Source organism: Brachyspira pilosicoli, assembly GCF_036997485.1.
Lineage (GTDB): Bacteria > Spirochaetota > Brachyspiria > Brachyspirales > Brachyspiraceae > Brachyspira > Brachyspira pilosicoli_C.
Window position 1 is genome coordinate 576,716 of record NZ_JAWLPU010000001.1, and the last position, 57,671, is coordinate 634,386.

55 protein-coding genes and 1 tRNA gene (1 of these 56 cut by a window edge) are annotated in these 57,671 nt (G+C 29.1%); 19 read left to right on the forward strand and 37 right to left on the reverse strand.

What is annotated here, in order from left to right:
* Positions 1 to 160: 160 nt before the first annotated feature.
* Positions 161 to 1,318: a hypothetical protein gene (locus R4I97_RS02465; protein WP_335783554.1), complete on the reverse strand. Its 1,158-nt coding sequence runs from the start codon at positions 1,316 to 1,318 to the stop codon at positions 161 to 163.
* A gap of 109 nt (positions 1,319 to 1,427) precedes the next feature.
* On the opposite strand from R4I97_RS02465, the gene R4I97_RS02470 reads away from it, so the two are divergent.
* From R4I97_RS02470 to R4I97_RS02480, 3 genes are all read left to right on the forward strand, one after another.
* A complete protein-coding gene (locus R4I97_RS02470) occupies positions 1,428 to 2,390 on the forward strand; it encodes a viral A-type inclusion protein (RefSeq protein ID WP_335783555.1) in 963 nt (320 codons plus the stop codon).
* Positions 2,391 to 2,405: 15 nt separating this feature from the next.
* Positions 2,406 to 2,720, forward strand: coding sequence for a cell division protein ZapA (locus tag R4I97_RS02475; protein WP_335783556.1), 315 nt, complete (start codon positions 2,406 to 2,408; stop codon positions 2,718 to 2,720).
* A gap of 112 nt (positions 2,721 to 2,832) precedes the next feature.
* On the forward strand, positions 2,833 to 3,456 hold the full coding sequence (locus R4I97_RS02480) for a queuosine precursor transporter (protein ID WP_335783557.1): 624 nt from the start codon (positions 2,833 to 2,835) through the stop codon (positions 3,454 to 3,456).
* 83 nt (positions 3,457 to 3,539) lie between these two features.
* Here the strand turns inward: R4I97_RS02480 and R4I97_RS02485 are convergent, their stop codons facing one another.
* The 4 genes from R4I97_RS02485 to R4I97_RS02500 all read right to left on the reverse strand — a co-directional run bounded on the left by R4I97_RS02485 (position 3,540) and on the right by R4I97_RS02500 (position 10,827).
* A complete protein-coding gene (locus R4I97_RS02485) occupies positions 3,540 to 4,400 on the reverse strand; it encodes a flagellin (RefSeq protein WP_295295126.1) in 861 nt (286 codons plus the stop codon).
* Between the two features lie 556 nt (positions 4,401 to 4,956).
* Positions 4,957 to 5,760: a DUF2262 domain-containing protein gene (locus R4I97_RS02490; RefSeq protein ID WP_335783558.1), complete on the reverse strand. Its 804-nt coding sequence runs from the start codon at positions 5,758 to 5,760 to the stop codon at positions 4,957 to 4,959.
* A 355-nt stretch (positions 5,761 to 6,115) separates the two neighbouring features.
* Entirely contained in the window at positions 6,116 to 9,283 is a 3,168-nt protein-coding gene (locus tag R4I97_RS02495) for an efflux RND transporter permease subunit (RefSeq protein WP_335783559.1), read from the reverse strand.
* A gap of 41 nt (positions 9,284 to 9,324) precedes the next feature.
* Positions 9,325 to 10,827 carry a TolC family protein gene (locus R4I97_RS02500; protein WP_335783560.1) on the reverse strand — a complete coding sequence of 501 codons (1,503 nt, stop codon included), beginning with the start codon at positions 10,825 to 10,827 and terminating at the stop codon, positions 9,325 to 9,327.
* 684 nt (positions 10,828 to 11,511) lie between these two features.
* On the opposite strand from R4I97_RS02500, the gene R4I97_RS02505 reads away from it, so the two are divergent.
* From R4I97_RS02505 to R4I97_RS02525, 5 genes are all read left to right on the forward strand, one after another.
* Positions 11,512 to 12,066 (forward strand): TetR/AcrR family transcriptional regulator, encoded by a 555-nt coding sequence (locus tag R4I97_RS02505; protein ID WP_335783561.1) that lies wholly within the window; start codon positions 11,512 to 11,514, stop codon positions 12,064 to 12,066.
* 104 nt (positions 12,067 to 12,170) lie between these two features.
* Complete coding sequence (gene purC / locus R4I97_RS02510; protein WP_335783562.1) at positions 12,171 to 12,887, forward strand: phosphoribosylaminoimidazolesuccinocarboxamide synthase; 717 nt, start codon at positions 12,171 to 12,173, stop codon at positions 12,885 to 12,887.
* Positions 12,888 to 13,022: 135 nt separating this feature from the next.
* The gene (locus tag R4I97_RS02515) at positions 13,023 to 13,685 is read left to right on the forward strand and encodes a late competence development ComFB family protein (protein WP_335783563.1); all 663 of its coding nucleotides are present in this window, start codon (positions 13,023 to 13,025) and stop codon (positions 13,683 to 13,685) included.
* A gap of 59 nt (positions 13,686 to 13,744) precedes the next feature.
* On the forward strand, positions 13,745 to 14,284 hold the full coding sequence (locus R4I97_RS02520; RefSeq protein WP_335783564.1) for a hypothetical protein: 540 nt from the start codon (positions 13,745 to 13,747) through the stop codon (positions 14,282 to 14,284).
* Between the two features lie 62 nt (positions 14,285 to 14,346).
* Positions 14,347 to 15,816: a leucyl aminopeptidase gene (locus R4I97_RS02525; RefSeq protein WP_335783565.1), complete on the forward strand. Its 1,470-nt coding sequence runs from the start codon at positions 14,347 to 14,349 to the stop codon at positions 15,814 to 15,816.
* 91 nt (positions 15,817 to 15,907) lie between these two features.
* Here R4I97_RS02525 and R4I97_RS02530 read toward each other — a convergent pair whose 3' ends face one another.
* The 7 genes from R4I97_RS02530 to R4I97_RS02560 form a co-directional block, all read right to left on the reverse strand.
* The gene (locus R4I97_RS02530) at positions 15,908 to 17,560 is read right to left on the reverse strand and encodes an ABC transporter ATP-binding protein (RefSeq protein ID WP_335784053.1); all 1,653 of its coding nucleotides are present in this window, start codon (positions 17,558 to 17,560) and stop codon (positions 15,908 to 15,910) included.
* Between the two features lie 469 nt (positions 17,561 to 18,029).
* On the reverse strand, positions 18,030 to 19,778 hold the full coding sequence (locus R4I97_RS02535; RefSeq protein ID WP_335783566.1) for an ABC transporter ATP-binding protein/permease: 1,749 nt from the start codon (positions 19,776 to 19,778) through the stop codon (positions 18,030 to 18,032).
* Between the two features lie 47 nt (positions 19,779 to 19,825).
* On the reverse strand, positions 19,826 to 20,383 hold the full coding sequence (locus R4I97_RS02540) for a TetR/AcrR family transcriptional regulator (protein ID WP_335783567.1): 558 nt from the start codon (positions 20,381 to 20,383) through the stop codon (positions 19,826 to 19,828).
* Positions 20,384 to 20,397: 14 nt separating this feature from the next.
* Positions 20,398 to 20,994: a hypothetical protein gene (locus R4I97_RS02545; protein WP_335783568.1), complete on the reverse strand. Its 597-nt coding sequence runs from the start codon at positions 20,992 to 20,994 to the stop codon at positions 20,398 to 20,400.
* Between the two features lie 26 nt (positions 20,995 to 21,020).
* On the reverse strand, positions 21,021 to 21,419 hold the full coding sequence (locus R4I97_RS02550) for a YbaN family protein (protein WP_335783569.1): 399 nt from the start codon (positions 21,417 to 21,419) through the stop codon (positions 21,021 to 21,023).
* A 129-nt stretch (positions 21,420 to 21,548) separates the two neighbouring features.
* The gene (locus R4I97_RS02555; protein ID WP_335783570.1) at positions 21,549 to 22,217 is read right to left on the reverse strand and encodes a hypothetical protein; all 669 of its coding nucleotides are present in this window, start codon (positions 22,215 to 22,217) and stop codon (positions 21,549 to 21,551) included.
* A 189-nt stretch (positions 22,218 to 22,406) separates the two neighbouring features.
* Complete coding sequence (locus R4I97_RS02560; RefSeq protein WP_335783571.1) at positions 22,407 to 24,137, reverse strand: RNB domain-containing ribonuclease; 1,731 nt, start codon at positions 24,135 to 24,137, stop codon at positions 22,407 to 22,409.
* A 659-nt stretch (positions 24,138 to 24,796) separates the two neighbouring features.
* Here R4I97_RS02560 and R4I97_RS02565 point away from each other — a divergent pair.
* Both R4I97_RS02565 and R4I97_RS02570 read left to right on the forward strand, forming a co-directional pair.
* Entirely contained in the window at positions 24,797 to 25,366 is a 570-nt protein-coding gene (locus R4I97_RS02565) for an ankyrin repeat domain-containing protein (RefSeq protein WP_335783572.1), read from the forward strand.
* 193 nt (positions 25,367 to 25,559) lie between these two features.
* Positions 25,560 to 26,588: an ankyrin repeat domain-containing protein gene (locus R4I97_RS02570; RefSeq protein WP_335783573.1), complete on the forward strand. Its 1,029-nt coding sequence runs from the start codon at positions 25,560 to 25,562 to the stop codon at positions 26,586 to 26,588.
* 805 nt (positions 26,589 to 27,393) lie between these two features.
* On the opposite strand, the gene R4I97_RS02575 is transcribed toward R4I97_RS02570, so the two are convergent.
* The 4 genes from R4I97_RS02575 to R4I97_RS02590 all read right to left on the reverse strand — a co-directional run bounded on the left by R4I97_RS02575 (position 27,394) and on the right by R4I97_RS02590 (position 31,345).
* Positions 27,394 to 30,252, reverse strand: coding sequence for a chromosome segregation SMC family protein (locus R4I97_RS02575; RefSeq protein WP_335783574.1), 2,859 nt, complete (start codon positions 30,250 to 30,252; stop codon positions 27,394 to 27,396).
* Positions 30,253 to 30,396: 144 nt separating this feature from the next.
* Positions 30,397 to 30,837: a PepSY-like domain-containing protein gene (locus R4I97_RS02580; RefSeq protein ID WP_335783575.1), complete on the reverse strand. Its 441-nt coding sequence runs from the start codon at positions 30,835 to 30,837 to the stop codon at positions 30,397 to 30,399.
* A 133-nt stretch (positions 30,838 to 30,970) separates the two neighbouring features.
* On the reverse strand, positions 30,971 to 31,234 hold the full coding sequence (gene rpsT, locus R4I97_RS02585) for a 30S ribosomal protein S20 (RefSeq protein WP_335783576.1): 264 nt from the start codon (positions 31,232 to 31,234) through the stop codon (positions 30,971 to 30,973).
* Positions 31,235 to 31,270: 36 nt separating this feature from the next.
* A tRNA-Asp gene (locus R4I97_RS02590) sits at positions 31,271 to 31,345 on the reverse strand.
* A 189-nt stretch (positions 31,346 to 31,534) separates the two neighbouring features.
* Here R4I97_RS02590 and gpmA point away from each other — a divergent pair.
* The gene (gene gpmA / locus R4I97_RS02595; protein WP_335783577.1) at positions 31,535 to 32,281 is read left to right on the forward strand and encodes a 2,3-diphosphoglycerate-dependent phosphoglycerate mutase; all 747 of its coding nucleotides are present in this window, start codon (positions 31,535 to 31,537) and stop codon (positions 32,279 to 32,281) included.
* A 111-nt stretch (positions 32,282 to 32,392) separates the two neighbouring features.
* Here gpmA and R4I97_RS02600 read toward each other — a convergent pair whose 3' ends face one another.
* Genes R4I97_RS02600 through R4I97_RS02615 form a run of 4 tightly spaced genes read right to left on the reverse strand, consistent with a single transcriptional unit; the run spans position 32,393 to position 36,701 of the window.
* Positions 32,393 to 33,676 (reverse strand): alpha-L-fucosidase, encoded by a 1,284-nt coding sequence (locus R4I97_RS02600; RefSeq protein ID WP_335784054.1) that lies wholly within the window; start codon positions 33,674 to 33,676, stop codon positions 32,393 to 32,395.
* A gap of 3 nt (positions 33,677 to 33,679) precedes the next feature.
* The gene (locus R4I97_RS02605) at positions 33,680 to 34,504 is read right to left on the reverse strand and encodes a carbohydrate ABC transporter permease (protein WP_335783578.1); all 825 of its coding nucleotides are present in this window, start codon (positions 34,502 to 34,504) and stop codon (positions 33,680 to 33,682) included.
* Positions 34,505 to 34,518: 14 nt separating this feature from the next.
* The gene (locus R4I97_RS02610; protein WP_335783579.1) at positions 34,519 to 35,400 is read right to left on the reverse strand and encodes a sugar ABC transporter permease; all 882 of its coding nucleotides are present in this window, start codon (positions 35,398 to 35,400) and stop codon (positions 34,519 to 34,521) included.
* Between the two features lie 11 nt (positions 35,401 to 35,411).
* Positions 35,412 to 36,701, reverse strand: coding sequence for an ABC transporter substrate-binding protein (locus R4I97_RS02615; RefSeq protein WP_335783580.1), 1,290 nt, complete (start codon positions 36,699 to 36,701; stop codon positions 35,412 to 35,414).
* A gap of 293 nt (positions 36,702 to 36,994) precedes the next feature.
* Here R4I97_RS02615 and lgt point away from each other — a divergent pair, with 293 nt between their 5' ends.
* The 6 genes from lgt (at position 36,995) to R4I97_RS02645 (ending at position 42,952) form a co-directional block, all read left to right on the forward strand.
* Positions 36,995 to 37,909 (forward strand): prolipoprotein diacylglyceryl transferase, encoded by a 915-nt coding sequence (gene lgt, locus R4I97_RS02620; protein WP_335783581.1) that lies wholly within the window; start codon positions 36,995 to 36,997, stop codon positions 37,907 to 37,909.
* Positions 37,910 to 37,918: 9 nt separating this feature from the next.
* The gene (tgt, locus tag R4I97_RS02625) at positions 37,919 to 39,046 is read left to right on the forward strand and encodes a tRNA guanosine(34) transglycosylase Tgt (protein WP_335783582.1); all 1,128 of its coding nucleotides are present in this window, start codon (positions 37,919 to 37,921) and stop codon (positions 39,044 to 39,046) included.
* Between the two features lie 37 nt (positions 39,047 to 39,083).
* Positions 39,084 to 39,905: a tetratricopeptide repeat protein gene (locus R4I97_RS02630; RefSeq protein WP_335783583.1), complete on the forward strand. Its 822-nt coding sequence runs from the start codon at positions 39,084 to 39,086 to the stop codon at positions 39,903 to 39,905.
* A 294-nt stretch (positions 39,906 to 40,199) separates the two neighbouring features.
* Entirely contained in the window at positions 40,200 to 41,000 is an 801-nt protein-coding gene (locus R4I97_RS02635) for an amino acid ABC transporter substrate-binding protein (RefSeq protein WP_335783584.1), read from the forward strand.
* Positions 41,001 to 41,259: 259 nt separating this feature from the next.
* A complete protein-coding gene (locus R4I97_RS02640; RefSeq protein ID WP_335783585.1) occupies positions 41,260 to 42,075 on the forward strand; it encodes an amino acid ABC transporter substrate-binding protein in 816 nt (271 codons plus the stop codon).
* A 67-nt stretch (positions 42,076 to 42,142) separates the two neighbouring features.
* Positions 42,143 to 42,952: an amino acid ABC transporter substrate-binding protein gene (locus R4I97_RS02645; protein WP_335783586.1), complete on the forward strand. Its 810-nt coding sequence runs from the start codon at positions 42,143 to 42,145 to the stop codon at positions 42,950 to 42,952.
* Between the two features lie 85 nt (positions 42,953 to 43,037).
* Here R4I97_RS02645 and R4I97_RS02650 read toward each other — a convergent pair whose 3' ends face one another.
* The 4 genes from R4I97_RS02650 to R4I97_RS02665 are packed head-to-tail and all read right to left on the reverse strand — an operon-like array spanning position 43,038 to position 46,523.
* Complete coding sequence (locus tag R4I97_RS02650; RefSeq protein ID WP_335783587.1) at positions 43,038 to 44,162, reverse strand: sodium ion-translocating decarboxylase subunit beta; 1,125 nt, start codon at positions 44,160 to 44,162, stop codon at positions 43,038 to 43,040.
* 22 nt (positions 44,163 to 44,184) lie between these two features.
* Positions 44,185 to 44,598: a biotin/lipoyl-containing protein gene (locus tag R4I97_RS02655; protein WP_335783588.1), complete on the reverse strand. Its 414-nt coding sequence runs from the start codon at positions 44,596 to 44,598 to the stop codon at positions 44,185 to 44,187.
* Positions 44,599 to 44,634: 36 nt separating this feature from the next.
* Positions 44,635 to 44,940, reverse strand: a complete 306-nt coding sequence (locus tag R4I97_RS02660; RefSeq protein WP_335783589.1) for an OadG family protein — start codon at positions 44,938 to 44,940, stop codon at positions 44,635 to 44,637.
* Between the two features lie 38 nt (positions 44,941 to 44,978).
* Positions 44,979 to 46,523, reverse strand: a complete 1,545-nt coding sequence (locus R4I97_RS02665) for an acyl-CoA carboxylase subunit beta (protein WP_335783590.1) — start codon at positions 46,521 to 46,523, stop codon at positions 44,979 to 44,981.
* 312 nt (positions 46,524 to 46,835) lie between these two features.
* Here R4I97_RS02665 and R4I97_RS02670 point away from each other — a divergent pair, with 312 nt between their 5' ends.
* The gene (locus R4I97_RS02670; RefSeq protein WP_335783591.1) at positions 46,836 to 47,480 is read left to right on the forward strand and encodes a hypothetical protein; all 645 of its coding nucleotides are present in this window, start codon (positions 46,836 to 46,838) and stop codon (positions 47,478 to 47,480) included.
* A gap of 128 nt (positions 47,481 to 47,608) precedes the next feature.
* A complete protein-coding gene (locus tag R4I97_RS02675; protein ID WP_335783592.1) occupies positions 47,609 to 48,250 on the forward strand; it encodes a hypothetical protein in 642 nt (213 codons plus the stop codon).
* Positions 48,251 to 48,328: 78 nt separating this feature from the next.
* Here the strand turns inward: R4I97_RS02675 and dnaX are convergent, their stop codons facing one another.
* The 13 genes from dnaX to rplO form a co-directional block, all read right to left on the reverse strand.
* Positions 48,329 to 49,897, reverse strand: a complete 1,569-nt coding sequence (gene dnaX / locus R4I97_RS02680) for a DNA polymerase III subunit gamma/tau (RefSeq protein WP_335783593.1) — start codon at positions 49,895 to 49,897, stop codon at positions 48,329 to 48,331.
* Positions 49,898 to 49,971: 74 nt separating this feature from the next.
* Complete coding sequence (locus R4I97_RS02685) at positions 49,972 to 50,562, reverse strand: DUF1349 domain-containing protein (protein ID WP_335783594.1); 591 nt, start codon at positions 50,560 to 50,562, stop codon at positions 49,972 to 49,974.
* Between the two features lie 19 nt (positions 50,563 to 50,581).
* Positions 50,582 to 51,178, reverse strand: coding sequence for a Smr/MutS family protein (locus R4I97_RS02690; protein WP_335783595.1), 597 nt, complete (start codon positions 51,176 to 51,178; stop codon positions 50,582 to 50,584).
* A gap of 13 nt (positions 51,179 to 51,191) precedes the next feature.
* Positions 51,192 to 52,661, reverse strand: coding sequence for a transcription termination factor Rho (rho, locus tag R4I97_RS02695; RefSeq protein WP_335783596.1), 1,470 nt, complete (start codon positions 52,659 to 52,661; stop codon positions 51,192 to 51,194).
* 130 nt (positions 52,662 to 52,791) lie between these two features.
* Positions 52,792 to 53,181, reverse strand: coding sequence for a 50S ribosomal protein L17 (gene rplQ / locus R4I97_RS02700; protein WP_157152060.1), 390 nt, complete (start codon positions 53,179 to 53,181; stop codon positions 52,792 to 52,794).
* 18 nt (positions 53,182 to 53,199) lie between these two features.
* Positions 53,200 to 54,177: a DNA-directed RNA polymerase subunit alpha gene (locus R4I97_RS02705; RefSeq protein WP_335783597.1), complete on the reverse strand. Its 978-nt coding sequence runs from the start codon at positions 54,175 to 54,177 to the stop codon at positions 53,200 to 53,202.
* Positions 54,178 to 54,208: 31 nt separating this feature from the next.
* On the reverse strand, positions 54,209 to 54,835 hold the full coding sequence (gene rpsD / locus R4I97_RS02710; RefSeq protein WP_335783598.1) for a 30S ribosomal protein S4: 627 nt from the start codon (positions 54,833 to 54,835) through the stop codon (positions 54,209 to 54,211).
* 21 nt (positions 54,836 to 54,856) lie between these two features.
* The gene (gene rpsK, locus R4I97_RS02715) at positions 54,857 to 55,267 is read right to left on the reverse strand and encodes a 30S ribosomal protein S11 (protein WP_013243948.1); all 411 of its coding nucleotides are present in this window, start codon (positions 55,265 to 55,267) and stop codon (positions 54,857 to 54,859) included.
* Between the two features lie 22 nt (positions 55,268 to 55,289).
* Complete coding sequence (gene rpsM, locus R4I97_RS02720; RefSeq protein ID WP_013243949.1) at positions 55,290 to 55,679, reverse strand: 30S ribosomal protein S13; 390 nt, start codon at positions 55,677 to 55,679, stop codon at positions 55,290 to 55,292.
* A gap of 22 nt (positions 55,680 to 55,701) precedes the next feature.
* On the reverse strand, positions 55,702 to 55,818 hold the full coding sequence (gene rpmJ / locus R4I97_RS02725) for a 50S ribosomal protein L36 (RefSeq protein WP_014933892.1): 117 nt from the start codon (positions 55,816 to 55,818) through the stop codon (positions 55,702 to 55,704).
* 20 nt (positions 55,819 to 55,838) lie between these two features.
* The gene (gene infA / locus R4I97_RS02730) at positions 55,839 to 56,057 is read right to left on the reverse strand and encodes a translation initiation factor IF-1 (protein ID WP_013243950.1); all 219 of its coding nucleotides are present in this window, start codon (positions 56,055 to 56,057) and stop codon (positions 55,839 to 55,841) included.
* Between the two features lie 5 nt (positions 56,058 to 56,062).
* Positions 56,063 to 57,403 carry a preprotein translocase subunit SecY gene (gene secY, locus R4I97_RS02735; protein ID WP_013243951.1) on the reverse strand — a complete coding sequence of 447 codons (1,341 nt, stop codon included), beginning with the start codon at positions 57,401 to 57,403 and terminating at the stop codon, positions 56,063 to 56,065.
* A gap of 12 nt (positions 57,404 to 57,415) precedes the next feature.
* Positions 57,416 to 57,671, reverse strand: the 3' portion of a protein-coding gene (gene rplO, locus R4I97_RS02740; protein WP_013243952.1) for a 50S ribosomal protein L15. The gene runs 224 nt beyond the window's last position; 256 of the gene's 480 nt are visible here — the last part of the coding sequence; the start codon falls outside the window, past its right edge; it ends in the stop codon at positions 57,416 to 57,418.

Below are 57,671 nucleotides of genomic sequence, written 5' to 3' on the forward strand. Positions count from 1 at the left end.
ATTAGAAATGTTAACGCCCACCCAAGCTTTTATTAAGTAAAAAATCTATTTAACGCACGGTAAGCGAATTTTGTTTTTTATTAAATTTGAATTTTTAATTAATTTATTGATGAAATTTTATTCACCGTGCGGTGTAAATTTTTTTATAAAAATTTAGAAATTAAAATAAAGCCTTCATAGCAATATAGTATCTTCCATCTGTAGAGCCTTGAAAACCAAAGTAAACAGGGTCAAATTTTACATAAGCACTGTATTCCAAACAAAATAAATCTTTATCTTTATCAAATCTATGTATGTTATCATCTTTATGCTCAATAGGTATATAAAATAAAGGACGTATAGCAATGTTAAGCATTTTCCATTCAAGCCCTAATTCAAATCTCAAATAATGAGCATCATTGTCTCTCCAAGTATACTCTCCAAGCATATTAAGCCAAAGCTGATTATCCAAGAAAGGAACTTTACCCATAGCATAAAGCTGTATTATATGATGAGTATAATCATTAGAATAATTAATATTGTCAAAAGCTTCCGGAGAGAGAGAGGACTTTTTATTGTACTGATACAAAAATTGTACTTTGAAATAGTCTCCATTAATTTTAAAAACAGCTGCCAAAGGAGAAGAGTTTTCAGTAAACCCTTGTGAATAAGAAAGCTCATAATAATGCCCAATAAAGCCAGTTCTAAACCCCATAGCATTGTTTATCCTCGGTAAATACCAATGCGGAACATCTTCAAAACTTTCAGCAGAGCTATCAACTACAGAAGGTAAAAGCATAAAAGTAGATTCATTAATATCATTAACAGCCTTCATTCTAAAAGATAATAAAAGCCTTGTTAATGTTACAGTTTCTATACCTGCATCATAAACCTCTATGTTTCCATTAGCTTTCACTTTTCCATTTTCACTAAATACATTTAATTTGCTTGAAAGCGTTACAAAAGGAGTTGCAGAAAATATCCAATCATAATGAAAACTTTTACCCACAGAAAAATACATGTTAGGCATAGAAAAGTTTCCGTTTTTTAAATCTACTCCTATAACAGTATTCATATGAAGCTCTATGGTTGATAATTCATATAATAATCTTGAAGAGAAAATTCGAGGGTCAGGATTATCCCTCTTATAACTTTCATGTATATAATCATAAGGTATATATGATGTAGTAGGTCTAATAGGCTCTAAACCTATGTACGGCCAAATATCTATTACCCCTTTCAATAATTTCTGCTCTTTTTCAGAATATGGGGATTGCGCATTGAGTGCTAAACAATTAAGAATAAAGAAAATAAATATTATTTTTTTTAGCTGTTTCATCTATCTGTTTTAATTAAATTTTATTTTATTTACTCAATTCTATCATATAAATAAAAAATTGACAATTGCATTATATGTGATATAATTTTTTATACTATTGTTTTGGGAGATGAAAGTGAAAGAATTTAGTGTATTGGAAAATAAAGTAAAAGAATTGTTAGAAGAATGGAAGATTCTTTCCTCAGAAAAAAATGCTTTACATAGAAATATTAATGACCTCATATTAGAAAAAGAAACTCTGCAAAATAATATAAATGAGTTACAAAGCCAATTGCAATCTCTCAAAGAAGATAAAACTATATTAGAAACGGATAAAAGAAATATTAATGATAACTATATCTCTCTCAAAGAGGAGAGAGATAATATATTAAGAGAAAAAGATAATTTATTAAAAGAGTTAGAAGCTACAAAAATAGAAAGAGACAGCCTTAAAACAAATATAGAAAGGTTTGAAAAAGATTGTTTAACTCTAATGGAAGAAAATGATAATCTTAAAAAAGAACTTCAAACTATAAGCAGCAGTATAGATAATATTAAAAAAGAAAATGAAGAAGTTCAAAGCAGTGTATTTAGCTTAATCAGCAAAATAGACAAGGCTATGATAGATGATAATATTTCTGATAAATTGGATATAAATAACAATATTACAGATTTAGATATTAAAAAAATTGCAGAAAGCATAGAAAATAACTCTGCTCCAGAAAATACTATAGAAGACAAAGAAGCACAATTGGAAGAATTAAAATCAAATATTGTAGAAGAAAGTTTTACTTCAGCATTAGAAGATGATACAAAAAAAGAAGAATATAATAATAATAAAAACTCTAATTATAATAATGTTGCTAATGTAAAAGTTAATGAAGATGAGGACCCTTTTTCTAGTGCTTATGATACAAGTTGGGACTCAGACATAGAAGATAATAATATAGAGACTATTGAAGAAGAATATAAAGAAGTAAGCCATCAAGATAATAATGATTCTTCTTATGATTTTGATGTTAATGAAGAAGATCAGTATATGTTTGGAGATGATGATGAGGAAGATTTCTTCTTTGATGATGACTCTAAATAATAATTAGGAAATATTATGGGAAGTAATTTAGAGGTTAATATATTTGGAAGAAATTTGAGTATTAAATATGATGAAGAAAATATTGAATACTTAAAAGAGTTAGCATCATTTGTTGATGAAAGCATGAAAGAAATATCAGAAATTTATGGAGATAAACAGCCGAGAGATGTTATAGCCATACTTGCTTGCCTTAATATCGCCGATGCTTTTAAAAGAGAATTAAAAAATACTAAAGCCGGAGAAGATACACTATCTGCTTTTAAAGAAAGCATAGTATCAAGGTCTAATGAACTTATTAGACTTATAGATGAAGTAACATTAAAAGATTAAATAAAAAAATTATCAAAAATATTTTCTTTCTAAAAACTTACTAAAAAACTTATAAAAAATATAGAATAAATATCTATTTTATTATTTTATAATAAAAAAAGGAAAAACATTGATGGAAAAAAATTACGAATACCAAATTTCATTTATTAGTATAATTATTATAGGCTCTTATATAGCTTGCCAGATGATATCAAATATAGCGAGTGTAAAGATAGCAAATGTATTAAATTTAGCTGTAGACGGCGGTACTTTTCTCTATCCTTTAGCCTTTACAATAAGAGATATGTCCCATAAAACAATAGGTAAAAAAAATACACAAAAATTAATAATAGTATCAGCTATAATAAATATATTTAGTCCTCTTTATTTTTATATAGTATCAAATATACCAGCAGACAGCAGTTGGCAGTTTAATGAAGCTTTTCAATTAACATTAAGTCCAGTACTTAGAATAGCAATAGCATCTATAGTAGGCTCTACAGTAGCAGAATTGGTTGATACAGAGATATATCATTTTTTTGTAACAAAAATCACTAAAAGATATCAATGGCTTAGAGTGTTAATTAGTAATGCTTTTAGTATACCAGTTGATAATTTATTGTTTGTAGTGATAGCTTTTTATGGAGCATTGCCTTTTGAAGCTTTGGTAGGAATCTTTATTTTTAATTTCTTTGTAAAATATGCTGTAACTATTGTAAGTGTACCTATGATATATTTAGTTAAAGAAAACAATTAATAATAAATATTAAACAATATATAAAAAAGCTGCTCTCATTTAGAAAGCAGCTTTTTTAATTTTCAATCAATCAATAAAAATCATCATTGAACTAAACGTAATACGCCTTGGTTCATAGTGTTAGCCTGAGCAAGCATAGCTAAGTTAGTTTGACTAAGTATTTGATCTTTAGCAAATTTAACAGAAGCTTCAGCCATATCAGTATCTCTTATTCTGCTTTCAGAAGCCATAGTGTTTTCATAACCTATCATTAAACCTTGAGCAGTAAGCTCTAATCTGTTTTGATAAGCACCAAGATTAGATCTTTGTTTAGAAACTTTCATTAAAGCTTCATCTAATAAACCTATAGCAGTATTAGCACTATCAATAGAAGAAATAGAAAGGCTAGTACCATCAGCAGTATTTTGTAAACCTAAAGCAGCAGCAGTCATAGTACCTATATAAACTCTTCTTCTTTCGTCCATATTAGCTCCCATGTGAAACCACATACTTGCAGCAGGGTTACCGCCGGCATTAGGATCAGCAAATCTACCAGTAAGCATATTAAGAGTGTTGAATTGAGCCTGACTAGCAATACGATTAACTTCATCTACTAATTGAGAAACTTCAACTTGAATAAGCATTCTGTCATCATCAGTATAGATACCGTTAGCAGATTGTACAGCTAATTCACGAATTCTTTGTAAGATGTCTTGGCTTTCTTGAAGGTAACCTTCAGTAGTTTGAATAAAAGAGATACCATCTTGAGTATTTCTTTCAGCCTGACGTAAACCGCGAATTTGTGTACGCATTTTTTCAGATACTGCTAAACCAGAAGCATCATCTCCAGCTCTGTTAATTCTTAAACCAGAAGATAGAGATGCCATATCTTTAGCAAGGTCTACATTCCTAAATTTTAAAGTACGTTGTGCATTTACTGCACTGATATTGTTATTGATGATCATCGTCATCCTCCCTGATAATTTATTCAAAAAGGCATCCGTGCCTAATTGGCAAAAAAATATTAAAGAGAATTTATGACTTTCCGAGATTTTAAACAAATTAAGGTTTTTGGTAAGTCATAAACTCTCTGGGTATTCTTATCTGCAAATAAAAATACCAAAATATGGTTTATCAATTAATAATATAAAAACGTAAGGTTCGAGACCGCCAAATCTTTGGACCTTCGTTTTTCTATGTATTAATTCTCGGCTCTATCGGCATAAACTTAAATTTGGTTTAGCATTTTTTTTATTTTTTTGTAATTTTTTAGGATTTTTTTATAATTTATAATTAAACCGCTATTTCCATATATAAAAAACTAAACAACGCACGCAGAATATAATATTTAAATATATAAAAATTAAAATTATAAACTAAATTTTTAAACGGAATTTCGTTCACCGTGCGGTTGATTACTTATTATACACAAAAAAGATAATTTATCTGAAATGATTTCATTTTACCGATCAATAATTTTTTATCACTTTTTTGTTGTCTGGTAAGTGAATTAAAAATTAATTATCCTTCTATATAAGGTTTTGTAAAATTAAAATCATAGTCGCTGTCTACTACTATACTGTGCCCCCAGAAAATATCGCCGTCATCAAACCAAAATGTTAAAATATCTTCGCATATAGTTATAGATGTTAAGGTTATTAATTTTGCGAAATCTTCTTTGTTTATATGAGGCTTGTCAGCATCATCGTTCCATCTGTTGGCATCTTCAAGCATGTTTTCTGCTATATACTCTTTTAGTTTTTTGTCAATATCTTTTTTATTAGCAAATATTTTTTTAATTATATCAATACTGTTTTTATTAGATTCTTCATCAATATTTTCAAATGAGATTGAAATATTATTATCATTCCAAGCAATATTTTTGCTAAACATGTCTATAGATTTATCAAGCTCAAAGTCTCCTAATTCTTCATCTTTGTAATAAACAGCCTCTGAATATTTTTCTAATATAATATTTAAATCATTATCTTTATAGTCAGTATCAATAATATCTTCAAGCAAAAATCTCATATACAAATCATTAGTATTCTTTTCTTTTCTCACTTTTAATCTTGCTATGCTTTTACTTTTAAGCGTTTGAAAATAGTCTTTTGTTTCTTTAACTTTTTTCTGAATAAGAATATTATCATTTTCTATAATTTCATTAGAGGCAATATTTTGCAAAGCCATAGCATAAATATGTAAAGTATAATATTTATCTTTATTAACCTTACCAGCTCCTAAACATGATTCTTTAAGCACGAACGCCATGTCTAAAATTTCATCATCAAAATTGCTATTGAAGTTTTCAATTTCCTTACTCATTTTTATATCCTATTATTAATAATGTATACTATAGTTTATATATCAAAAATCTGCAATATATTTTCAAATAATAATAAGTTTTTTTATTTAACTTTTTCCCACCGCTACGCTCTGTGGACTTCGTCAAAGTTTTTACCATTCGGGTAAGATTCTCGAAGAACTGCATTTTTAGCCAAAATATAATGTTTATGCTATATTTTATACACACTCCTAAAGAATTAGATATAGTATGTGCGTTTTTTGCAACTTTTTGACGAAGTCCGCACAGCGAGAGCGACAAAAAAGTTGATAACTTCTATATAATGTGCATAAATTGACAGAATGTAGTTGTTTCAGTATATACTCAAATTAATAATTATTTGTATTTCACTTTTACTAATTTTAAGTCTACCGATATCATAAACAAGCTCGGCAAAAATATTAATGTTAAAAGTGAAGCAAATAAAAGTCCATAAGCCATAGCCATAACCATAGGTACAATCAAATCTGCATTGCCGCCAATTCCATAAACCGTAGGAAGAAGTCCGAATATTGTAGTAACTGTTGTTAAAAATATTGCTCTAAACCTATCTCCTGCTCCTTCAACTACAGCATTAAATACATCTTGTTTTGATTGTATGTTTCCTTCTTCTAATATTCTGTTTATTAAGTCAACCATTATAATACCATTGTTAACAACAACTCCCGCAAGACCTACTATACCAACAGCTCCCACAAATGACATAGGCATTCTATGTGCAGCAAAACCTAATATAACTCCTACAACCCCAAAAGGTATTATTCCAAGTATCATAAGAGGCTGAATAAATTTATTGAATTGTAATAAAAGTATTAAATATATCGCTATAATCGCTACAACATATCCATATGCTATGCTTTTCATAGGCTCTTTAGTTTCTTTTACTTCGCCTCCAAACTCTATAGTTATATTAGGATAATCTTTAGAAATAGAATCAAAGAATTTCTGAACAGAGTCTGTTACTCTTATAGCAGTAGTTTTTCCTAATACTATATCAGTTGTTAGTGTTATGGATTTTTTACCGTTGTAGTGTCTTATACTTGATTGATTATTTGTAACTTCTATTGTTGCTATATCTTTTAATTGTATGAGCCTTCCATAAGTGCTTGGCATATATAAATTATTTAATACATTTGTGTCGTAGGTGTATTTTTTATCCATTCGCACCCTAAAATCAAGCTTGTTTTCAAATTGCTGAATGGAAGTGGCAACTATTCCAGAATATGCAGCCCTTAATTCTCTTGCAGCATAGGCAACATTTACACCAAGTTCGCTCATTCTGTCATAATCAAATAACACTCTAAGCTCTTCCATACCAATCTTGTCATCATCATCATAGTTTATAACGCCTTCTAATGTTAATAAATGTGCTTTTATTTTGTCTTTAACTTCTTTAACTTTTTCAGTATCATTTCCTATTATTTTTACATCTACAGCTTTACCGGGTGTTATAGGAAGTTTTGTATGTATTGTAAGAAGTGCTAATTCATCTCTAAGACCTGCCTCTTCTACAGCTTTTTCTAAATCATCAGCTATGTCATAAGCTACTTTTTTTCTGTTGTTTGCCGGTACTAAATATATAATTGTTCCTGCAAGATTGTCCATCTCTTCGGAAATATCAACAGTGTTTTTATCTAATTGCTTTCCAAGTAAACTATAAACTGCAATCATATCATTAGTATCTACTGTTTTATAAATAATGTCTTCTATTTCACTTAAATATTTTTCTGTTTTATATAATGGAGCTCCAACACCTGCATCCATATTAATAACAACAACATCAGCACTAGTATCATAAACAAGTATAAATTGAGAAAATACAATCTTAAATATAAATATGCTTACAATAAATATACTTATAAAAAATATTAAAACTAAATATCTATGTTTGAGAGTAAGTCTCAAAAATTTAACAAAAGGTATTTTTAGCTTATCAAATAATTTATCTTTATCAAAATCGAGAGGATTTTTAAAATTAAATCTTTTTTTCTTTTTTATGCCTGTTAATTCTTCATTAGTTATTAAGTTGTTTGGAAGTATTAATACAGCTTGAAATATACTTGCAATTAAAGCTATAATTACAACTTTAGGATATTGATTAAGAAGCCTTCCCATAGTGCCGCCCACAAAAAGAATAGGCACAAAAGAAGCAACTGTTGTGAGTGTTGATATAAGCATAGGCATAAACACTTCATGAACAGCATTCTTTGTGGCATCTAAACCTTTAAAACCTCTTTGGTGAAAGTTAAATATATTCTCTGATACAACTATAGAGTTATCTACAATCATACCAAGTACAGTGATAAGCCCGCCAAGAGATATAATATTAAATGTGATTCCAGAGTATGTCATAAATATCAAAGAAACTGATATAACAATAAGCATACCAAGTGAAGTAAATATTGCACTCTTAAAATCCAAAAATATTATTAGTATTATAAATATGATAATAAAACCAGTGATGATATTTGATGATACGGCATTAAGAAGGTCGTTAATGGTTCTTGAGTTGTCAAACATAGGAACTATTTCTATATTGCTTGGAATAGTGGATTTATTTTTTTCAAAGTAAGCATTAACATTTTCTATTGTTTTTAATATATCAGCATCTTCTTTTTTTACTATGTTTATAGAGTATCCATTTTCTTTATTCACTCTCATATACACAGTTTTATCAACAAACATCTCTTCCACTCTTGCAACATCCGCTATTCTTATAGGCTTTCCGTTGAATATAGAACGAACTATAACATTTGTAATTGATAGAGGGTCCTGAAACTGCCCTGTTGTAACTAATAATTTATTGTTAGCATCAAGCCCATCGCTTTCATCTGGCTTCATACTTCCGCTTGTAAGCCTTACATTTCTTAAAGATAATGCCTGCACTATTTCGCTTAATGATGTGTAGTATTCTTGAAGTTTGTATGGATCTGCTATAATCTGAATCTCTGGGTCTGTTCTTCCATATACTTCAACGGTTGCCACTCCATCAACATATTTAAGCTCTTTTTCAAATCTTTTTGATATATCATAAAGCTCTTTTTCTGTGCCTTCCATTCCTTCTTTGAATTTTATTCCTATATTGTATATTGGAAGCCTATTAGCATTGGCCTCTGTAATTTTTATCTCTGTAACATCTTTAGATACATTCGGTGCATTTTGAAGCCTTCTAAATATTTCATCTTTTATAGGTCTTGTATCTTTTATTTTCATGTCTATTCTAATTGTAAGAATACCTGCATTTTCTATCATTATAGAATAAAACTCATCAATACCCGCTATAGTTTGAAGCTCATCTTCTATAGGTATCATAGCATTTTGCTCAACATCTTCAGGCGAAGCACCAGGGTATATTACCTGCACTATCATTACATCAAAGTTTGTAGAAGGGAAAGCCTCTTTTTTTATGGCAGTATAAGAAAACATACCAACTGCTATGGTGATTAATATTATTACATTTACTAATAATCTGTTTTTAGCAAATAATTCTACAATTTTATCCATAATACCTCTTTATTCATAATATCTCGAGTTTTATTATGTTTTTAGTTGTTAAGAAGCACAAGCGAATTATAATCCATCACCGTGCTTATTATCATATATTCCAAATTAAGAAGTTCTGCCCGAGCATTTACTAAATCTAATCTTGCATTAATTATCTCATCAACAGGAAGCCTTCCCTGCCTAAACCTTTCGTTTTGAGTTCTCACCCTCGAAGCCAAAGCTTGTACTTCAAGTTTTTTATCTTCAAGCATTGTTTTATACGCCTCAAACTCATCGTAATAAGTACCAATCTGCACGTCAAAATCTCTATTGACCCTGTCAAAATCTGCAGTAACTGCTGTTAAAGCATTATACGCATCTTCCATCTTGGCTTTAGCATCTCTTCCTCCTATAGGATAAGAAAACATTAAACCCACAAAATATTCAACATTCGTCATAGTTGAAAAAGAATTAAAATAACCGCTGTCATCTAAAGTGGATAATGATACACTTCCTACTATAGATAAATCTGGAAGAGAATTATTTTTCATTATAGATAATGCATATTCGCTTCTTAATTTTAATTGATAAGCCATCTGCCCCTGAGCACTCTCCAAAAAAGGCACTACATTTATTTTTGTATTAATTGAAGTTTCAAGCATATTCTCCCAATCATCTTCATTAGGCTCAACATTCTCTTCTGGTATAAAAAACTGTATGTTTCTAATTATCTTTTTTAAAATTAACTCTGACTTATTTCTTGCTTCTCTATATTTTAAAGTTTGTCTTCTTGCATTTTGATAAGCGTCATTATCTATTACGCCGCTTGTGTATCTTTTGTATATTTGATTTTCAAAAGCCTTTGCCTCTCTAATCATTTCATCATAGAGTTTAATTAATTTTGTAGACATAATCCACTGATAATATATTTTTTGATATGATGTTAATACGCTGTTATCATCTATTATTCTTTTTAGTTTTGCTATTGATAGCTGATACTCTGCATCCTTTATAGGATACATATCTAATTTACCAAAAAAGTCTCTTAATATTGGCTGAGCTATTTGTATTTCAATGCTTGGGGCATAATATTTAAAATTGTTTGTGCTTAAATTTGGAAGTCTTCCTACAACAGTTCCTAAAGGAGTGTCTACAGGTATTTCTACTTCTCCCATTTTTAAATCACCAAAGTAGCTGTCATGCTGTATTTTTACAGACCACCTTGTGCCAGAATATGGTATAAGTCCGCTGAATCCTGCTCCTATTCTCATACCGTTATGCATAAAGTCCGCTGTTGGTATAATATTATATTCATCAAAGTGTTTTTGTGTTCCTATTGCCCCTGCCTGTAAATCAAACTTAACATCTCCAGAGCTTTTTGCTTTGGTTAGATTATTATATGCATTACTCTCTTGTATGGCTGTTAATTTCATTTCTGGTATTATATTTTTTATTCTTTCTATATACTCTGCATAAGAGAGTATTTCAGCATTGGTTTGAGTGTATATTGAATTGCTTAATAAAAATAAAAATGCGGTAAAATAATATAATAATTTTTTTGACACTTTTGTACAAAACCTCATTATTATTATACTTTATATTTTATTTATGATTATTATTATATCAAGTACAGAAAAATTACTATTGTATGATAAACGACATTTTTTTATTTTTGTAAATTATATTTATGGAAATTAAGCTTATTACTAATGTATTCTAAATAATTATATTTTGCTATATAAGTTTTTATTTTATTCAACTTTTTCCCGCCTTCGCGGTGCGGACTTCGTCAAAGTTGCAAAAAGTGCAAGTTATCTAACTTTATATATTAAGAATATGTATCAAGTATAAAATAATACTAATTATTTTAGCTAAAAAAATGCAGTTCTTTTGGTTCTTTTATACCAATAAAAGAACTGGGGGCGTGGGGGCAAAGCCACCACAAGCAAAAAACTTAAATTCTTTTAAGATATGTTAAACAACTATATTTTACAATGTAATTTTTTGTTTTATTCAACTTTTTCCCGCCGCAAAAAGTTGCAAAAAGTGCAAGTTATATGTTGTAATATGTATTAACATAAAATAATATATGATTTTGGATATGCTTAAAAGTTAGTTTTTTTAATGCAGCCTTTTTGGTTCTTTGTGGCAACAAAAGAACTGGGGGTGTGGGGGCTAGTCCCCGCAAATAATAAAAAACTTAAAAACTAAATTTTGACAAAATATGCTTGTTTCAGTATAATCTAACTATGACAGAAGAAAATAAAAAAGATTTGAGAATCATAAAAACTCAAAAATTATTAAAACAATCTTTACTCGAACTTTTTAAAACTCACTCCTTTAATGATATCACTGTTACAGAAATATGCGAAAAATCTATGATTAATAGGGTTACATTTTATGACCACTACAATAATAAAGAAGAACTTTTAAATAGCATCATAGAAGATATAAAAGAAGATATTATAAAAGAATTGAGGGACGATAATTTAATTTATAATTTTAAAAAGAATTACAGAAAAATAATAGAAAAAATAATAAACTATTTTGATAATAACAAACAATATTTTAATACTTCATTAGTTAATTATAACAACACCCTTCTATTTATATCTCTTCTTCACAAGATTTTATTAGGTTACTTAAATGAATGGTTAAAAGATGAGGAGAATATAGTAATACAAGAATTTATATCTGGTGGTTTGGTATCAATAATATATCATTGGATAAAGGAAGACAGGAATATAAATAAAGATATATTAGTTAATAATATATGTAATTTATTAGAGAAGAGCTTAAAATAAATTATATATATTAGTTTTAATAAAAAATGCAATAAAAAAATATAGTAAAATAATAAAAAAGGGTATATAATAAATAATCGTTTTAATAAATAGGAGTATAGGTTATGTCCAAAGAAAAAAAAGAAATGATTTATGAAGGTAAGGCAAAAAAAGTTTATTCTACTGATAATGCTGATGAGATAATAGTTTATTATAAAGATGATGCCACAGCTTTTAACGGCGAAAAGAAAGGCTCTATAAAAGATAAAGGCGTCATGAACAATGAGATTACTACTTTACTTTTTAAGATGTTGGAGAAGAATGGTGTTAAGACACATTTTATAGAAAAGTTATCTGACAGAGAACAGCTTTGCCAGAAAGTAAAAATATTTCCATTGGAAGTGATAGTAAGAAATTTAATAGCAGGTTCTATGGCTAAAAGACTTGGTATAGAAGAAGGTACAGTTCCGCCTAATACTATTTTTGAGATATGCTATAAAAATGATGAATACGGCGATCCGCTTATTAATGACCATCATGCTGTTGCTTTAAAACTTGCTACTTATGATGAATTGAAATATATATATGAAGTAACTTCTAAAGTAAATAATTTATTAAAAGAAGCTTTAGATAAAATAGGAATTACATTAGTAGATTTTAAAGTAGAGTTTGGTAAAAATTCAAAAGGTGAAATACTTTTAGCAGATGAAATCACACCTGACACTTGCCGCTTCTGGGATAAGGCTACTGGAAAAAAATTGGATAAAGATAGATTTAGAAGAGATTTAGGTTCTATAGAAGAGGCTTATATAGAAGTATTAAACAGACTTAACAATATTTAAATAAATTTATATTATTATTTTTGAGGGGGCTTAACTATTAGTTTAGCCCTTTCATTTTTACACAATTTATTATATTTACTTTGACAAATAATATATAATTTTGTATAATGTATTATAAAGTTTAAGGAGTTTGTTATGTATTTAGTAAACCTAATGGAACAAAAAGTTTCTAAGTTGGCAGATGCATATCTACAAAAGAAAAATATTCCAGTTAATAGCAATATGCGTATGGATATTATTGCATATACATTAAATAGAGTAAAACCAGAATATGTTACAAGTGCTAGGGGGGTATTGTACAGCTATAAAGACCCTATAGAAGATAATAAAGAAGTTTTAAATATTATATCTCAAGCTTGTGAGGTTGTTACAAAAAGAAGAGAAAGCAATGCTTCTTCAGATACTATACCAGTTATAGAAGAAAGCGGTTATTATATTACTTATCCGAGCATAATGGGTAATTTATTTGCTTCTAATAATACTGACAGAATAGAGAGCGCTAAGGTTTATATGTTCAGCAATAATGCTTTATTAAAGGGATATGGAGTTAACTTTCCAAATCCTGCTATAGTTGCTAAAAATGTGGCTGGTAAATATATGTTTTGTTTTATGCCGCAAAAGACTGATTCTAATAAAAAAATAGATGTTAATTTGGATATAGTGGTAGAAGCTGAGAACTATCAAAAATTTAAGAGTTCTTTAACTTTTACTGTACAGCCTGAATATTATAATGCTGGTGATATGCCGTTATTTTCGGTTGAAGAAGTTAATGATATATCACTTGTAGAAAATAAATAAGTTATTTAATTTATTAAAAAATAAATAAAAATATTTTAAGTCGATATTGTTGTAGGTTAATGAGATTTGTAAAGTTTGTAGTATTAATATGTTTTATAATATTTGGTATAATGATACTAAACATCATACATAAAAACAAAGCAGTGTATGATAAAAAAAATATGGTCCGTCCTTTTTCTTATAGTGATATAGTCTATTGCGTAAATGGGGAGGTAAAATCTTTGGCTTCCCTTTCATTTACAACATCATTTGACGATTTATCTAATTTGTTTGATATAGATAGAAACATGATTTATAATAATATTCTAAAGAAAACCATAAATATATACGAAAACTTTGCTGAAATTAATGTATTTATTTCCCAAAAAAAAATAGAACAGATTACTCTTAATATTACAAATAATATTGATATGTCTTTAAGCAGTATATTTAAGAATTTAGACAAATGCAATATATCATTGGAAACAGAAAAAATAGAAAATCCTAATGGTGATAGTTTAGCTGATATTTATACTCATAATGGAGATAGATATAAATTAGTGATAACTAAAACTGAAAGTGATTTGTCTATAGATTATGTGAATTTAAAAATTAATTAATTGACATAAAATAAACATTATATATAATAGATATCATCATAGAATTCGTAAAGGACATATCGATGAAACTCAAACACACAAGCAATTTTATAAAAAAAGATACTGTTGCAATCTTTGTTAAGGTTGAAAAAGAAAAACCTAAAGTTTGCACATTTAATGATGAGTATATAAAATTATTTAATAGTTTAGTAAAAGACAAATATTATACCATATCAACTCCATTTGCATTTGCTTTTTCGAGCAATACTAGAGTAATTTATATTACTTATAAAGAAGTAAAAAACTATATTTATGAAACTTGGAAAAATGCAGGCGCTTCTTTAATAAGAATAATGAATCAGCTGCATATATCTGATATAGAAGTAGATATGGCTGAGTTATTTGCTGAAATTGGTTCTGAAGAATCTTATATACAATTTTGTTTAGGAATGTTTTTAGCTTCTTACAGTTTTGATTATTATTTTGGAGAAAAAAGACTTAAAGAAAAGAACAATATTAATAATATTTTACTTGTTTCTGACCATAAAAAAGATACTGAAAATGCTATTAATATTGCTTCTAATATATCTGAGCATATTTGTTGGGCAAGGGATATGGTTAATGAACCAAGCAATACTATTAATTCTTTAACATTTATAGATAGGGCAAAAAAGATTGCAGAAAAGAAAAAATTAACTGCAACTATATTAGATGAAAAACAATTAAAAACATTAAAGATGAATGGAATATTGGGAGTTAATGCTGGAAGTAAGAATCCTCCAAGATTACTTTGTATGCAATATAAAAAAGCTAAGGCTAAAAAGAATATAGTATTAGTTGGTAAAGGTATAACATTTGATACAGGCGGAATGAGTTTGAAGCCTGCTGATAGTATGCTTGGAATGAAAGATGATATGGCTGGTGCTGCTGCAGTTTGCGGAGCTTTATTTTTGGCTGCTGATATGAATCTTGATGCTAATGTTACTGCTATTTGTCCTCTAACAGACAACAAAACAGGAAGCGGGGCTATTAACCCTGGTGATATATTAAAAATGTATAATGGTGTTACTGTTGAGATTATTAGTACAGATGCAGAAGGAAGATTAATACTTGCTGATGCTCTTGCTTATGGTATAGAAAAATATAAACCTGATTATATAATAGATATAGCTACATTAACAGGTGCTTGTTCTATAGCTTTGGGAAGACATGCTACAGGACTTCTTTCTACAGATGAAAAATTATCTAAGGCTCTTAAAGAGGCTGGTGATGATACTTATGAAAGAGTATGGGAGCTTCCTATGTTTGATGAGTATAAAGAGCAAATAAAATCTGATGTAGCTGATATAAAAAACACTGGCGGAAGATATGCTGGTGCTATCACTGCTGCACAATTTCTTTCATACTTCACTGAAGGAACTAAATGGGCTCACTTGGATATAGCATGCTCTTCTATATCTGATGCCAATGAAAAATATTTAGCTAAAGGTGCTACTGGTGTTGGAGTTTATTTATTAGAAAAAACTATAGAAAAGCTAATAGAAATTAATTAATAATAATTATTATATATTTTTTAAGAGTTCTACTATATTGGTAGAACTCTTTTATTTTTAAATCATTTTTATAAATAATTTATAATATATTTTAGCTTACTCTATCACTCTTCATTTTATAAACTTTGTCAGCTATATTGAGAGTAGATGTTCTATGCGAAACAAGTACAATAGTTTTATTTTTGCTATTATCTTTTACAGATTTTAATATAACAGCTTCGTTCAAACTATCAAGATTGCTTGTAGGCTCATCAAGAAGCATAAAAGATGCTTTATGTAAAAAACTTCTTGCTATGCCAATACGTTGTTTTTCTCCGCCTGATAAAGTGTCTCCGAGTTCTCCTACATTAGTATCATATCCATTTGGAAGGCTCATTATAAAGTCATGTAATGATGCTTTTTTGCATGCTTCAATAACTTCTTCTCTTGTAGCATCTTTATCTGCTATTTTTATATTATTTTCTATGGTGTCTTTAAAAATAGATGTTTCTTGTGTTACATAGCTTTCAATATCCCTTAAACTATCAGTGTTAATATCTTTTATATTAGAGCCAGATATTTTTAAGCTTCCTTTTTTTATATCCCAAAATCGCATAAATAGTTTAAGTAGTGTAGATTTTCCGCTTCCGCTTTTTCCGCTTATTCCTATTATCTTATTAGGCTCTATTTGTAAGTTGTAATCATTTAATATCTCTTCGCCTTCATAATCAAAGCATACATTCTCGCATTCAAGTCCATTAAACTCTAAATTACTCTCTCCGTCATAAACTTCTTCTACAATAGGCTCTTCTGCAAGCAAATTAAGAACTCTCTCACCGCTTGCTAATGTCATAAATAAATTGTTTGATAAATTACTCAATGCTATTACAGGTCCGAATGAACTTGCCATTGCTATGGTAGGTATTAATATGTTAGATAAATCCTTGTCTTTTGATATTAACACACTTACTACAAGAATAGCTAATGTAAATAATGATACTGCTGAAGTGGTGAGTCCTGATATTATGCCTTCATATTTTTTTAGTTTTTTATTTAAATCCATTAAGTCATCAGTTTTATTTTCTATTGCTTGTATTCTTTTTTCACCGTACCCAAATTGAAGTATCTCTTTTATACCCCATAAACTGTCAAGAAAATAGCTGTTTAATTTACCAAAATTATTTCTGTATTCCATTCCGTCATTTTTTCCAAACTTTGATGAAAAATAAGGAATGATAAACCCTATAGTAAAATATCCTAATAATGCAATAGCTCCCAATACAATATTAAAGCTTCCTATAAATATTGTCATAATTATTGAAGTTAATACGCCTATAGCTATTGGTGAAATTGTATGAGCATAAAATACCTCAAGAAGTTCGATGTCGCTTGTAATAAGTGCTATTAAATTTCCTTTATCTCTTCCTTCAAGTTTTGCAGGGGATAATTTTCTTAGAGCCTTAAAAACCTTATCTCTAATTAATGCAAGCAATTTAAAAGCTATAAAGTGATTGCTTAACTGTTCAACATAGTGAAGCAAACCTCTTAAAGCTGCAAGCACCAAAACAGTAATGAATATTGTTTTTATTGTAAAGAAATTATTTAACCCTAAAAAAGTTAATATGGCATATCCGCCAAGAATTGTTATAGATATAGCACACAAGAATCCCAAGATTCCTGTAGTTATTGCCAATATCATAACATGCATAAGCGGAGCAATTAGCCCGATTAATTGTGCCATAATTTTAATACCGCTTCTTCGCATCATTTAAACTCCAATTTATTATTTTTTAGTATTATTATTTGTGGGGACTAGCCCCCACACCCCCACTTCTTTTGCGACCGAAGGAAGTGCCCTTGCGGCGTGCCACAAAGAAGCAAAAAGGCTATATTTTGAATAGCTTTATAATTTATATGTCTAAAATATAATCAATTATTTTATAGCTATTATTATTTGCACTTTTTGCAACTTTGACGAAGTCCACACCGTGTAAGGCGGGAAAAAGTTGAACAAAATATATTTTTTATATATACACTACAATTTTTACAGTTTCTAAAAACTAACTTTTATTTTTTATTATTTTCGGGGACTAGTCCCCGAACCCCTACTTCTTTTATTGGTATAAAAGAAGCAAAAGAACTGTATTTTTTTATCAAAACTAATTATTTTATACTAAATTATTATATTCATAAAAAATCAGAAATTGACAAAATATAATTTTTTAAATATATAATTATATCGCTATGCTTAAACTCTCTCCTTTTGTTATGCTCTCTAAATTTGTTTGCTCATTAAATATTCTCGCATACTCTCCATTTATACTCATCAATTCATTATGCGTACCTTCCTCCTCTATAACGCCGTCTTTTAAAAAATATATCTTGTCTGAAGGTATGCAGTTATAAAGCCTATGAGATATTAATATAACCGTTTTCTCTTTAGCAATATCTCTTATAATCTCCATAATGCTCTCCTCACTTTCAACATCAACATTAGAAGTAGCCTCATCAAATATATATATATCAGCATTAAAAAGTATAGCCCTTGCTAATGCTAATCTCTGTTTTTGTCCGCCTGATAGGTTGGAAGCTTTCTCCATTATCTTTGTATTAAGACCGTCTTCAGTTTGTAAGAAATCATAAAGCTCTACTTTTTTTAATGCTTCATCCATCTTTCTTTCTGTGATAGTGCTTCCTGCCATTTTTAAATTATCATATACAGTGCCTTCAAATAAATAACTGTTATGATCAACTACCACTATTTTTTTATATAAATCATTTTTGTCTATTGTAGATAGTTCAATATCACCTATTTTTATAGAGCCTTTATAATTTTCATTTTTTAAAGATATGAGTCCTGCAATGGTGCTTTTTCCAGAACCAGAAACTCCCACTATAGAAACAAATGATTTTTCTTTTATATTTAGATTTATATTTTTTAATATGGTTTTATCTTCGTTGTATGCAAAACTTACATTGTTAAAAATAATCTCTTCATTGTCTTTATTTATTTTATTTACTCTATTTTTATCTTCAGGCATATCAAGTATTTCAAACATCTTATCGCTTGCAGATATTCCATTCATAGCTATATGGAAGAATGAACCCAAAAGTCTTAAAGGAATAAAAAACTCTGCAGAAAGCATTATTATAGTGAATGTGCCTGCAAGGTTGATATTTCCTTTCATATATTCAAGTATAGATACTATCACTCCTAAAGCAGCCCCGCCATAAGCAATTATGTCCATTATAGTAGTAGAGTTTAATTGCATAAAAAGAAGATTCATTGTAGCAATTCTAAACTTTTCTGCTTCAATATTCATCTCTTCATTTTTCTTTTCATCAGCTTTATATATTTTTAAAGTGGTAAGCCCCTGCACGTCTTCTAAAAATATCTCTCCCAAATCGCTATAGCTTCCCCAATATTTTTTTAATATCTTCTTTGCAATTTTTACTATAGCAACTATTGATAAAGGTATAAGAGGTACACATATTAAAAGTATAACAGCTGATTTTATGCTGATAGTAGAAAGGACACAAAAAAGCACAATAGGAGCTATCATACTATAAAAGAATTGCGGCAAATAACGTCCAAAATAAGTTTCTAATTGATCAACACCTTCCATAGATATTTGAACAATCTCGCTTGTTGAAAATTTTTCTTTATATCTGCTTCCAAGTGTAAGAAGTTTTGAGTACATTTTTTCTCTTAAAGTTTGTTTCACTCTGCCAGAAGCATAATACGACATTTGAGATAATAAAATATTAAATCTAAATCTTAAAATTATTATAACAAAAAAAGCAATACATAATGTTATAATATCTTCTTTTGTTATATTTTTTTGATATGCTTTTTGTATAATATCTGCCATAAAAAATATTGCAGCTATATTAAGAGCTAAATTGGCAAGCTGTATTATTACATGCCAAGCTATATATTTTCTGGAATCCCCCATTAAAGCTATAAGCCTTTTATTAATCATAATTTTTCCTTTATCATATATATATTATTTTCTATTGTATCAACGTATTAATAAATAGTTCTCTTAATTATCTCTTTTATAACAAAACTATCATAATCTCCTTTCATCATGGAACTCATTATAAATGAAAATATAGTATCTATAAATTTACCCTCCGTAAAATTATCATCAAAAGCATCACTTCTCACTTTTTTATCATTCGAAAGAGTTTTGTATAATCCATCTTTCATATGTTTTATTATAGTGTTCATCATATTCACACCCTTATTCTTATTTTTACCAAATATCATAGAAGAGTGATAAGAAAAAAAGTTAGGATATTTTTTATTTCCTTTATCTAAACTTTGAAAAATTATATCAACACTGTCTATAAAACTGTCAGATTCTAAACATACATTTGAAGGATGAAATATATCAAACCACACACTTCCAACAACAGCAATAGTAAGTTCTTCTTTTGATTTAAAATAGTTATATATAGAACCAACCGCTATATTTGAAGCCTCAGCAACCGAGCGCATATTTATAGCATTTAGTCCTTTCTTTTTTATTAACTCTCTGCTTGCTTTTAATATTTCTTCTTTTGAAGTTATTATATTATTCATAAAAAACACCTCAATTAAAAATAATACCGAGTACCTATGCTTATTCTACCAAACCCAGCCATATTTAACTTTCTAGGATATCCAAGTTTAGCACCATTAATAATATCATGTATCCCGCCGCCAAATTCTAATACTATAGAAGAATGCTTGCTTACATTTATATTAAAACCAGCACCCCCTCCAACTTCCCAATAAAAAGGCTCTTCAAATAAAAATTTATGACTAGTATTAGGATTAAATGATATAAATCCAAAACTTCCAAAAGCAAAACCGTATCTTGATATGCTTATCTTCTCATCATAAGAATCTCTGCTGCCAAAAGTAATTTTCTGCATAAATCCTAATTCATATAAATCTGGATTATCATCATATATCTTCGAACCTACTATAGAAGTATAGCTTTTCATCTCAAAATTATTATACTTAAATAGTTTAAAACCTAATTCTATATTAACACTTGTCTTTATAGTATCTGCACTGCTATATAAACCTATAGAAAAAAATCTGTTATCAATAGGAGATTCAATAGCGTTTCTTTTCTCCTCCTCTGTGTAAATAATATCAAAAAAACTAAATATAAAAATATTAACTATAATAATATATCTATTCATAAAAAACTATCCAAATCATTATTTTATTATTCTTCAAACTCAGCATTATTTTCTACTCTATCATCATATTTTATAGTTTTTATGCATATAAAAAAATATAAATATTTTGCTATTATTAAAACAACTAATGCTATTCTCGCATGTAAATTATTCACAAATATAAATGCAATTATAAGCATAATAGTTACAGGTATAAGTATACTAAGTTTAGATTTCAAAGTCATAGATTTTGATTTAACAAAACTCTCTAAATGTTTTTTATAAAGTTTTGTAGATATAAACCAATCATGAAATTTCTTTGAACCCTTAGCAAAAAAGAATCCAGATAAAAGTAAAAAAGGTGCAGTAGGAAGTATAGGAATTATCACTCCTACAATGCCTATACCCATAAATAAAAAACCTAAAACTATAAATAATACTCTCATAATTTTCAGCCTTATATTGAACTTTGTTCAAAATCTTCGTAAAATAAAAGTTCAATATAAAACCAACCATATTGAACATTGTTCATTATAAACCATGTTTTTAATTTTGTCAACAAAAACCATATATAATCATAAAGCTTTTTTCTTAATATTATTTCTATCTAAAGCTTCTTTTAATAATTCACCATTTGGATATCGTCTTTTAGACATATTAATATATTTTTGATAGTTTTCTTCATCTTTAGTTTTAAAATAATACTGTGAAAGCCAGATGTATGATAAATACTTTTGATATTCTTCTTTAGCATTATTTAAAGCATTATTAATATATTCAAATGCCTTTTTGTTGCTTCCGCCTGCTATAGCTGGAGCATGCATATAGCCTATACCTGTGCCGAGAAGAGCAAAAAAGTTTTTACTGTCTTTTTCTAATATTTTTTTATATATATCTTTGCTTTTTGAACCAAAAGAAATTTTTTCTGGAACATTGCTGAAGTAAACTATGTAATTCATCAATTCTGATACGCTTATTAAATAGTCAATATCATCAGACTTTTCATAATCTTTATTTTCTTCTATGGCTTTTTTTAAATAATTATATTTTTCTTTTTCATTAGTTATTTTTTTTGAATAAATTAAATAATATATATTTTTATAAGTTTGAGATGAACTATTTTCTATTTCTTTTATATCATAATTAGATGAATAATAACTATTATAAAAACTGTTAATATCTTTGGAATTATAAGAATATAAAAGTCCTGAGAATAATGATAATATAATAATTAAACATTTCATATATAAATCTCCTAACAAGTTTTTTAAGTGAACAGTGTTCAGTTTGTATTAAAAAATAAAAGCCCGAATAAATACAGACCTTTATAATTCTTGTTTATTCTAAATAATTAATTATTTTTTGTCAACATTGAAAAACAAATATTTAAATAAATTACATAATAACTATATTTTTGCATAAAAACTATTTTATTAAAGAGAGAAATATATCTTTCCGCTTTCTATATCTGCTTTAACTACAAAAATTTTAACTCTATCCCCAAGCTCATACATCTTAACTTTATCAATATAAATACTTTGCATATCCTCATAAAATCTATAATTAGCACCAACATAAGTAGACTCAATAAAACCTTCTATATCAAGCCCTTCTATCTCAACTGTAATACCATTCCTTGAAAGCAAACTAATAAACCCATAATATTCATCTCCAAGTCTGTCTTTCATATACCTCGCCGCTTTTATTTGCCTTAATTGCCTCTCTGCCTTTTTTGATGTTCTGTCAAGCAAAGTACATTCATCTGCTATCGTCTTATATTTGTTATCATCATTAATATATGTTTTTTTATCTATAATATAATCTTTTACTATTCTATGTATTATTAAATCGACATACCTTCTTATAGGCGAAGTAAAATAAGTATAATAATCAAAACCCAAACCGAAATGACTTTTATTAACTACACTATATGATGATGGTGTCATAGAACGCATTAAAACACCAGTAAGAAGTTTCTCTTCTGACTTTCCTTTTATCTTTTCTAAAAAGTCAATTAAATCATAATTATTTTCATCTAACTTTTTTAATTCATAGCCTTTATTGTGTGCTAATATTTTAAAATTATTAAATCTATAATTATCAGGTGCGCCATGATAGCGGTATATTACAGCCTCATAGTCTTTTAACTTTTTTGCTATTTCACTATTAGCCAAAAGCATTAAAGACTCTATTATAAGCATAGATTCCTTTTTCTCTTCAGCATAAAACTCTATAGGAACACCATTATCATCTAATACTATATTAATATCATCATTCTCAAAATCTACACCCTTGCTTCTTTTTTTATGCAATATGTTTTTTACTTCCAAAGCATTGTTTATAAGCTCAATAAGCCAATCTTCATCATTAGCTTTTTTGTTTATAATATCTTCTACGTAATTGTAAGATAATTTTTTGTCCGAGTTTATAATGCTTTTAACTACATCGCTTGCCAAAATATTCCCATCTTTATCTATAACGCAAATTAAAGTCAAAGTAAATCTATCAACTTTTTCATTGAGTGAAATGATGTCATTTGAAAGAATCTCTGGAAACATATTATATACTTTATCTATTAAGTAAGTGGAGTTTCCTCTTTTTTTTGCTTCTATATCAAGAGGAGAATCAGCCTCTATAAAATGGCTGACATCAGAAATATGCACATACACTTTATAATTATCTTCTATCTTTTCTATGCTAAATGCATCGTCTAAGTCTTTTGAATGCTCTGAGTCTATTGTAACAGTTTTTAAACTCCTCAAATCAGCCCTATCAGCAATATCATTAAAATTAGCATTGTTATTAATATTTTCTGCTAACTTTAATAAATCATCAGAAAAGTTTAATTTAATATTATAAGCATCTGCTATTATCTCTGAATCTAATTTAGCATCATCTATATTAATATTTATTTTTTTAGCGTGAACTGAAGTTTTTACAGCTTCTTTGTTGGCACTATTTGGGTTTATAAATAAATACCCAGCTTTAGTTACCCTAAGTAAATTGCTGTCAGTTTTTTGTATATATCCATCGCTGATTGCTTTTCTTATTAAATTAGTAAGAGAAGTTTTTTCTAATGGAGTTTTTGCATTAAATTTTATAAATACATTATAGTCCATTTGATTTTTAGACAATTTTGCTATAAGTTCTTCTATGGTTTTCATAAATACTCTCTCAAAAATAATAATAAATTATACTAAAGTGATTGCATTTTGTCAAAAATTATTTTTATAATTTTGAACATTTGCGGGGGACAGTATCAGCAAATATTTTACTATATATATTGGAATATGTATTAACTATAAAATAATACCTGCATTTTAGCATAAAAAATGCAGTCTTTTTGCTTCTTTGGGTCACCAAAAGAAGTAGGGGTGCGGGGACTAGTCCACGAAAACAACAAAATTTAAAAACAAAAAATTGACAAACTTAAAAATTTTCAGTATATACCAAAAAAAGAAGTGGGTGTGTGTAGCTATAGGGCACGCTTCGCAGAGGGCTAGTCCCCCATAAATATTTTAAATTACAAAATATAACTTTTAACAAACTTAAAAATTTTAGTGTATATAAACAATTATATTTTGTCATATAAGTTTTTATTTTATTCAACTTTTTCCCGCAGCAAAAAGTTTTTACCCTACGGGTACGCTTTGCGAAAGTGCAAATATTTTATAAAAAATATAACCATAATAATATAGTGAAATAAATTTATTATAGATAATAATAAAAAATTATACCCAATATATGTATATTGATTTTTTATTTTAATTATTTATACTTTTAAAATTAGTAATAAAAATATAAACAACAATGGAGGTATATAATGAAAAAACTAATTCTATCATTTTTATTGGGTATCTTTACTATATCTTGTTCAAATAATAATAATATATTAGATGCCATACTAAATAATGATTTAGAAGGTCTCAAAAAATTAATAAATAAAGAAAATATTAATACTGGAATAACCATAAAGGATGAGGTTTCTATATTAGATAGATCTTATGAGATTAATAAAGAAACTCCTATCATATTAGCTGTACTTAATAAAAATAAAGATATGATAAGATATCTGCTTGATAATGGTGCTGATCCTTCTATTTATGATGGCAGAGAGAGAAATGCTTTTCTTTGGGCTTGCGGTGCAGGTGATGTTGAAATTATACAGATGTTAGTTGAACATGATCCTAATTTAGTTAATTCAAGAAGTGGCAATAATGCTAATGGAATTATTATAGCAGCGGATTTTCGTAATATAGATGTATTTGAATATTTAGTAAAAGATTTAGGTCTTGATGTAAATCACATGGATGATTTAGGAGTAACTGCTCTGCTTTTATCTCGTAAAAAAGAGGCTAAAGAAAAATTAATAGAGCTTGGTGCAAAAAGATAAGAATAATAAAAAGTTAGCCATAGCAGCCAATAACTTTAGTTGCTGGCTTATATTGGCGATGCTGTAGGTAAGGAGCCTTATGGTTGGCATAGTAATAATAAAATATAATTTATAAAAATTGTGAGCCTCTAGCAAATTTATTTGATAGAGTTTGATTAGCGAACAATTTTTATTAGTAATAATAGGAACTCAAATGGTAAAAAAATATATTGTATTAATTATTGTTGGAGTAGTTTTAATGGTAAATGATTCTTATGGTATAACTCAAGATGAAAGAAATTTTCTTCATGCATGCCGTTATGGTCAAATGTATGTAATTGAAGAATTAATTGATAAAGTTAATATTAATGTTCAAGATGAAGAAGACGGATTTACTCCTTTAATGAATGCTGTAACAGAAGGAGAAATAGAGGTTGTTAAAATTTTATTAGAGCATAATGCAGATGTTATTAAAATAAAAGATAATAAGGGAAGAAATGCATTTTTCTGGGCTGCTGTTTTAGATGAACTTGAAATCTTAAAACTATTTGAAAAATATAATCCTGATTTTAATGTGTCAGATAATTATGGTTCTAATGTTTTCTTTTTTACTAGAAAAAAGGAAACCGTTAATTATTTCATTCAACATGGTGCAGATATAAATAAAAAAAATAAATCTGGAAGAACTCCCTTAATACAGCATTCTTTAGCATATGAAAATCAAGAACATGTAAAGTTTTTACTTGAAAAAGGTGCTGATATTAATGCTCAAGATAATGAAGGTGTTACTACATTAATGTTTGCTGTTCAAACTGATAAAGTACAAATAATAGATATATGTTTATCAGAAAATGCAGATATTAATATAAAAGATAATGAAGGAAAAACAGCTTTATTTCATACAATATCATCTTTTGGTGTTTTAGAGAATGTTAAGGCAATGACGGAAGATATGTTTGGAGATCATGCCAAAACAGACTATATAAAAGATTATATGAATCAGAAGAAAATGGAAGAGACAGATAGGGCTATTAGACTTATAAAGTTATTAGTATCTAATGGTGCCGATATTAATGCTCAAGACAATAAAGGAAATACTTTATTAATGTATGCTATAGCACTTCGCAATGAACCTCTTATAAATGAGATATTAAAATTAAATCCTGATGTGAATATAAAAAATAAAAAAGGAAAAACAGCTAATGATATGGCAAAGGAGTACGGTTATAAAATAGTAAAATAGTGAATGTTTTATAAATTGTAATATTTATGTTTTAATTTATATGTAATGATAATAAAAAATTAAAACTATATAGAACTAATAAAAAACTTGTGAGTGTAGTAACAAATAAGTTTTTTATATATAATAAAAAAATGTAGGCAATACACACTTACAGGGGCATAACAACAAAATAAAAAATTACAAGATTTTGAAAACTATATATACCTGAATAAATATATTTTGTCAATTTTAGTTTTTTCAATTTTATTGTTTGTGGCGGCTTTGCCACCGACCCCCCAACTTCTTTTACCGAGTAGGTACCTTTCGGTATTGGTATAAAAGAAGCAAAAAAACTATATTTTAAAAAAATCAAGCTTTAGCTGTTGCCCAAAATACATATGATATTATTTTATACATATTCCAACATATAAAGCTAAAACATTTGCACTTTTTGCAACTTTGACGAAGTCCGCACAGCGAAGGCGGGAAAAAGAACAATAATTTTTTACTTAAAATTTTTCAACATAGACTAAGAATTTAGTATTTAAATTTATTGTTTGTGGTGGCTTTGCCCCCACACCCCCAGTTCTTTTACCGAGTAGGTACCTTTCGGTATTGGTATAAAAGAACCAAAAGAACTATATTTTAAAAAAATCAAGCTTTAGCTGTTGCCCAAAATACATATGATATTATTTTATACATATTCCAACATATAAAGCTAAAACATTTGCACTTTTTGCAACTTTGACGAAGTCCGCACAGCGAAGGCGTGAAAAAGTTGATTAAAAAAAATTACATTGCAAAATATATTGACTTAGATATATAACTATTCGTTTGTAACTAGCTTCTCTTCGCTGCCGTTTACAGCTCCGTCTTTATCAACCTTCACTGTAAATATTTTAGATACACCCTTTTCTTCCGCTGTAATTCCATAATAGGCATCGGCTATAGTGGCAGATACTTCATCGTGCGTGATAATTAAGAATTGAGTTTTATCTGATAAGCCCTTAACCATATTCTTATATCTTATAATGTTCGCTCCGTCTAAAGCAGCATCCACCTCATCGAGTATACAAAATGGACTAGGTCTATACAAAAATATAGCAAATACTAAAGCAAGCCCTGTCATAGTAAGCTCGCCTCCAGAATACGAGACTATGTTTTCCATTTTCTTGCCCGGCGGCTGTGCGAATATATCAATAGGACTGTTTAATAAATCTTCTTCGTTTTGTATTTTTAAGCCGGCATTACCGCCGCCAAATAAGATTTTAAATGTCTCAGAGAATTTTTTGTTTATTTCATTAAATGTTTTAAGAAAATCTTCTCCTGCCTTTTTGTTGGCATCAGCTATTATTTTTAATATCTCTTCTTTTGATTTCTCTAAATCTTCTTTTTGCTTGCTTAAAAACTCGAATCTATTTTTTGCCTCTTGATATTCATCGAGTGCCATCTCATTAATATGACCTAAATTCTTAATCTTGTCATTAATAGTGTTCAGCTTGTTTCTAAAAACTTCTTCATCAATTAAGCCTTCTGTAACAGCCTCATACTCTTTCAAATTAATAGCATTAGTCTCATAAAAATTATTATATATATCATTAATCTTATCTTTTGTCTGATTAATTCTCTCGCTTATTCTTGTAATATTTTCATTTGTTTCGTTTAACTTTTTTATATGTTTTGAGTGATTAACATCAAAGTTAGATAAAGCAGATTCAGCCTTTTTTATTTCGCTAGCCTTTAATCTTGCCTCACTCTCCATTTTTGTTTTTTTCTTTTCGAGTTCTTTAAAATTGTTTATATTGTCTTTTAGCTCTTTATCTAATAATTTATAATCTTCTTCTTGTTTTTGTATCTTATCATTTAATGTTGCAAACTCTTCTTCTACAATAGCTATACTTTTTATTATCATCTCTTTTCTATCTTCAGAAGCTTTTTTATTTGTCTCATATTTTGCTTTTGATATTGTGAGAGTAGTAAGATTAGAATTTGATAAATTAATGTTTTCTGTTGCTTTTTTTATTTCGTTGTTAAGCTCTTCTATTCTGTCAAGATTGCTTTGAATAGAAGATTCTAAAGAAGCTATCTCTTTATCTATAGCCTCTTTTTGCATATAAGTACCCTCTTTATCAAACAGCAAATCAACAAAAGGGTCTTTTATTTTAGTGTATTCTTTAAAAATATCTTGTAAAAGCAATGCATCTCTTTTTTCTGTATCAAGCATCTCTTTTAAATTTCTTACAAATGATGATAAAGAATTAAAACTAAGCTCATTGAGATTATCCAAAACACCATCTTCTTCAAACTCTTTTATAGTGTTCATTTTGGTGTTGATAGATCCAAGTAAGTTATTAAAACCTATATCAATATCAGCTTCATGCTTTCCTATATTCTGATAAAAACTATTACCCATTATATCTTTTTTCTTTTCATCAATCTCGGTAATTATTTTATTTATCACTTCAAGCTGTCTTTCTCTGGCATCGGCTATTTTTAAAGTATTGTTTTGATTGTTTTGTGTGAGTATTGCTATTTCATCGTTGCAGCTAGCTATTTTATTTTGCTCGCTTGCAATATTGCCCTCTTCTATCTCTTGTTCTTTTAATGCTAATTCAATATTTTCTAATATGTTTTTTATATCTTTATCTAATTCTAATATTTGATTTTTATCTTCTTCTATTCTTTTAGCTAAAGTATTTTTTCTGTTTATAGTTTCTTCTTTTTCTTTAAACTTATTTTCTAATTGTATCTTTAATTGATTAGACATTTTTTCTATATGAGTAAGTTCTGTTACTATTAATGACACCTGTTTGTCAAGCTCTATAGATAAGTTTCTTGTCTCTTCAAACTTTAATAGTTCCTGCTGTTTTTGATTATCTAAATCTAATAGGTTCTTCTCAAGTTCCTGCTTTTTATTGTTAAGCTCTTCAAGATTTTTATTATAATCCTCTAAAGTAATTTTTGCCTTTTTAATCTGATTAACATTTATACTTATGCTTATTTTTTTCTTATCGTCTATAAGAGAATAATATTTTTCTGTGCGTGCCGCTTGGTCTTTTAATGATTTATAATTTTTCTCAGCATTCTTTATATCTATCTTAACATTATCAAGGTTTCTCTCAGAGTCTTCAAGTTTTTTGGTAGCCTCTCTTCTTCTCTCAAGATATTTACTAATACCCGCAGCATTTTCTATTATAGACCTTCTCTCTTCTGGTTTTTGTTTAGCAATCTCAGAAACTGTTCCCTGTTTAATTACAGAATATGCATTTTTACCTAACCCTGTATCAAGAAACATATCCACTATATCTTTAAGCCTTACCTGCTCATCATTAATATAATATTCTGATAAACCCTTTCTATAATACTTCCTAGTAACTATTATCTCATCTTTATCATATTTTTTTATCCATCTTGAAGTATTATCTAATGTTAAAGCTACTTGTGCCAAAGAGGACGGTTTTCTAGTGTCTGTACCATGAAATATAACACTTTCAAGCCCTTTAGAGCTATCTATTCTTAATCTGCTTGCAGACTGCTCCCCCATTACCCATAAAAAGGCCTCTACTATATTACTCTTACCTATACCATTAGGTCCAAGCACTACAGTAACACCTTCATTAAACTCTATATTAGTTTCTATGGCAAATGATTTGAATCCGTGCAAATTAAGATTCTTTATATACATCTTCTTTCCTGTCTATATACTAATTATTTACAATTTTATAATAATTATCGTCATTTACAATAATTAATTACAGTATAAATCTTAAAACATTATACAATCGTATTAAAAAAAAGCAATGAATTTATATACAAGTGAAAATGCTTTCTACTCTTCTTCTAAATTTCTTTTAGATACTATAATACCGTAACCTGTAATTTGTAATTCTACATTATTATTAAGCACAACAGTAAAAAACTTATTTTCTCTAACTATAGAAGTTATTTTTGAAGCAGGGTATTCGTTATCTATTACTTTTACCATACTTCTATGTATACAGCTTCTTGGTATGCCGTTTGGATTATTTTCTAAATTATCTATTTTAATGCTTTTCCAAAGTCCGCTTTGATAAAATATAATATTAAAGCCTAATTTAGTATTAACTTCATATCCTCCGCCATTTTGATACAAGCTAACAGTATCTACAGTATCCCCAGGTAAATTAAGATTAATAAAATTTTTAGCCTGAAGAGGTAAAGAAGCCTCTGTAAGGTTTTGTGTGTATAAAAAAGAATACAAAATGATAAAAAATAATAAAATTTTCTTCATAATAATAAATTAGTGTGCATTATATATTCGTATTTTATCTATTTAAATTTAATATATATTATATAAAAATTAAGGCTACAGCAAAAAGCCATAGCCTCAATATGAACACACAACTTGAGAATTATCTTAAAAATTATTTCAAAGCGTTAATTTTTTTCATCATTTCTGATTTTTTAACACTAGCTCTGTTAGTATGAATAACAGATTTTCTAGCAGCTTTATCTAAAGCACTAGCATATTTATTATATTCAGCTATAGAAGCATCTTTATCATTAGCATCTATAGACTTTAATACTTTCTTTTTTTGAGTATTTAAAAAGCTTTTTATTTTTCTGTTATAAAGATTTCTCGTAACATTTTGTCTTAATCTTTTAGAAGCGGATCTTATATTAGGCATTCATTATACTCCAGTGAAGTTAGTTAAAATAAAAATCGGAGTTAACGGGGCTCGAACCCGCGACCTCCTGCGTGACAGGCAGGCGCTCTAACCAAACTGAGCTACAACTCCAAAAAACTTTTTAAGTTAGATTATTATACTACAAATATATTTTTTGTCAAGTGCAAAATAACTTTTTTAAAAATAATTTATAGCACAAAATATTTAAAATAAACACTAATAAATAACATAAGATTTTTTGATTTTTTATACTTTTAACTATATAATAAATAAAAATACACTTTTATAAGGAGTTTATTAATGACTAAAGTTGTTTTAATAAGACATGGAGAAAGTGTTTGGAATAAAGAAAACCTCTTTACTGGTTGGGCTGATGTTACTTTATCAGAAAAAGGCATTGAAGAGGCTAAAGCCGGCGGTGTAGAACTAAAAAAAGCTGGATTTACTTTTGACAAAGCTTACACTTCAACTCTTACTCGCGCAATCAAAACTTTAAATTTGGTATTAGAAGAAATGGGACTTTTATGGATACCAGTAGAAAAATGCTGGCAATTAAATGAAAGACATTATGGCGCTTTACAAGGATTAAACAAATCTCAAACTGCTGAAAAATATGGTGAAGATCAAGTTAAAATATGGAGAAGAAGCTATGATACTCCGCCTCCTGCTTTAGAAAAATCTGATGAAAGATATCCTGGAAATGACCCTCGATACAAAAACTTATCTGAAAAAGAACTTCCTCTTACAGAATGTTTAAAAGACACTGTTGCAAGAGTTGTTCCTTTCTGGGAAAACGTTATACTTCCAGATATTAAAGCTGGTAAAAAAATTATAATCGCTGCTCATGGTAACAGCTTAAGAGCATTAGTTAAATATTTAGATAATATTTCTGATGCTGATATCACAGAGCTTAATATACCTACTGGAATGCCTTTAGTTTATGAGCTTGATGATAATTTCAAAGCTATTAATAAACAATATTTAGGTGACCCTGAGGCTGTTAAAAAAGCTATGGAAGCTGTGGCAAATCAAGGAAAGAAAAAATAATAATTAGTTTTTTAATTAGACATTTTATAAAAGCAGCTAATTACTTTCTAAAAAATAGAAAATAACCAGCTGCTTTTTTTATACAATTTACAAAAGTTATAATAGATAATTTTATCCTACTATAGGTTCAAATATAGGATTTTGCTCTTCTAATTCGAGGCAAACACAATAATTATATTTATCATACATATCCTTAGGTAAATCAACTTCTATTACACTATTTCCTTCACAAGCTTTCAAGCAATCACATTTTAATTCTCTTTTATCTTTAAGAACATAAGCTTTCTTTACTTTATTTCCTACATTTAGAAGCTCTATATATTTCCTAGGAGATAATACATGAACAAATAGTTTATAATCTTTTTGAGTAAATTGAGCCCATTCCAACTCGTATGGGTATATATCAACTTTCTTGCTTGCAAATATAGCCTCTTCATTATCTTTTACATATTGACCTACAGTGTCTAATATATCTATACTTTCTTTAGGCACATTGCCCAAACTATCAGGACCAATATTTAGAAGATAGTTTCCGCCTCTGCTTACAATTTTTAAAAGTATCCTTATAATATCATTAGGATTTTTCCAATTATGATCATCTTTTTTAAATCCCCAAGTATCATTCAAAGTAGCAGGTATTTCCCAATCTCCATCATATGGAAGCCTAGGTATAAAATTATCACCTGTTGTCATATATTCGCCTATTTGATTGCCTATTCTTCCGCTTACTATACAATTAGGCTGTATTGATTTTACTAAATCATATAATGATTTGCTTTGTTCTGGTGTACTTTCCATAGGAGTATCAAACCATATTAAAGCTATATCTCCGTATTCTGTCAATATTTCTTTTAACTGGGGTTTTACTTTATGGTCTAAGTAATACTGGTAATCTTTTTTTGAATTATCTTTTCCTGCCATAAGTCCATTAGGGTCATGCCAATCTTGAGCTTGAGAATAATATAATCCCAATTTCATAGAATATTTTTCGCAGGCTAATTGAAGCTGTTTTAATATATCTTTTTTATATGGGGTTGCTTTTACAACATTATAGCTGCTGCATTTAGAGTCATACATAGCAAAACCTTCATGATGTTTAGAAGTAAATACAATATATTTCATTCCCCAATCTTTAGCTTTTTTCACTATATATTCAGCATCAAAATTCACAGGATTAAATTGAGCTGCTAACTTCTCATATTCCTCTACAGGTATATTTAAAGTATTCATTATCCATTCGCCTATTCTCTCAGTTTTCTTGCCTTTATATTCTCCAGCTAATATAGAATATAATCCCCAATGTATAAATAAGCCGAACTTAGCATCTTTAAACCATTGCTGTTTAGTATCTTTAAGCATTTTTAGCTCTCCTCGTCTATAATTTTTTGTTTTAATTTTTTAACCTTTAATAGAACCAGCCATCATACCAGCTTGAACTTTTTCATGGAAGAATATATATAATACAAGCATAGGAAGAACAGCTATAATTATGCAAGCAAATATAGGTCCTAATCTCTGCTGATATCCGCCTGAAAAAGCAAGCATGGATCTAGCTACAGTATATTTAGACTCATCTGTAAATAATATCATAGAGAAAATCAACTCTCCATATCCTGCTATAAAAGCTAATATAGCCTCTGTAGAAATTATTGGTATTGATACAGGATACAATATTCTAAATAATAATTGAAAGTCGTTACATCCGTCTATAATAGCTGCCTCATCTATTTCTTTATCTATTCCATCTAAATATCCAGTAAATAAAAACACTGCCTGTGATAATCCAAAAGCTACATAAACTAATATTATAAACCAATAAGTATTTTTACCATTAAGTATAGTAGAAAGGCTTGATATAGGGATTATAGTACAATGTACAGGTATCATAACTCCTACAACAAATAATAAATATATTAATGATTTATATTTAAACTTTTTTCTTGATAAAATATATGCTGTAAACATTCCTATTACTATGGTTAGTGCAGTAGATACTATAGCAATAAAAATAGAATTTAATATTCCTCTCCCTATTTTTGCTACAGTAAAAGCATCAGTATAATTTTGCCAAATCCATTCCTTAGGCAATGAAAACATACTTAAATATATTCCATTATTGTCTTTAAATGAAGACAATAAAGTAATAGCAAGAGGAAATAAAGTTGTTATACCCCATAATATAGCAAAGGCATAAGCTCCATATTTAAACATTTTTCTGCTCATTTATAACCCTCCGATTATTCTTCTTTTTTGAATAAAGTTTTTGTCAATAAAAAGCTTAATATCATACCAAGTAATAGAAGTATAACCCCTATAGCACTGCTTGTACCAAAAGATTTAAAAGTAAATGCTTCGTTATATAATAATGTAGCAGGTACTTCTGATGTTCTGTTTGGTCCTCCTTTTGTCATAGCCCATACTAAATCAAAAACTTTTAGACATCCTGTTATACACAATATAGAAAATATTTTAAATGATTCTTTAGATAAAGGTATAGAAATATATATCAATTTTTTTATACCTGTACAGCCGTCTAATTCAGCAGACTCATAAATAGAATTAGGAATAGCTATTAATCCTGCAGCAAATATGAGCATATTATATCCTGCATAAGTCCATTCATTTACAAGAACAATAGACCATATATTTAAAGTAGGAGTAGAAAGCCACTCTTTTGCTAAAAAATCTAAGCCGACTGCTTTTAATATCACATTCAAAGCACCATAAGTAGGGTTTAATATATATACCCACATTAAAGCTATCGCTGTACCTGAAAGCATAATAGGCATAAAAAATGAAGTTTTCATCAATTTTGTGCCTCTTAGCTTGGAAGTAATAAGCAATGCTAAAATAAATGATAAAGGCATCAATATTAAAAATCCACCTATCATAAAATAGAATGAATTTAATAATGCTTTAAAAAAACTTGGGCTTTTTAAAACATTTATAAAATTATTTAATCCTACAAATTTTAAAGGAGAACCAAATATACCCTTCCAGCTAAAAAAAGACAAATATATTGTGTTTAGCACAGGATATATTATTAGACCAAAAAATATTATTAAAGCTGGAGCCAAAAATAATATAATTATAAAAGTATCCTTTCTTTTTTTATTCATAAATTATCCTATTATTGATTCAAACGTTCTACAATTTGTTTGCCGCATTCTTCAGGAGTGTTACCCATACCTAATCCTTGCAAAGCATTTCTAACTGAATCCAACATATGTGAAGCAGGGTCAGAATTTTGAACATCTGAACCTAATGCCTCGTAACTGTTCAATATTTTAAATACTTCATCTAAAACAGGATTGTCAGGAGCATTTTCTGAAGGGGTAAATTTAACAGGAGGTATAGCAGCTGCCACCTCGTTTAAGCCTCTAAAATATTCTTCTGATGTAATATATTTTAAAAACTTTATAGATGCTTCTATTTCTTCTTCAGACTTGTTTAGTTTAGAAACATATAACATATCTGAAGCTCCGCCTTGGGCATGTGTTTTATATTGAGGATTAATATATGGAAAAGCAACAACACCTATTTTATTATATATATCTTTACCAACAGTTTCTAATACATACCAAGAACCATTCCACATCATAGCAGACTTTTCTGATTCAAATGAAGCTACCTCTGTACCATAATCTGTATTTAATATATCTGTACCTAAATATCCTTTTTCTAACATATCATAAATCTTTTGATAAGTTCCTATCATTTCAGGGCTGTCATAAGACAAAGTTCTATCAGCAAGCTTTTTAGCGGCACCTACGCCTAATGTCTTATATACTATATTATTATGCAAGTGTCCCAATCTCCAAATATCTTTTTCACCTGCTTGAAAAGGTTTAATACCTGCTTGCTTTAATTTTTCGCATACTGCCAATAATTGATCATAAGTTTCTGGCGGAGTCAAACCGTTTTTAGCAAAAATATCTTTATTATAATAAAGTAATATAGTGTATGATTTAAAAGGAACACCCCAAATTCCATCATAATCATCATATTTCAAATCGCTAAAAAGTGAAGCATAAAAACTATCATACCAAGCTTTATCTGTATCAAAATATGTTTGTATATTTACTAAAGCATCTGCATCTAAATAATCTTTAACTCTTGAACCGCCGTATTCAAGAAAAATATTAGGAGTATCTCCATTAGCAAAAGAAACTCTCAACTTATCCAAATAATTGGCTTCCTGAACAACATAATCTGTAACCACTTTTACACCATTATTCATATTATTGAATTCTTCTACCTTCTGTCTGAAATAAACTTCATCCGGACTTTCAGAACCGTATCTCGTAAATACTTGAATAATAATGCTGCCATCTTCAGCTACATTTTTTGATGATTTGTTACAAGAGATTATAAGAATTACACTTGTTAAAACAAATAAATAAAACACTATTCTTTTCATATTTATTTTCCTATAAAAAATATAATATACTAAATTAGCATATAAATATAATTACAAATGTCAATAAATATATAATTTTTTTAATTAAAAAAACATTTTAGTCAAAAAAAAATAATTAATAAACTAAAATTTTGATGTTTGTTTCATAAATATAAAATTATAAAATATAATAATTTTTTTATTTCATAACTTCAAAATTATATCTATTCAAAATTATTACATCCTTGATTTTTTAGTGCATAACATATAATATAAAATTACAAAAATTAATAAATAATAATTAAGGAAAATTGATGAAATACCCTGAATTTTTTACTCCGTTTGTATTTCCAGAAAATATACCAATACTTGGTGCTATTAGATGGTATGGACTTATGTATATAGTAGGAATTGGAGTTTCTTGCTTAATACTTAATCGTTTAGAAAAAAAAGGCTGGATTAAATTTAACAATTCAAAGGACGGCGGTGCTTATGATATGGTTTTTTATGCTGCTGTTGGTGCTATAATTGGAGCGAGGGTTGGATATTTTTTACTTTACTCACCTTCTTCTTTTTTAAAGCCTTGGGAGATATTAGGGTTTAATCTTGATAATGGAATAACTTTTTTAGGTTTTGCAGGAATGTCCTTTCATGGCGGACTTATAGGAATGATTATTGGAGGATATATATTCAGCAAAAAATATAAATATGAATTTTTAACTATAGCAGACCATGCAACACTCCCTTCAAGTTTTGCTTTATTTTTTGGAAGGATAGGAAACTTCATGAATGCCGAACTTTACGGAAGGGTTACTGATTCGCCTCTTGGAATGATATTTCCAAATTATGATGCCGTTGGAGGATATGAAAATTGGAAGGAATTGATACCGGCAATTAGACCATACACAGAATTAAGATACCCCTCACAATTATATGAAGCATTTCTTGAAGGTTTAGTTCTTGCTTTAGTGTCTTACATAATATTAGCATTAAGTCAAAAAAATAAGAATATAAGAAAAGGAACAAGACTATTTGTATGGATATTTTTATACGGACTTTTTAGAGCTGTGATAGAGCAGTTTTTCAGAGATGTTACAGAATGGACTATTGGCAATATCACATCTGGGGCAATATATTCTATAATAATGATGATAGTATCTTTAATAATGCTTATATATATTTACACAAAAAAGCCAGATACAAAAACATTAAAACAAAATAAAAAATAAAGGTTTATTATGTCATTTTCTTTTGAAGTATTAAAAAACTCTACTCAAACACATGCAAGACTCGGTAAGATAGAAGTTAATGGGGTTGTAATAGATACACCTGTTTTTATGCCTGTAGGAACTAAGGCTACTGTAAAAGCATTAACTCCTGCTATGGTAGAGGAAACTGAAAGTAAGATTATACTTGCTAACACTTATCATTTAGTTTTAAGACCGGGGTTAGAAGTTATCAAAAAATTCGGCGGAGTTAAAAAGTTTATGAATTGGAAAGGAGCTATGCTCACAGATTCCGGAGGTTTTCAGGTATTTTCACTTGCTCAGCTAAGAAAAATCACCGATGAAGGAGTTGAATTTAGGTCTCATATAGATGGTTCAAAATATTTCTTTACTCCAAAAAGTGTAATGGAGGCAGAGCATATTATAGGGGCTGACTTTATAATGAGTTTTGATGAATGCTGTAAAGCTGATGCTGATTATAATTATGCAAAAGAGGCTATGCTTAGAACTCATAAATGGGCTAAAGAATGTAAAGAATATCATGACAGCACTCCTAACAGCGAATATCAATACTTAGGCGGTATAATACAGGGCGGAATGTTTGATGATTTAAGAAAAGAAAGTGCTGAGACTTTGGTTAATATGGATTTTCCTTTTTATTCTATAGGGGGGCTTTCTGTTGGTGAAACTCCAGAGAAGATGCATGAGGTGCTTTCTAAAGTTATGCTATATACAAACAAGCAAAAACCTCGTTATTTAATGGGGGTTAGTGAGCCTCGAGATATACTTAATTCTGTGATGGAAGGCATTGATATGTTTGACTGCGTGATGCCTACAAGAAATGCAAGAAATGGCGAAGCTTTTACTATGAATGGAGTTGTGAGGATTAGAAACTCAAAATATAGAATGGACGACACTATATTAGAAGAAGGATGCGACTGCTATACTTGTAAAAATTTCTCTAAAGCTTATCTTAATCATCTTGATAAATCGCATGAAATACTATTTTCTATACTTATGACTATACATAATATAAGATTTATGCAGAGATTTATGAAGGATTTAAGAAATAGTATAGAAAACGATAACTTTAGCGAATATAGAAACACTATGATGAAAAGATTTTACGAAAATGAATAATAATAACTTTTAAAAGGAGGAGGAAAAATATTATATTATGGCAAAAGATTATAGCGAACATATAAAAAAATATAATGAAATACTAAATAATAACCCTAATGATATAAACGCCCTCACTTCTTTAGCAAGAATATATATAAAAGAAAATAAGTTAAATGAGGCTGAGAAATATTATAATAAAATATTAGAAAACAACCCTGATAATACTGAAGCTTTGTATATTATAGGCTTTATTAATATGCAAAAAAGTAATTATAAAAAATCAATAGATAATTTTATTAAATTAATAGAGCTTGGAATAGATAATGCTTTTATATATGAATATTTAGCTGCAATGGATAAAAATAATAGAGAAACATTTTTAAATAAAGCAATAGAAAAACATAATAAAAACAAATTAAAAAGAAAAGATTATGAAAGGCTTTCATATATGGCATATCAGAGCTATAAATGGAAAATGTATGATTTCGCTCTATATTATGCTGAACTTTCATATTCCATAAAGCAAACTAATGATATTACAAATTTACTTGGATGTATTTGTTTTTATAAAGAAGAATATGACAAGGCACTTTCTTATTTTCACGAGCTTAATTTTAATTGCAATAAAGAAAATATATATGCATTATGCAATATAGCTTCTTGTTACAGAAAAAAAAATAGTAATAATATGGCTATAAAATATTTAGATAAAGCAAAAGAATTAGATGATAATAATAAATTAATATATTACAATATAGGAACTATATACGATAAGATTGGAAATAGAAAATCAGCTTTAGAAAACTTTAATAAAGCTATAGAAATTGATTCAGATTATATTGAAGCAATAGAAGCAAAAAAATTGATATATAATTAATTTTATTAAAAAAATCATTAAAAAATTAATAAAAAACATATAATATCCATTGACATTTTTGTAAATAGTATTACAATTAAGAGTAACAAATCAAATTAGGAGATAAAAATGAATAAGATGTATTTTTCTGCATTTCAATTATCAAAATCTTTCTCTCCTAAACATCATCATCATCATCATTAATAATCATTTCTTTAATAAACAAATATAAAAAACAATTTTAAAAACATTATTTTTTTATTACGTTTATATAGATTAATTTAAAAAAATTATTTAACTTAGGAGGAAAAAACTATGAAACGTATATTAATTTTATTTTCTATGATTATTTTTGCTATATCTTGCTCAAAAACAGAAACGCAAAACACACAAACTGACAACTCTCTACAAAAAGTAAAAGACAAAGGCAAACTTGTATTAGGCTTGGATGATACTTTTGCCCCTATGGGTTTTAGAGATGAAGCTGGAAATATAGTTGGTTTTGATATAGATTTAGCTCAAGAAGTTGCTAATCGCTTAGGAGTAAAATTAGAAGTTAAGCCTATAGATTGGGCAAGCGGTATATTAAGCTTAAATAAGGGCGATGTTGATGTTTTATGGAATGGATTTACAATTAATGAAAGCAGAAAACAGCAAATTAATTTCTCTAAGCCATATCTTAATAACAGACTTATAATAGTAAAATCTTCTGACAGAAAAGACATTAACAGCAAAGAAGACTTAAAAGGAAAAGTGTTAGGGGTACAGGTTGGAAGCAATCAGGAGGCATTAGAAGCTGATCCTATAAGCAAAGAGGCTAAAGAGGTTAGACCTTATGATGTTAATGTTAATGCTTTCTTAGATTTACAAGCTAAGAGAATAGATGTTGTTGTAATAGATGAAGTTGCAGCACGTTATTATATATCTGAAGAGAATGTTAATTTTGAGGTTGTAGAAAATAGTCCATTAACTGAAGAGCTTTATGGTATAGGATTTAGAAAAAATGATGTAGAATTATTGAATGCTGTTGACAAAGCTTTAGATGATATGAGAGCTGATGGAAAAGCAGCAGAGATTTCTACTAAATGGTTTGGTAAAGACATAGTTGTAAAATAACAAAAAATTAATGGGGGCTAAATAATAAAGCCTCCATTAAAAAATAAATAATTCAAAAAAAATAGGAGATTAAAAATGAATAACATTAAATGCTTTTTCAAAGTTCAATTCTTAAAACAATATTCTCCTAAACATCATCATCATTAATAATTTCTTTTTATTTTATAAACATCAATTTTAAAACAATATTATATTTACTAACTTAAGAAAAAATTTATTTAAAAATTATAATTTAAAAATTTAAAAACAGGAGAAAACTATGAAACGTATAATAACTTTATTCTTTATATTTATTTTTGCTATATCTTGCTCAAAAACAGAAACACAGAATGCTGCTCAAATTTCAGCAGATAATTCTTTACAAAAAGTAAAAGAAAGCGGAAAACTAGTATTAGGTTTAGATGACACTTTTGCCCCCATGGGTTTTAGAGATGAAGATGGAAACATAGTTGGTTTTGATATAGACTTAGCCAAAGAAGTTGCAAACCGCCTCGGGGTGGAGTTAGAGGCAAAACCTATAGATTGGTCCAGTGCTGTATTGAGCTTAAAGAAAGGCGATGTTGATGTGGTATGGAATGGCTTTGCTATTAGTGAAAGCAGAAAACAACAGGTTAATTTTACTAAACCATATCTTAATAACAGACTTATGATAGTAAAAAACGCAGACAGAGCTGATATTAAAACTAAAGAAGATTTAAAAGGAAAAATATTAGGAGTACAAACAGGAAGCAGTAATTATGAATCATTAGAAGCTGACCCTATAAGCAAAGAAGCTAAAGAAATTAGACAATATGATTTTAATGTTAATGCTTTTTTAGATTTAGAGGCTAAAAGAATAGATGCTGTAATAGTAGATGAAATAGTGGCTCGTTATTATATATCTAAAGAAAATGCTGATTTTGAACTTTTAGAAGAATACCCTATTACATATAAATCTTTTGGAGTTGGAATTAGAAAAACAGATGCAGAACTATTAAATGCTATCGATAAAGCTTTAGATGATATGAGAGCTGATGGAAAAGCGGCTGAAATATCTACTAAATGGTTTGGTAAAGATGTATTTGTAAGAGGATAATTTAATACAGTATAACAAAAACTAAATAAAAAAACAAATAATTAAATAAAAAAATAGGAGAAAAACAATGAAACGTATATTAATTTTATTATCAATATTTATTTTTGCTTTATCTTGTTCAAAAAATCAAACACAAAATACCGAAGCAGCAGATAATTCTTTAGAAAAAGTAAAAGAAAGCGGAAAACTTGTATTAGGCTTAGATGATACTTTGGCACCAATGGGGTTTAGAGATGATAATGGTGATATAGTTGGTTTTGATATAGACTTAGCAAGGGAAGTTGCTAATCGTTTAGGGGTAGAGCTTGAGGCCAAACCTATAGATTGGTCTAGTGCTATATTGAGCTTAAAAAAAGGAGATATTGATGTGATATGGAATGGATTTGCTGTTAATGAAAGCAGAAAACAGCAAGTTAATTTCACTAAACCATATCTTTATAATAGACTTATGATAGCAAGATATTCTGACAGAAATGATATTAAAAGTAAAGAAGATTTGAAAGGAAAAATAGTAGGGGTACAAAGCGGAAGCAGTAATTATGAAACATTAGTAAATGACCCTATAAGTAAAGAAGTTAAAGAGATTAGACAATATGATTCTTATGTTAATGCTTTTTTGGATTTAGAGGCTAAAAGAATAGATGCTGTAGTGGTAGATGAAATAGTAGGACGTTATTACATATCTAAAGAAAAAGCTGATTTTGAAGTATTAGAAGATAACCCTATTACATCTCAATATCTTAGTGTAGGTCTAAGAAAAACAGATACAGAATTGTTAAATGCTATTGATAAAGCTTTAGATGATATGAGAGCTGATGGAAAAGCGGCTGAAATATCTACTAAATGGTTTGGCAAAGATATATTTATAAAAGGATAATTAATAAAAATTAGAACAGAGGCATAAATCCTCTGTTCTAAAAAATTTAATTTATAAAAATTTAATTTATATAAAAAATAATAAATCAATGGAAAAAAGCAAGGAATATTCCAACAGTGATAGCACCGGAAATTATACCAGAAATATTAACAGCCATAGCATGAAGAAGCAAACAGTTAGAAGAACTATTTTCTTGACCATATATATGAGCTCCCCAAGCAGGCACCGGGAAAGCACTAAGTCCTGCAGAACCTATTATAGGATTAACCTTGCCGCCTGTAAGTACATTGATAACCTTAGCAACTAAAACACCTATTATAGTATTTAATATTAATGATAAAAATCCAAATACAAATATTAATACTGTGCTTAAAGATATAAAAGTATCAGCAGAAGCAGAAGAGCCTATAGCTATACCAATAAGCATAGTAAGAATTCCTGTCAAAGATTTTTGTATTGTAACTGAGAAATTTTTAATAATATCAGATTCTCTTAAAATACTTCCAAAAAGAAGAGCAGCTATAAGCGGGAATGAATTAGCCAAAAATATACCGCAAAGAGCCATAGCAACCACAGCAAATATAATCTTCTCTCCCCTTGAAACATGTCTTAAATATGACATAGATATAGTTCTTTCTTTCTTTGTAGTTAAAACTTTAGTAACACCAATCTGTAGTATAGGCAAAAGTTCCATATAAAGATATGATGCCATTACAATAGGGGCAAAATATCTCGCATCAGTTACTAAAGTAGTCATATACATAGCCAAAGAACCATCAGCTGCGCCTATAATAGAAGTAGCAGCAGCCACATCAGAGCCTATTAAATTGCTTACCATAAAAAATACAACAAATATACCAATTTGAGAACTAGCACCTATAAAAAAATTTTTGGGATCAGCAAGTACAAGACCTAAATCTATCATAGTACCAACGGCGAAAAATACAAGCACAGAATAAACGCCGCTGCTTGCACCATTATATATCATACCCAAAAAACCATTAATAACATCTTCAGTGATTTTAGGTAAAGGCATATTAGCAGCAAGTATAGCAACTCCCATAGGTAAAAGAAGTAAAGGTTTCTTATTATAATATATAGACATATAAATTAAATAAGCACCTATCAATATCATTATTATCTGCGAAAAAGACGGCGGATAAAAACCTGCAAATAAATAGTTAAAATCCAACCCTAAAGAATTATTCATATTCACCTCTCGAAATTATATCTTACTTAATCTGCAATATTACTTGACCTTCTACAACAGATGAACCTTTCTCAACATGTATAGATATAACTTCTCCAGAAGCAGGAGCAGTAAGTTCATTTTCCATTTTCATAGCTTCTAATACAGCAACAACCTGTCCTTCTGTTACTTTGTCTCCTATAGCAACATTAAATGATAATATAGTGCCAGGCATAGTAGCTTTTACTGATATTGCATTCTCATCTATAGCAGGAGCTTTTTGAGCAACAGGTGCTGGTGTAGGTGCTGAAGCTTTTGTATTAGCCGCCTGATTATTTACAACTTTATTAACAGCAGCAGATAAAACTTTATTTGAAGCAGCAGACTCATTTCTTATCTCTTCAACAGATACATCATAACTTTTTCCATTAACAGTTACTTTATAATTTTTAATCATCTTTTATCTCCTAATTATTTTTTATTTTCTCTTATTTTATTTTATTCTGTCAGCCATACCCCATACAGGAGTTTTAGACTCTTTTATTGAAGTTATTACAAATTTAGAATTACCGCTATAAGCAGTGATACAAGCAGTAATAGCTGCTACAAGCTCACTGTCATCTAATAAATCCTCTTCTTTAGTTTTGCTCTCTTCTACAACCTTGCTAATCTCTTCTTCTTTCTTTATGTTTCTTGGCTTAAAAATAATACTTAAAACTAAAGCTAAAACATAAAAAACCAAAGCAACAATTAAAACAGATATTATACCGAATATTGTAATAGCAGCATTATGATCCATAATTTATTTACTCCTTTTATTATAATTACAATACAAAATCACAAAGGTATATTACCATGTTTGCGAGGAAGTCTTGTTTCTCTTTTGCTTACTAATAAATGAAGTGCATTAATGAGATAGCTTCTAGTATATTCAGGCTCTATTACATCATCAACATATCCTCTAACAGCAGCTCTGTAAGGGTTAGCAAACTCTTTTTTGTATTCTTCTATCTTTTCAGCTCTCATTTTCTTAGGGTCTTCAGCTTTTTCTATATCTTTTTTAAATATGATATTCGCAGCACCGTCAGGTCCCATAACAGCAATCTCAGCAGAAGGCCAAGCATAAACCATATCAGCACCTAAATGTTTAGAACACATAGCTATATAAGCTCCGCCATAAGACTTTCTTATAATAAGAGTAATCTTTGGAGCAGTAGCCTCAGAATAAGCATATAAAAGTTTAGCACCATGTCTAATAACACCATTATGTTCCTGACCTACACCAGGTAAATATCCTGCAGTATCAACCAATGTAACCAATGGAATATTAAAACTATCGCAGAAACGAATAAAACGAGCAGCTTTGTCCGCAGCATTAATATCAAGTACGCCTGCCATAGAATTAGGCTGATTAGCTATTATACCAACAGATTTACCATCAAGACGAGCAAAACATATCACTATATTAGTAGCAAATAAAGGCTGAAGCTCAAAAAACTCGCCATTATCAACCACTCTTTTTATAATCTCTTTTATATCATAAGGTTTATTAGGACTGTCTGGAAGTATATTTGATAATTCTTCATCATTTCTATTAGGGTCATCATTAGTATTTTCTAAAGGCACATCTTCCAAATTATTTTGAGGTATATAAGAAAGTAATTTTTTAACACCTTCTAAAGTAGATATCTCATCAGGGAACATCAAAGAAGCAACACCGGAAGTTTTGCTATGAACAAAAGCTCCTCCAAGCTCTTCTGCAGAAACCTGTTCGCCTGTTACAGCCTTTACAACCTGAGGACCAGTGATAAACATATTAGCAGTTTTATCAGTCATAAGTATAAAGTCCATCAAAGCAGGAGAATAAACAGCTCCTCCCGCACAAGGCCCCATTATTACACATATTTGTGGAATTACTCCAGAAGCTTGTACGTTTCTATAGAAAATATCGCCATAACCTCTTAATGAATCAATACCCTCTTGTATTCTAGCTCCGCCTGAATCGTTAATACCAATACAAGGGCAGCCTAATTTTATTGCCATATCTTGCACTTTACAAATTTTAGCAGCATGCATCTGTCCTAATGAACCGCCTATAACAGTAAAATCTTGAGCATATACACATACTTGTCTTCCGTTAATTTTACCATATCCTGTAACTACACCTTCGCCTGCTACTTTATTTTTTTCCATACCAAAATCACTGCATCTATGTTCTATAAAAGCATCAATCTCACAAAAAGTGCCTTCGTCTAAAAGATGCAATATACGTTCTCTTGCTGTTAATTTACCTTTAGCATGACGTTCTTCTATTTTGTCTTTGCCGCCAGCTTCTTCTATCTTTTCTTTTCTTTTCTTAAGTTCATTTATTTTTTCTTGCATATTTGAAACCTTTTATTTGATTATATTTTTTAATTAAAAGTTAATTCTGCTAAATTAAAAAATACAACTAATTAGTATTTATTGCAATCATATTTTATCATTTTTGTATATTTTAACAAATTAGTCGAAAGTTAAAAAATACAAAAAATAACTTGCAAAAAAGTTAGAATACTCTTACAATATGAAAAATTAATAATTCAAATAACATTATGGTATATAGAAAGAATAAAGAAAAATCAAATTATGTATGGTTTATTTTTTTAATTACTATAATTTAATATATATATACAATTTTTTAGGAGAAAGAATAAAATGAAAAAATTAATTATAATAACAAGTATATTAGCAATGAGCATAAGCAGCGGACTTATGGCTAAAACAGGATTTGGTTTAGGGCTAATGATACCGCTTGGAGCAAGCTTCAGCAGTTTCAGCGGAAATGAAGCTCAACATGTAAAATCTGATACTGGATTTGAATTTGGTATTCATTTACAGCCTGCATATTATTTTGGGTTTAACAATTTATCATTCGGCTTAGGATTAGATTTAGGATATAAAAGAGATGTGTTTGCTTTCAAAGCAGCTATTGATGAAAAATCAAAAGGCGGATTAACTTTCGATAGCTTAATGGTAGGAATACTTCCTAGAGTAGATATAGCTTTTGTTTCTATAGGTGTAGGTGCTGGTGTAAAAATACCTTTAGCAGGAAGCAGTTACTTTAGAGAAAGCGACGGAGGATACACTTCTCAAGGATATGATTATAAAAAGCTTAAAGATACTTTTAAAAACCCTTATATACCTTATGTAAAGGGGGTTGTTGATTTCTTATTACCTTATAACCTAGTTTTAGGTATATATGCTTCTTATGATATACCTTTGGTAGAATATAAAGACCCTAATAATAATATTAAAATGTCTTCATTTGATTTAGGCGGAGAAATTGGATTGAGATTCTAATAAAAATTAATTAAAAATAATATTTAAGGAATGCATATTTAATAATATGTATTCCTTATTTTTTATTATAAATAGATTATTACTATTTCCGAGTATAAAAAGCAGTACAATATAAAGGATTATAAAAAATGAAAAAAATAGTGATAATTGCGAGCTTATTAGTAATTGGATTAAGCGGAAATTTGATGGCAAAAACTGGTTTTGAAGTTAATGTTCTTCTTCCTTTTGGATTTAGTTTGGGTACTTATACGGGTACTGATGCTGCTAAATATACTAAGGCTGATGCTGGTTTTGAATTTGGAATACATGTTATACCTGGATATTATTTTGGAATTAGCAATATAGGTTTAGGAATTGGTTTTGATATTGGTTATCAGAAAGATGTATTTGCTTTCGGCTTAAAATCTCAAAGCGGAAGATACGGTGCTTCTTTTGATAGTTTTAATTTAGGATTATTGCCTAGAATTGATATTGGATTTGTATCTTTAGGAATTGGAGGAGGATTCAAGTTTCCTATAGCTGGTCTTATGTATCAAAGAGATGGTGCTGACGGCATAGGTCAGGCTAGCATGTATGATACAAAGAATATTTATAAAGAGTTTAATAAGCCTTTTATACCTTATGTAAAAGTTATGCTCGATTTTATATTACCGCTCAATTTAACAGCAGGTATTTATATTGCTTATGATATACCATTTATGGAAAGTAAAAGTCATAATTTCAAACTTTCTAGTGTAGATTTGGGAGCACAATTAGGTGTGAGATTCTAAAAAACAGTTAAAAAAATTAAAAGAGCTTGTAAAAAAATATTATAAGCTCTTTTTTTTATTCTATATATTTATTTCTATTTATTGTAAAGAACTCTCGTCAACCTCGGTTGCTTGAAGGCGAGTTTTTAATTTATCTATCACATTACCTTCTACTGCCTTTTGAAACTGTATGGCTACATCTTTATTTTTTGTAAACTTTGGTATAGCACTCGCTATTAAGGCTGATATTCTTTTATCAGATTGAACCATATCATAAATATGCTCTGGAATAGCTACTATTAATGTTGCACCTTTACTTTCTATTGGGTTTCCTTGCGATAACAAAGAATATATTGTTGGGCTTTCTGTTTCAACATATGAAAGAATTTTATTATAGAATATATGCCTTTTGTCATTCGGGCTAAGAGGAACATCATAAGCTGGTTTAGGAGCATTATTAATTTCTTTAGGTTTTTGAATATTATCATTACTAAGCCCATAGTCTTCATTAGTGTCAGAAACAGTTTGAACATTGCTTGAAGATATAATGTCTACAGGACGAATCAAATTGTCTGTATCAAGAAGTAAAAGCATACGCATCTCAAATATTACCCTCGCATTAGAAGCATTTCTTATACGCTCTTCTACATTTAATATATAATCAAGCATTCTCTCTATCTCATCATCGCTATAATTATTAGCAAAAGTCTTTAAGTCATCTCTCTCATTTTCTGTTATCTCTAATAATTTAATATCATCAATACCGCTCTTTATCATAAGTACAACACGCATATAATCAATTAAATTATTAATGAATGTTCTCGGGTCAACAGACTCTTCAAATAGTTTTTTAACAAATTGAAAATAATTTTTTTTGTCTTTTGAAATCATTACATCAAAAAACTCTTTAACAAAAGAAAAATTATTCCCCCCAACCACAGCTATAACATCAGCACTTGTAATATGTTTTTTGTCTGCAGTATAGGCTATCATCTTTTCTAATATAGTTTCACTATCACGAACAGAACCCCTTGCCTGTTTTGCTATCAAAAATATAGCCTCATCATCATAAGCAATATTTTCTTTGTCTAATATACTTTTAAGAATCTTCTCTAAATCTTCTATACCCAAAGACTTAAAAATATACTGCTGACATCGGCTTCTTATTGTTGGGAGTACTCTGTCTGCTTCAGTAGTAGCAAGTATAAATACAACATGGGAAGGCGGCTCTTCTAATGTTTTAAGTAAAGCATTAAAAGCTTCATTAGTAATCTGGTGAACCTCATCTATAATATATACTTTATATTTACCAGCAACAGGCGATATGCGTACATTTTCTATTATTGTTCTTATATTTTCTATACCTCTATTGCTTGCACCGTCTATTTCAATAACATCTAAAGGAGTGCCATTTTCTATTTGCGTACAAGAAGGACAAACCCCGCATGGTTTATCTGTAGGACCATTAACACAGTTTAAGGCCTTTGCTATAATTCTTGCAAGAGATGTTTTACCTACACCATGAGCTCCAGAAAAAAGATAAGCATGTGCTATTTTTTTTTGTGCTATACTTTTAGATATTGTTTTTGTAATATGTTCCTGTCCTATCACCTCTTCAAAAGTTTGCGGACGATATTTTCTTGCTATTACTTTATAGTTTTCAGCCATGTTAATAGTGTTCCATTAAATTATTTTTTATGTTTTTAAAATTATTTTAACAGACTATATTTATTTGTCAATTTTTATTTATGCTCAAGCCATTTACATTCTGTTATATGCATATCTGAAAATACTGCTCTAAAAGATGAAGCCTCAGGACTGCATGCATATATTCCAAAACTTATCTCATCATTGCCTTTAAATAAATGAAATATCCTCATCTGCTTAAAAGTTTTACCATCTTCGCTGTATTCAATTAAAAAATCACTTTCCCTTCTGCTTAATCTATAATACATCTCTTTTATAGAAGCTGATATATCTTGAGTAGCCCAATCAGAATATCCGTTATTTGTAACAACACTTCCCAAACGCTGATAATCTTCATTCTCATATTCTATTGAAGCCTTAAACCAATTCTCACTGTCTATATAAATTGCAACTCCGCATTGGTCAAAACGGCGCTTACTTTCAAATAAAGTCTTTACAGTAAAAGAAAAATATTTATCACTTGTTTTAGTTTGGAGTACAGGAGCATTGTCATTTCTAAAGCCATAATATGTTCTCTGCCAAAGGTCTGTATTAGGCTCTGTATATATTTCTATTTTCTCATCATCAATTAATATTTTTCGAGGCTTTCTAATCCAAAATAATTCTTCTTTTAAAAAACTTTTCATTTTATATTTCCTAAAATTTTTATAAAGTTAAATAAATTAATTTTGCACCAGAGCCTCCTAATTCCCTCGGAGCATCAGCAGCATATTTTATATAAGGCTTGCCCTCTGTAGCAATATAATATTCAACTATGTTTTTTAATACTGGTATTTTATTTTCGCTTCCAAAACCTTTTCCATGTATTATAAGTATTGGGCTTATTTTATTCTTTTTGCATTCACCGATAAAATGCTTTACTTCAATTAAAGCTCTATCAGCTGTAAGACCATGCAAATCTATTTTTTCCTTTGGAACGGCATTTTTTATTTTTGGCTTAAATTTGACATTCTTTTTTGGAAACTCTTTTTTTGAATGATTGCTGCAATCAAGGTTTTTAATAGCATTTAAAAATAAAAGTCTTTCTTCTTCACTTACAGTATAATTATTAGTTATATTATCTTTATAGGTTTCTTTATATTCTTCGTTTTTAGCTGGATGATTGAGAGTATTTTTATTTGATGTTTCACTTTCTTTTTTTATTTCTTTTTTTAGAACTTTATTTTCTTCATAATCTTTTGGAAAATAGCCATGCTCTACAAAAAATTTAAATAGCCTCTCATCATCATATTTATCAGACATTGATACTAAAACCTCATGAGTTTAATAATTTTAAAAACTCAGAATTATCTTTAGTATTTTTCATTTTAGCTATCATCTTCTCAATAAAGTCGTATTCATCAATATTGATACCCTGACCCTGAACACTTCTAACAAGATTCATCTTAGCAAGCTCTTCCTCATTAAGAAGTAAATCATCTCTCCTTGTAGAAGAAGAATCTATATCAATAGCAGGGAATATTCTTCTATTAGCAAACTTCCTCTCTAAATGAAGCTCCATATTACCAGTACCCTTAAACTCTTCGTAAATATAATCGTCCATCTTACTTCCAGTATCAACTAAAGCAGAAGCGATTATTGTAAGAGAGCCGCCCTCTTCTATATTACGAGCAGCGCCGAAGAATTTTTTAGGCTTATGAAGTGCATTAGAATCAACTCCTCCTGTTAATACCTTACCGCTTGCAGGCACTACTAAGTTATAAGCCCTTGAAAGCCTTGTTATAGAATCTAATATAATTACAACATCATGTTTATTTTCAACTAATCTCTTAGCCTTCTCTAATACCATCTCTGAAACTTGACAATGCTTTTCTGGAAGTTCATCAAAAGTAGAAGCAATAACTTCAGCCTCTGGAACTTGTCTTTTCATGTCAGTAACCTCTTCAGGACGCTCATCTATAAGAAGAATGAAAAGTTTAATATCTGGATAGTTTTTACATATAGCATTAGCAATCTCCTGAAGCATCATAGTTTTACCAGCTTTAGGGGGTGCTACTATTAATCCTCTTTGTCCTTTACCTATAGGAGATACTAAGTTTATAATACGAGTAGAGATTTTATTTGGAGCAAACTCTAAATTAATTCTTTCATTAGGAAATATTGGTGTAAGCTTATCAAATAAAGGTCTTCTATGCAAATTATCAGGCTTTTCGCCATTAACAGATTCTATTCTAAGCAAAGCAAAAAACTTTTCACCTGCATTATCTTTAGGAGGTCTTACTTCTCCGCTAATAACATCCCCTGTTCTAAGTCCGAAAAGTCTAATTTGTGCAGGAGATATATATATGTCATCAGAGCCTACTAAATAATTTGTGTTTTTAGAACGTAAGAAACCAAATCCGTCTTGCAAAGTTTCTAATGTACCCTCAGCAACAACTTTACCTTCTAAATTAATATGAGATTTTACTATTAAATGCATTAATTCCTGTCTTCTTAAATTGCTGTTAGTATCTTTCTTAATGCCGTAATTTTCAGCAAAATCTATTAATTCATCAAAAGTTAAAACACTTAATTGGCTAATGTAAAGTACATCAAAAGGTCTTTGAATTTTATTATTATTCTCTTCTTCTTTATTATTGTCATCTTCAACAGCAGAAACTTCTTCTTTTTCTTCTTCTTGAGTCTTAGCAACTACCTTTCTAACAACTTTTCTTACCTTTCTCACCTTTTTCAAAGGCACAACATTTTCATCAGCAGAAAACTCTAAATTGTTATCTTCAGACATAAGTAACCTCCATAAACCTTATATGTAAGTTATAGTCTATAAAAACTATAACCAACACATAAAATTTACTTTTGTTTATATATAATTAGATTAATAAACGATTATTATTTTAAATTATTAAAATTATTTTTTATTTTGCTTCAGTTTTATTAGCAGATGAGCTATCAGAATCGCATAACATCACAATACACATATCAGCTCCATCACCAAATCTTTTGTATGATAAGATTTTTCTTACGAACCCGCCATTTTTATTAGCATATTTAGGAGCAATATCTTTGAAAAGTTTAGCAAGTATTGCTTTATCTTTTACATATTTAGAAACCAATCTTCTATTATGAACATTATCAACTTTAGCTCTATAAATTAACTTATCAGCTAATTGTTTTAAAGCTCTACCTTTCTCTTTAGTAGTTTCAATTTTCTCATATTTGAAAAGAGAAGTTATCATATTGTTAAACATAGCCTTTTTGTGGGCAGTAGTTTTATTAAATTTTTTAACAGTAACTCTATGTCTCATACATTATCCTTAATTTTATTAGCCTCTCATACCAAGATGAGCATTATATTCTGCAAGCTTTTCTTTAATTTCTTCTATAATCATTTCATTAGCACCGATTAATCTTAACAAATCAGCATCAGTTTTAAGAGCAACCTTATCTAAAGTTTTAAGATCAGAAGATATTAAGAAATTAGCAGTTCTAACAGAAAACTCAACTTCTTCAACATGTTTATCTTTTAAAGAATCAAGTACAGAATCTTTAGGAGTTTCTTCTATTTTTTCATCATCTCCATTAGCCTCTTCAGGAAGCATAAAAGGAGTGAGATTATCTCTAAGCAATTTAGCTGCCCAAGATAGAGCTTTTTCAGGGGCAATATTACCTTTAGTTTCTATTTCTAAAGTAAGTTTACCATAATAATTTATACGCTGACCCACTCTAACATCATCAACAGCAAATTTCACACTTACTATAGGAGAATATATAGCATCTATAGCTATAGCATTCACATCTTCAAGCAACTCCATATTCACTTCAGCAGGCACATAATTATAACCTGATTCTATCTGAACATCCATTTCAAAAGTATAACCTTCAGCTATAGTAGCAATATGATGTTCCGGATTAAATACTGTTACATCGGCATCAGCTTGAGCGAAATCAGCAGCAGTAACTGTACAAGGACCTTCTTTTTTAACATGTATAGTTTTAGCATCAACATTTTCAGGAAGAGCTACCACAACATTTTTAAGATGCATAATCATCACTATTGTGTCTTCTTTCATACCAGGAACATTTTCAAATTCATTAGTAACGCCATCTATTTTGATAGCAGTAATAGCATATCCAGGTATAGATGATAATAATACTCTTCTTAGAGCATTTCCAATAGTAGTGGCATATCCTCTTTCAAAAGGCTGTGCTACAAATTTACCATAATTAGGAGTTAAATCTCTAGCTTCAAATGTAACTCTATGCGGATGTCTAATAGATTCTAATATTTCTTTTAATGCCATTCTTTCAATACTCCCTTATCAAAGAGTTCCATTACTTAGAATAATACTCAATAATGAGCTGTTCATTAATAGGATACTCTATATGCTCTCTTATTGGCAATGTTACTATTTCACCTTGTTTAGAAGACAAATCTAAACTTAACCAAGCAGGAACATATTCACTTTTTAAACCATCAAGAATTTCTTTCACTTGTGAAATAGAATTTCCTCTCTGAGAGAAAGAAACCTTATCTCCAACTTTCATACTATAAGAAGGCACAGACATAGTTTTTCCATTAACATTTATAAAACCATGTTGTACAAATTGTCTAGCCTGAGCTCTGCTTTTAGCAAGACCAAGTCTATAAACAACATTATCAAGACGAAGCTCTAATAATCTTAGCAAGTTTTCACCTGTAACACCTGCTACACGGTTAGCTTCATGATAATAGTTTCTGAATTGTTTTTCTAATATTCCATAAATACGTTTAACTTTTTGTTTTTCTCTCATCTGAATACCGTATTCTGATAATTGTTTCATTTTACGGTTAGTAGGACCTGGAACTTCTCTCTTTTTTGTTATAGCACATTTAGCCGTAAGACATCTCTCGCCTTTAAGCATAAGTTTCATTTTTTCACGACGGCATAATCTGCAACTTGCATCTCTATATCTAGCCATAATTATTTATCTCCCAATTAATTATATTCTTCTTCTTTTTTGAGGACGGCAACCATTATGAGGCATTGGTGTAACATCCTTAATAAGTTTTACTTTTAATCCTGCAGCTTCTACAGCTCTGATTGAGCTTTCTCTACCCATACCAGGACCTTTTACATAAACTTCAACTTCTCTTACACCCATCTCATAAGCTTTTTTAGATGCCTTCTCACTAGCAACCTGTGCAGCAAATGGAGTAGATTTTTTACTACTTTTATATTCTCCATCTAAACCAGCACTAGCCCAAGATAAAGTATCACCGTTTCTATCAGTGATAGTAACTATTGTATTATTAAAGCTAGCTTTTATATGCACTATACCAAAAGCTTCTACTTTTCTATCTTTTTTTATTTTTTTATCTTTTAGTGTTTTTTTACCTTTTTGAGTAGCCACTATTCTCCCCCATTAGTTATTTTTACTTCTTACCTGGTGCTTTTTTCTTACCAGCTATAGCTTTTCTAGCTCCGCCGCCTCTAGCGTTACGAGAGTTAGTTCTTGTTCTTTGTCCGCGTACTGGAAGTCTTTTTATATGACGCATTCCGCGATATGAGTGAATATCTTTTAAACGTTTAATATTATTAAAAAGCTCTGTACGCAAATCTCCTTCCACTTTAGTTGTGGCTTCTATTGCATCTCTTAAAGCTGTAATTTGAGCATCTGTAAGGTCTTTAGCTTTAATAGAATAATCTATATTAGCCTTATCACAAATTACATGTGCTAAAGTACGTCCTATACCATATATATCTGTTAGGGCGATTTCTATTCTTTTATTATTTCTTATTTCAACACCCATTAAACGTGCCATACTAATTATCTCCTTAAATTAATTACTTCTGTTTTTGTTTATGTCTTGGGTTTTTCTTACATATAACTCTAACTACGCCTTTTCTTCTTACTATTTGACAGTCATTACAACGTTTTTTTACCGAACTTTTTACTTTCATATTAAATGTTCTCCATTATTTTACTTATAACGATAAATTATTCTACCCTTTGTTAAATCATAGGGCGACATTTCTATAGTTACCTTATCTCCAGGAAGTATACGAATAAAGTTCATACGCATCTTTCCAGAAATATGTGCCAATATCTTATGACCATTCTCTAACTCTACTCTAAAAGTAGCATTAGGAAGAGGCTCTACTACTGTACCTTCTACCTCTATATTTTCTTTCTCTGCCATATTAATTACCTTCTCACCTTAGACTTCTTCAATATACCATCATAGTTATGCATCTGTAAGTAAGACTCTATTTGTTTTAATAATTCAACAGCAACACTTACACTAATCATTACAGATGTACCGCCCATCAAATAAACCAAAGAATTGTTAGTTCCTTTGAAAGGAGCAAATACAGGAATCTTAGACATTAAATCTGGGAACACAGCAATAGCAGCCAAGAATAATGAACCGCCTATTGTTATTCTGCTTAATACTGTTTTAAGATATTCAGCAGTTTGTGTACCAGGTCTATAACCAGGGATAAATCCGCCTTGTTTTTTAAGATTCTCTGCTATATCATCTGGATTAAATTGTACAGATGTATAAACATAGGCAAACATAATAACCAAAAGACAATAAAGAATTATATAAGCCCAGCTTCCATAAGAGAAAAATCTAAGCAAAGCGTCCAACCATCTCCATTGAACACCTCTTGTTAAACTAGCAATCTGTGCTGGAATAGCCATCAAAGCTGATGCGAATATTATAGGTATAACGCCAGATGGGTTAATCTTGAAAGGTATATGAGTTGATTGTGCACCAAAAACCTTTCTTCCTACAACTCTCTTAGCATATTGAACAGGTATTCTTCTCTGTCCGCTCTCTTCATAAACTACGCAGAATATCACTATAGCAAATATTATAAAGAAAAGAACTATTACTAATGAGTTTAAGTAATCAGTATCTTTTTTCTGTATAACATCATAGAATCCTGCAGGAATACGAGCAACAATACCAGCGAAAATTATTACAGATATACCATTACCAAGGCCGCGTTCTGTAATTTGGTCACCTAGCCACATTAAGAACATGGTACCAGTAGTAGCTGTAATCACTACGAGAAGTATAAAACCTAAACCAGGTCTCATAAATATCATAGCACCTTCATTTATACTTTGAATCCAGCTAGCCATAGCTGCAGATTGAACCACACAAAGACCAAGTGTTAGATATCTAACATATTGGTTGATTTTTTTACGACCGCTTTCACCCTCTTTTTGCATTCTCTCAAGTGCTGGTATAACAACACCTAAAAGCTGCATGATGATAGAAGCGGATATATAAGGCATAATTCCAAGTGCTAATATAGAAAATCTAAACAAAGCACCGCCAGAAAATAAATCCATAATAGTTAAAAGACCGCCGCCGCCTTGAGCTGATGATAAAAAGCCCAAAAGAGCAGTTGGGTCTATACCTGGAGTTGGAATATGACTGCCTATTCTATATACCAAAATAGCAAGAACTGTAAACAGTATCCTGCTTCTTAATTCTGGTACTCTAAATATATTAGTTAATGACTTAAACATTTATAAACAACCTTACTTCTTTTCTCTAATATATTTTTTACGTTCATGTATTATAACTTTACCGCCAGATTTTTCAATCTTTTCTATAGCTTTTTTGCTAGCAAGATCAACGGTAATAGTGATAGCACTCTTTACTTCACCCATAGAAAGAAGTTTTATATAATCTTTAGTAGAAGATAAATAACCTAATTTAACTAAAGCTTCTCTAGATATTTCGTTAGAACCTAATGAATCTAAGTCTCCAACATTGATAACATCTACAGACTTT

What these genes read in the sequence shown, in the direction of transcription:
- R4I97_RS02605 (WP_335783578.1), bottom strand. Translation starts at nt 34,504, where the DNA reads ATGAGCAGAAAAATGTTTAAATATGGAGCTTATGCCTTTGCTATATTA.
- R4I97_RS02690 (WP_335783595.1), bottom strand. Translation starts at nt 51,178, where the DNA reads ATGTCTGATAAATATGATGATGAGAGGCTATTTAAATTTTTTGTAGAG.
- R4I97_RS02505 (WP_335783561.1), top strand. Translation starts at nt 11,512, where the DNA reads ATGACAGAAGAAAATAAAAAAGATTTGAGAATCATAAAAACTCAAAAA.
- R4I97_RS02485 (WP_295295126.1), bottom strand. Translation starts at nt 4,400, where the DNA reads ATGATCATCAATAACAATATCAGTGCAGTAAATGCACAACGTACTTTA.
- R4I97_RS02615 (WP_335783580.1), bottom strand. Translation starts at nt 36,701, where the DNA reads ATGAAAAGAATAGTGTTTTATTTATTTGTTTTAACAAGTGTAATTCTT.
- rpmJ (WP_014933892.1), bottom strand. Translation starts at nt 55,818, where the DNA reads ATGAAAGTAAAAAGTTCGGTAAAAAAACGTTGTAATGACTGTCAAATA.
- R4I97_RS02515 (WP_335783563.1), top strand. Translation starts at nt 13,023, where the DNA reads ATGTATTTAGTAAACCTAATGGAACAAAAAGTTTCTAAGTTGGCAGAT.
- R4I97_RS02640 (WP_335783585.1), top strand. Translation starts at nt 41,260, where the DNA reads ATGAAACGTATAATAACTTTATTCTTTATATTTATTTTTGCTATATCT.
- R4I97_RS02645 (WP_335783586.1), top strand. Translation starts at nt 42,143, where the DNA reads ATGAAACGTATATTAATTTTATTATCAATATTTATTTTTGCTTTATCT.
- R4I97_RS02705 (WP_335783597.1), bottom strand. Translation starts at nt 54,177, where the DNA reads ATGGCATTAAAAGAAATATTAGAATCTATTAGACATCCGCATAGAGTT.
- R4I97_RS02535 (WP_335783566.1), bottom strand. Translation starts at nt 19,778, where the DNA reads ATGATTAATAAAAGGCTTATAGCTTTAATGGGGGATTCCAGAAAATAT.
- R4I97_RS02630 (WP_335783583.1), top strand. Translation starts at nt 39,084, where the DNA reads ATGGCAAAAGATTATAGCGAACATATAAAAAAATATAATGAAATACTA.
- R4I97_RS02465 (WP_335783554.1), bottom strand. Translation starts at nt 1,318, where the DNA reads ATGAAACAGCTAAAAAAAATAATATTTATTTTCTTTATTCTTAATTGT.
- rho (WP_335783596.1), bottom strand. Translation starts at nt 52,661, where the DNA reads ATGTCTGAAGATAACAATTTAGAGTTTTCTGCTGATGAAAATGTTGTG.
- R4I97_RS02580 (WP_335783575.1), bottom strand. Translation starts at nt 30,837, where the DNA reads ATGAAGAAAATTTTATTATTTTTTATCATTTTGTATTCTTTTTTATAC.
- R4I97_RS02610 (WP_335783579.1), bottom strand. Translation starts at nt 35,400, where the DNA reads ATGAATAAAAAAAGAAAGGATACTTTTATAATTATATTATTTTTGGCT.
- R4I97_RS02530 (WP_335784053.1), bottom strand. Translation starts at nt 17,560, where the DNA reads ATGCGAAGAAGCGGTATTAAAATTATGGCACAATTAATCGGGCTAATT.
- R4I97_RS02540 (WP_335783567.1), bottom strand. Translation starts at nt 20,383, where the DNA reads ATGAATAATATAATAACTTCAAAAGAAGAAATATTAAAAGCAAGCAGA.
- R4I97_RS02565 (WP_335783572.1), top strand. Translation starts at nt 24,797, where the DNA reads ATGAAAAAACTAATTCTATCATTTTTATTGGGTATCTTTACTATATCT.
- gpmA (WP_335783577.1), top strand. Translation starts at nt 31,535, where the DNA reads ATGACTAAAGTTGTTTTAATAAGACATGGAGAAAGTGTTTGGAATAAA.
- secY (WP_013243951.1), bottom strand. Translation starts at nt 57,403, where the DNA reads ATGTTTAAGTCATTAACTAATATATTTAGAGTACCAGAATTAAGAAGC.
- R4I97_RS02685 (WP_335783594.1), bottom strand. Translation starts at nt 50,562, where the DNA reads ATGAAAAGTTTTTTAAAAGAAGAATTATTTTGGATTAGAAAGCCTCGA.
- R4I97_RS02650 (WP_335783587.1), bottom strand. Translation starts at nt 44,162, where the DNA reads ATGAATAATTCTTTAGGGTTGGATTTTAACTATTTATTTGCAGGTTTT.
- R4I97_RS02495 (WP_335783559.1), bottom strand. Translation starts at nt 9,283, where the DNA reads ATGGATAAAATTGTAGAATTATTTGCTAAAAACAGATTATTAGTAAAT.
- tgt (WP_335783582.1), top strand. Translation starts at nt 37,919, where the DNA reads ATGTCATTTTCTTTTGAAGTATTAAAAAACTCTACTCAAACACATGCA.
- rpsM (WP_013243949.1), bottom strand. Translation starts at nt 55,679, where the DNA reads ATGGCACGTTTAATGGGTGTTGAAATAAGAAATAATAAAAGAATAGAA.
- R4I97_RS02655 (WP_335783588.1), bottom strand. Translation starts at nt 44,598, where the DNA reads ATGATTAAAAATTATAAAGTAACTGTTAATGGAAAAAGTTATGATGTA.
- R4I97_RS02560 (WP_335783571.1), bottom strand. Translation starts at nt 24,137, where the DNA reads ATGAAAACCATAGAAGAACTTATAGCAAAATTGTCTAAAAATCAAATG.
- R4I97_RS02675 (WP_335783592.1), top strand. Translation starts at nt 47,609, where the DNA reads ATGAAAAAAATAGTGATAATTGCGAGCTTATTAGTAATTGGATTAAGC.
- R4I97_RS02665 (WP_335783590.1), bottom strand. Translation starts at nt 46,523, where the DNA reads ATGCAAGAAAAAATAAATGAACTTAAGAAAAGAAAAGAAAAGATAGAA.
- R4I97_RS02575 (WP_335783574.1), bottom strand. Translation starts at nt 30,252, where the DNA reads ATGTATATAAAGAATCTTAATTTGCACGGATTCAAATCATTTGCCATA.
- R4I97_RS02570 (WP_335783573.1), top strand. Translation starts at nt 25,560, where the DNA reads ATGGTAAAAAAATATATTGTATTAATTATTGTTGGAGTAGTTTTAATG.
- lgt (WP_335783581.1), top strand. Translation starts at nt 36,995, where the DNA reads ATGAAATACCCTGAATTTTTTACTCCGTTTGTATTTCCAGAAAATATA.
- R4I97_RS02475 (WP_335783556.1), top strand. Translation starts at nt 2,406, where the DNA reads ATGGGAAGTAATTTAGAGGTTAATATATTTGGAAGAAATTTGAGTATT.
- R4I97_RS02555 (WP_335783570.1), bottom strand. Translation starts at nt 22,217, where the DNA reads ATGAAATGTTTAATTATTATATTATCATTATTCTCAGGACTTTTATAT.
- R4I97_RS02670 (WP_335783591.1), top strand. Translation starts at nt 46,836, where the DNA reads ATGAAAAAATTAATTATAATAACAAGTATATTAGCAATGAGCATAAGC.
- rplQ (WP_157152060.1), bottom strand. Translation starts at nt 53,181, where the DNA reads ATGAGACATAGAGTTACTGTTAAAAAATTTAATAAAACTACTGCCCAC.
- rpsD (WP_335783598.1), bottom strand. Translation starts at nt 54,835, where the DNA reads ATGGCTAGATATAGAGATGCAAGTTGCAGATTATGCCGTCGTGAAAAA.
- rpsT (WP_335783576.1), bottom strand. Translation starts at nt 31,234, where the DNA reads ATGCCTAATATAAGATCCGCTTCTAAAAGATTAAGACAAAATGTTACG.
- R4I97_RS02520 (WP_335783564.1), top strand. Translation starts at nt 13,745, where the DNA reads ATGAGATTTGTAAAGTTTGTAGTATTAATATGTTTTATAATATTTGGT.
- R4I97_RS02480 (WP_335783557.1), top strand. Translation starts at nt 2,833, where the DNA reads ATGGAAAAAAATTACGAATACCAAATTTCATTTATTAGTATAATTATT.
- R4I97_RS02470 (WP_335783555.1), top strand. Translation starts at nt 1,428, where the DNA reads ATGAAAGTGAAAGAATTTAGTGTATTGGAAAATAAAGTAAAAGAATTG.
- R4I97_RS02635 (WP_335783584.1), top strand. Translation starts at nt 40,200, where the DNA reads ATGAAACGTATATTAATTTTATTTTCTATGATTATTTTTGCTATATCT.
- purC (WP_335783562.1), top strand. Translation starts at nt 12,171, where the DNA reads ATGTCCAAAGAAAAAAAAGAAATGATTTATGAAGGTAAGGCAAAAAAA.
- infA (WP_013243950.1), bottom strand. Translation starts at nt 56,057, where the DNA reads ATGGCAGAGAAAGAAAATATAGAGGTAGAAGGTACAGTAGTAGAGCCT.
- dnaX (WP_335783593.1), bottom strand. Translation starts at nt 49,897, where the DNA reads ATGGCTGAAAACTATAAAGTAATAGCAAGAAAATATCGTCCGCAAACT.
- R4I97_RS02660 (WP_335783589.1), bottom strand. Translation starts at nt 44,940, where the DNA reads ATGGATCATAATGCTGCTATTACAATATTCGGTATAATATCTGTTTTA.
- R4I97_RS02525 (WP_335783565.1), top strand. Translation starts at nt 14,347, where the DNA reads ATGAAACTCAAACACACAAGCAATTTTATAAAAAAAGATACTGTTGCA.
- R4I97_RS02545 (WP_335783568.1), bottom strand. Translation starts at nt 20,994, where the DNA reads ATGAATAGATATATTATTATAGTTAATATTTTTATATTTAGTTTTTTT.
- R4I97_RS02550 (WP_335783569.1), bottom strand. Translation starts at nt 21,419, where the DNA reads ATGAGAGTATTATTTATAGTTTTAGGTTTTTTATTTATGGGTATAGGC.
- R4I97_RS02490 (WP_335783558.1), bottom strand. Translation starts at nt 5,760, where the DNA reads ATGAGTAAGGAAATTGAAAACTTCAATAGCAATTTTGATGATGAAATT.